Here is a 55,344-nt window from a genome sequence, read left to right as displayed (position 1 = left end):
GGTTCTGGATCACGTCGCGTGCCGCGCCGACACCGTCGTAGTAGCCCGCGCGGCCGCCCACGCCGATGTCTTCCGCCATGGTGATCTGCACGTGGTCGACGTAGTTGCGGTTCCAGATCGGCTCGTACAGCTCATTGGCGAAGCGGAGGGCCAGGATGTTCTGGACCGTCTCCTTGCCGAGGTAGTGGTCGATGCGGAAGATCGAGTCCGTCGGGAACGCCGAGCGCAGCACGTCGTTCAGCGCGCGCGCCGACTCCTGGTCGTGCCCGAACGGCTTCTCGATGACGACACGGCGCCAGCGGTCGGGCTGGTCGGCGGTGTCGTCCACGAGACCCGACGACTTCAGCTGCTCCGCCACCAGCGGGAACGCCTTCGGCGGGATCGACAGGTAGAACGCGTGGTTCCCCATCGTGCCGCGATCGGTGTCCAGCCGGTCGACGGTGTCCTTCAGGCGACGGAACGCGTCCGGGTCGTCGAACTCGCCCGACACGAAGCGGATGCCCTGCAGCAGCTGCTGCCAGGTCTCGTCGCGGAACTCGGTGCGCGCGTACTGGCGCACCGCGTCGTACACGACCTGGGCGAAGTCCTGGTCGGCCCAGTCGCGCCGCGCGAAGCCGACGAGCGCGAAGCCCGGAGGCAGCAGACCGCGGTTGGCGAGGTCGTAGACGGCGGGCATGAGCTTCTTGCGGGAGAGGTCTCCCGTGACGCCGAAGATGACGAGCGCGCTCGGACCGGCGATGCGGTTGAGGCGACGGTCTTCGGGGTCGCGCAACGGGTTGTGCCCGCGCGAGATCTCGACGGTCATGTGGGGCTCGAACTCCTACTGGGCCGCTTCGAAGAGCGAGAGCACTTCGATCTGGGGATCGGTGAGGGTCAGGGTCACGACGGGTCGGCCGTGGCCATCGGCGAGAACGGCCGCGTCTCCCGCGGCCTGCGCCTGGATGAGCTGGCCGAACGTGAACGGCCGGCCTGGGATCTCGAGGTCGACGTCGGTCTGCTCGAGGATCTGGAGGAACACGCCGTTCGCGGGGCCGCCCTTGTGGTACTGCCCGGTCGAATGCAGGAACCGCGGTCCCCAGCCGAACGTGGTGGGACGCCCGGAGTCTGCGGCGACGAGTTCGCGCAGGCCCGCGAGCTGCGACAGCTCGAGCCGGTTGACGTACGCCTGGATCGCGACGTAGCCGTCCTCCGGCAGCCGTGCCCACAGTGCGTCGAGGACCCCGGCGACGGTTCCGGATGCCGCGAGGGCGGGGTCGGAGACCCGCACCTCGACGCCCTCCACGGCGAACGCCGGAGCCGTCGGCTCGGGTCGTGCGTCGAGGAGGCCGCGCGCGGCCACCTTGGCGGACTCGACATCGGGCTGGTCGAAGGGATTGATGCCCAGCATCCGCCCCGCGATCGCCGTCGCGTACTCCCAGACGACGAACTGCGCGCCCAGCGAGCCGCTCACGAGCAGCTCGCCCTCGTGGTGCTCGAAGAGGTGGAACTGCTTGGCCTCGTCGACGAGGCGCACGATCTGCAGGTCGGCCGGCTTCGCGTCGACCTCGGGGGAGACCGGGAGCAGGACGACGGGCAGGATGCCGGTGCCTTCCTTGCCGGTCGACTCGGCGACGAGCTGCTCGATCCAGTCCGGCAGGCCCACGATGTGCGTGCCGTCGGTGACGAGGCCGAGCTTGTCCCTGCGAGACGCTGCGCCGTCGACCTGCTGGCCGCCCGCGATCGCCGCGGCCAGCACGAGCGCCGGATTCTCGGGGCTGTCGATCGACACCTCGAGCAGCGTCGCCTCCGCCTCGTCGAGGAGCTCGGAGATGTCGACGCCGGCGAGACCGGCCGGCACCAGCCCGAACGCGGTGAGGGCCGAGTAGCGGCCGCCGACGGTCGGGTCGGCGTTGAAGACCGTGTACCCGTCCGCGCGCGCCTCCTGGTCCAGCGGCGAGCCGGGGTCGGTCACGACGACGATGCGTTCGGCGGGGTCGATCCCCAGGTCGCGGAATGCCGCCTCGAACGCCCGCTTGGCGGAGTCGGTCTCGACGGTGGACCCGGACTTCGACGACACGACGAGCGCCGTGCGCGTGAGGTCGCCGGCCTGCGCGTCGCCGTCGATCGCCGCGAGCACCTGGCCGGGGGCCGTGGAGTCGAGGATCACGAGGGGAACGCCCGAGGTCTGGGCGATCACCTCGGGGGCGAGCGACGAGCCGCCCATTCCGGCGAGCACGATGCGCGTGATGTTGCGCGAGCGCAGCCGCTCGCGGAGAGCCAGGATCTCGGCGACCAGGGGGCGCGAGACGCTGACGGCCTCGACCCAGCCCAGGCGTCGCGACGCCTCGTCCTCGGCCGCGGGGCCCCACAGGGACTCGTCGCCGCCGGTGATGCCGGATGCCACGAGGCTCGACACGAGCCCGGGCAGTGTGGCCTCGACGACGGACTTGACGTGTCCGCTGAGGTGGATGTCGAAGCTCATCGGGTGGCCTGGAGCGCGTCCTCGAGCGCCGTCTTGACGGTGCCCTGCAGGTCGTGCCAGGAGGCGATGAACTTGTCGACCCCTTCGTCTTCGAGCACCTGGGTGACGTCGGCGAAGTCCACGCCGACGGCGGCGAGACGATCGAAGACCTCGTGCGCAGCGGCGTAGGTGCCCGTGACGGCGTCACCGGCGATCTGGCCGTGGTCGAAGGTCGCCTCGAGCGTCTTCTCGGGCATCGTGTTGACGGTGCCGGGGGCGACGAGCTCGGTGACGTAGAGGGTGTCGGGCAGGGACGGGTCCTTGACGCCGGTCGACGCCCACAGCGGCCGCTGGAGGTGCGCGCCGGCATCCGTCAGCGCCTTCGCGCGGTCGGTGGCGAACGCCTGCTCGAACAGCTCGTACGCGAGCCGGGCGTTCGCGACGCCGGCGAGCGACTTGAGCGCCGTGGCCTCATCGGTGCCGATGGCGACGAGCCGCTTGTCGACCTCGGTGTCCACGCGCGAGACGAAGAACGAGGCGACCGAGTGGATCTTCGAGATGTCGTGGCCGTTCGCCTGCGCCTGCTCGAGCCCCGCCAGGTAGGCGTCGATGACCTCGGAGTAGCGCTCCAGGCTGAAGATCAGCGTGACGTTGACCGAGATGCCTTCGGCCAGCACGGCGGTGATGGCGGGAAGACCGGCCTTCGTCGCAGGGATCTTGATGTGCACGTTGGGGCGGTCGACCGTGGCCCACAGCTCCTTGGCCTGGGCGATCGTCGCCTCGGTGTCGTGGGCGAGGTCGGGGGAGACCTCGATCGACACGCGGCCGTCGACGCCGTCCGTCGAGTCGTAGACCGGGCGGAAGATGTCGGCCGCGTCGCGCACGTCGTCGGTCGTCGCGGCGAAGATCGCGTCGTCGACCGATGCGCCGGCCGCCGCGAGCTCCGAGATCTGCGTGGCGTACGAGTGCCCGCCGCCGCCGATCGCGCCCTGGAAGATCGTCGGGTTCGTCGTGACGCCGCTGACGTTGCGCGTCGAGATGAGCTCGGTCAGATTGCCCGACGTGATGCGCTCGCGCGACAGGTCGTCGAGCCAGATGCTCACGCCCTCGGCGACCAGCTTCTCAGTGGGGGTGCTCATGCTGCCTTCTCCTCGTGCTTAAACGTCGCTCGCGGCCGCGAGAGTCTCGCGGGCGGCCTCGACGACGGCGTCGGCGGTGATGCCGAACTTCTGGAACAGGGTCTTGTAGTCGGCCGACGCACCGAAGTGGTCGATCGCGACGGAACGGCCGGCGTCGCCGACGATGCCGCGCCAGGTGAGCGCCGAGCCGGCCTCGACCGACACCCGCGCCTTCACTGCGGCGGGCAGGACCTTCTCGCGGTAGGAGGCATCCTGCTCGTCGAACCACTCGAGCGACGGCGCCGACACCACGCGGGCGTTCACGCCCTCGGCGGCGAGGGTCTCGCGGGCGGAGACGGCGAGCTGCACCTCGGAGCCGGTCGCGATGAGGATCACGTCGGGCGTGCCGCCCGGCGCTTCGGCGAGGATGTAGGCGCCCTTGGCGACGCCGTCCGTCGACGCGAAGACGTCGCCGTCGGCCTCGCCCTCGCCCCGCTCGAACACCGGGATGTTCTGGCGCGTCAGCGCGATGCCGATGGGGCCGCCCTGGCGACGGACGATCTCGAACCACGCGGCCGAGGTCTCGTTCGCGTCCGCGGGACGCACCACGGTGAAGTTCGGGATGGCGCGCAGTGTCGCGAGCTGCTCGACCGGCTGGTGGGTGGGCCCGTCCTCGCCGAGCGCGACGGAGTCGTGCGTCCAGACGAAGATCGACGGGATGTCCATCAGCGCGGCCAACCGCACCGAGGGGCGCATGTAGTCGCTGAAGATCAGGAACGTGCCGCCGAACGGGCGCGTCGGGCCGTGCAGCTTGATGCCGTTGACGATGGCGCCCATCGCGTGCTCGCGGATGCCGAAGTGCAGCACGCGGCCGTACGGGTCGCCGGACCACTCGTGCGTCGACCACTCGGCCGGGATGAAGGACTTCGCGTCCTTGATCGTCGTGAGGTTCGACTCGGCGAGGTCGGCCGAGCCGCCCCACAGCTCCGGCAGCTCGGCGGCGAGGGCGTTGATCACGATGCCCGACGCGGCGCGCGTGGAGACGTCCTTGCCCGCTTCGAACGAGGGGAGGGCTGCTGCCACGTCTGCGGGCAGCTCTCCGGCCTCGAGGCGGTCGAACAGCGCCTTGCGCTCGGGGTTCGCCGCCGCCCACGCGTCGAACGACTCCTGCCAGGCCGCGCGCTCCTCATGGGCGCGGTCCTTCAGGGAGCGCGTGTGCGCGAGGACGTCCTCGGCGACGACGAAGGACTGCTCGGGGTCGAAGCCGAGCACCTTCTTCGTCGCGGCGAGCTCGTCGCCGCCCAGCGCGGAGCCGTGGATCTTGCCGGTGTTCTGCTTGCCGGGCGATGGCCAGCCGATGATCGTGCGGAGGATGATGAGCGACGGTTTGGCCGTCTCGCCCTGCGCCGCCTCGATCGCGGCGAACAGCTCGGCGACATCCTCGACGTACTCGCCCGACTTCTTCCAGTCCACGACCTGCACCTGCCAGCCGTAGGCCTCGTAGCGCTTCGCGACGTCCTCGGTGAAGGCGACGTTCGTGTCGTCCTCGATCGAGATCTGGTTCGAGTCGTAGATGGCGATGAGGTTGCCGAGGGCCTGGTGGCCGGCGAGCGACGAGGCCTCGGAGGTGATGCCCTCCTGCAGGTCGCCGTCGCCGGCGATCACGTAGATGTGGTGGTCGAAGGGCGACGTGCCGGCGGCGGCGTCCGGATCGAACAGGCCGCGCTCGTAGCGGGCGGCGTACGCGAAGCCGACCGCCGACGCGAGGCCCTGGCCGAGAGGGCCGGTCGTGATCTCGACGCCCTTGGTGTGCCCGTACTCGGGGTGTCCCGGCGTGAGGGAGCCCCACGTGCGCAGCGCCTTCAGGTCGTCGAGCTCCAGCCCGAACCCGCCCAGGTAGAGCTGCACGTACTGCGTGAGCGAGGAGTGCCCGGCCGACAGGATGAACCGGTCGCGGCCGACCCAGTGGGTGTCGGCGGGGTCGTGACGCAGCACGCGCTGGTAGAGCAGGTACGCCGCCGGCGCCAGGCTCATCGCGGTGCCGGGGTGGCCGTTGCCGACCTTCTCCACGGCATCCGCAGCCAGGACGCGAGCAGTGTCCACCGCGCGCCGATCGATCTCATCCCAACGCAGTTCCGACACCGGGCCGCCTTTCTCGAGGAGGTGCGCCCAGAATGTGGCCGGCTCGCGGCCCTTGTCCGGATGGATAAGGGGGAATCGGCGACGGGCGCGCGTGTTTCTCAGCATAGCGAAGGGGTAGACCGCCGAGGCGATGCGAGACGTGTATGTGACGCAGTCTTGCGAAGGCCGGTGCGCCGTCCATGACATCCCGGTGTCGCGGGCGTCACGTTCTGCTCACCTGCGGCCGGGCGGCGTTGTGATCCGCCGGCGCCGGGGGAGGCGGCCGCCCGGGCGCGGGGTGCGACACGCCGATGCCCTAGACTTGGGGCGAATCTGCAGGCGGCGATTGCGGGGGTCATGGACAGCACGAAGACGGCCGGGGCTGCGGCGGAGTCCGCACGCGCGGGCGTGGGGACGATCGACACACCCCGCCGGCCTCGGCAGAGCTTCGGCCGCACCGTCCGCGCCTATGTCGCGCTGATGAAGCCGCGCGTGCTCGAGCTGCTGCTGGTCACGACGGTCCCGGTGATGATCCTCGCGGAGGGCGGCTTCCCGGACGTCTGGCTGGTCGTCGCGACCGTCGTCGGCGGCACGGCGAGTGCCGGCTCGGCGGCGGCATTCAACATGTACCTCGATCGCGACATCGACGCTCACATGCAGCGCACGGTGAACCGGCCGCTGGTCACGGGCGAGGTCTCGCCCCGCGGCGCGCTGATCTTCGCCTGGTCGCTCGCGGTGTTCTCGACGGTGTGGCTGTGGCTCACGACGAACTGGCTGGCGGCGACGCTGTCGGCCGCGGCCATCTTCTTCTACGTCGTGATCTACACGATGATCCTCAAGCGCCGTACGGAGCAGAACATCGTGTGGGGCGGCATCGCCGGCTGCTTCCCGGTGGTCATCGGCTGGACGGCCGTCACCGGCTCGCTGGCGTGGCCGCCGGTGATCCTGTTCGCGCTGGTGTTCCTGTGGACGCCGCCGCACTACTGGCCGCTGTCGATGAAGTACAAGGACCAGTACGAGGGCGTCCAGGTGCCGATGCTCGGCGCCACGCGCGGCGGCTCGCAGGTCGGCCTGCAGGTCATCCTGTACGCGTGGGCCACCGTGGTGTGCTCGCTGCTGCTGATCCCCGTCGCCGGGATGGGCCTGGTCTACACGGTGTCGGCGCTCGTCTTCGGCGGCTGGTTCATCTACGAGTCGCACGTGCTCTACAACCGCGCGGTGCGCGGCACCGAGCCGCGCCCGATGCGCGTGTTCCACGCGTCGATCACGTACCTCACCCTGCTCTTCGTCGCGATCGCCGTCGATCCGCTGCTGCCGTTCTGATTCGCCGGCCCTGTCGATTCCGGCGGGGGCTCGTTCGTCGGATGAATGAGGGGCACAATGCCTCTCGACGACGAAAGAGGACGGCATGGCGCAGTATCTGATCCTGATCTACGGCGACGAGGCGCAGTGGGACGCCCGCAGCGACGACGAGATGCGGGCGGTCGACGCCGGTCACGCCGCGTTCCGCGAACGCGGAGGCTCGGCGATCATCGCGTCGGGTGAGCTTGAGTCAAGCCGTACGGCGACCACTCTGCGCGCCGGTAGGGAGCGGCCGCTCGTGACGGACGGCCCCTTCCTCGAGACAAAGGAGGTCCTCGGCGGGTTCTACCTCGTCGACGTGACCGACCTCGACGCGGCGCTCGGACTGGCCGGGCTGCTGCATGAGGCCTCCGAGGACCACGGCGGCGTGCAGGTCCAGCCGCTGGTCGATCACTCCTGAGCGATGGTCCCCACGTCCCCTCCGCCCGGCGCCGGTGCGCTGAGCGGAGCCTCCGGCAGCGAGGCTCCCGTCGGGTCCTGGACGGTTCCGGACGTCCAGGTCGGCGCCGCCCTCGCCGACGCCCACCGTGCCGAGTGGGCGGCGGTCGTCGCGGCGACCGCGCGGCTTACCGGCGACCTGGACCTCGCCGAGGAGTGCGCCCAGGAGGCGTTCGCGCGGGCGGTCGATCTCTGGCCGACGCGCGGCATCCCGGATCGTCCGGGCGCGTGGCTGACGACGGTCGCCGCCAACCGCGCGAGGGACGTTTTGCGGCGGGAGGCGGCGCTGCGGCGCCGGTTTCCGCTGCTCGTCCGTGAGGAGGTGACGGACGACGGCGGGTCGTGGCACTCGGACGATCGGCTGCGGCTGATCTTCACCTGCTGCCACCCCGCCCTGGCACGCGAGGCGCAGGTGGCCCTCACCCTGCGCCTGGTGTGCGGCGTGTCGACCGCCGACATCGCAGCGGCCTTCCTCGTCGGCGAGTCCGCGATGGCGGCGCGCGTCACGCGCGCGAAGCGCAAGATCGCGACGGCACGAATCCCGTTCCGGGTGCCCGACGCGTGGGAGCTCTCCGAGCGCGTCGGGGTGGTGTGCGATGTGCTCTACCTCGTGTTCACCGTCGGGCACGCGCCGCCCTCGGGCGACGCCGTCGTCCGGACGGACCTGGTGGAGGAGGCCATCGCGCTCACCCGCATGCTGCGCGGACTGCTGCCCGCAGATCGCTCGGTGGCGGGGCTGCTCGCGCTCATGCTGCTCATCGACGCCCGACGCGACACGCGCGACGAGCTGCTCGCCGACCAGGACCGCTCGCGGTGGGACCGGGCGCTCATCGACGAGGGACTCGCCCTGCTCGCGACGGCTTCGGCCGGAGCAGTCGACCGCTATGCGATCTCTGCCGCCATCGCCGCCGTGCACGCGCAGGCGCCGACGTGGGCGGACACCGACTGGACGCGGATCGCCGGCCTCTACCGGCTGCTCGCTCAGGCGTGGCAGAGCCCCGTGGTCGCTCTCAACGGCGCTGTCGCGATCGGCATGCGCGACGGGCCCGCGGCGGGGCTGGCGGCCGTCGACGCCGTCGCCGCCGATCCTCCGCTCGTGCGGTACCCGTACCTCCCGGCGGCGCGAGCCGCGTTCCTCATGGAGCTCGGCCGCTGGGCCGAGGCGGCCGACGCCTATGCCGAAGCCGCGCGGCTCACCGGGAGCGAAGCGGAGCGGCAGCGGCTGCGGGAGCAGACCGCGCGGGCGCGGTCGCGGGCCTGACGGCCGCCGTGCACCCCGATACGACGAAGCCGCAGGAAGTACGAGACTCCCTGCGGCTTTCGGCGTGGTGTCAGCGGGAGGCGACGGGTGCGTCGACCTCGGCGGCGGCGGCCGGCTCAGCGGCCTCGGTGCTCTCGGGGGCGGCGTCGATGCTCTCCGCCTCGGAGTCCCAGTCGATGGGCTCGACGACCTCGACCGGCGCGTGCGGGCGCAGGGTCGAGATGGCGGCGATGCCGAGCGCGAGGAGGATGCCGACGATGCCGGCGCCGATGAGGATCCCGCCGAGCTGGGCGACGGACTGGCCGACATAGACGTCGACACCGGTCGCGGTGCCGTCGGTCAGGGTCGTCGTCATCGAGGCGATCTTGTCGGTGGTGATGAACCAGCCGCCGGCGACGGTCGCCAGCGAGACGACGACGAGGCCCCAGAACGGGATGCTGCGGATGAGACGGGGACGGGTGGACATGTGTCGATCACTCCTCGGGATGCGCGACCCGTGGTGGCCGCGGCATCCCACCCTCGCAAAGGAGTCCGTGCGACGCCAATCGGGTTGCTATGGATCAGCTGTGGACGGCCGCGCGTGCCGGCGCCTTGAGATGCATGACGACGGCCGTCATCGCGGCGACCAGCCCGACTGCGAGCACCATGTGGATGTTGACGAGGACGATCGGCAGCCCGGTGCGCGCCTGCCAGAGTCCGACGACGATCTGCACGAGCTCGATTCCGAGCAGGAGCAGCGTCCACAGGCGCAGGCGCAGCGCCGGGGGAGTGCGCCACGAGCCGGCCACCAGCACGAGGGTGAGCGCGAACGTGATGTAGCCCGGCCACGCGTGGATGTGCTGCATCAGCTCCGGGTTGAGCCCGTTGCGCGCGGCGCCGCCGTCGCCGGCGTGCGGGCCGGAGCCGGTCACGAGGATGCCCACCACGATCGTGAGGAGCACGAACGCCGTCGTGACGTGGGTCACCGCCGCGTACCAGCGGGGGACGGCGAGCACGCGCGGACCCGGCTCGGCGTACACGCGCACCACGAGCACCGCCGACAGCGCCACCAGCAGCACCGAGGCGAAGTAGTGCAGGCCCACGACGTAGGGATTGAGGTTCGTCAGGACCGTGATACCGCCGATGACCGCCTGCACCGGCACATAGAGGCCGATCAGCAGCGAGAGCCAGAACAGGTCACGGCGCTCGCGGCGCATGCGGACGACGAAGAGGAACATGATGATCGCGACGGCGACCAGCACGAAGGTCAGCAGGCGGTTGCCGAACTCGATGAAGCCGTGCACCCCCGAGACCTCGGGGACCGGGACGAATGAGTCCTCGTTGCACCGCGGCCACGTGTCGCAGCCGAGCCCGGAGCCGGTGAGGCGGACGAGGCCCCCGGTGGCGACGATGCCGATCTGCACCGCCAGCGTCGCCCACGCGGCCGCGATCACGCGGCGGTCGACGCGATCCGGGAGCCACAGCCAGAAGCGCTGCCGGATTCCCGGGGCCGTCGTGGTGGACTCTTGCGCGGACATGCTGGTCGTCGCCTCCTGGCAGAGGCTCCTGGAACCGCGCGTGACGTACGGGGCGCGTCCGCGTCGGGGTGGAACCTGTAGAATCAAGGGGTCGGTTGCGGTGCAGTTCCCAGCGCCGCGCACCACTGACAGTCTAGGCGCGAAGATCGGCGCCGCTTGAGAGGGCCCGAGAAGCGGCATCCCCCCTCCGGTATCTCCACCGGAGAACACGGATGCCGGGGCGGATCACACCGCTAGGACCCGGAGGAGAACGTGACGATGTCTGATGTGCTGATCGATCGCCCGGAGCTGGACAGCCTGGGTGTCTACGAGTTCGGGTGGCATGATGCCGACGCCGCGGGAGCCGTGGCGAAACGAGGCATCGACGAGTCCGTGGTGCGTGGCATCTCGGCGCTCAAGAACGAACCCGAATGGATGCTGAAGACCCGGCTGAAGGGCTATCAGCTGTTCGGCCGCAAGCCGATGCCGACCTGGGGCGCCGACCTCAGCGAGATCGACTTCGACAACATCAAGTACTTCGTGCGCTCCACCGAGAAGCAGGCGGGGTCGTGGGAAGAGCTCCCCGAGGACATCCGCAACACGTACGAGAAGCTCGGCATCCCCGAGGCGGAGCGCCAGCGCCTGGTCGCGGGCGTCGCGGCACAGTACGAGTCCGAGGTCGTGTACCACCAGATCCGCGAGGACCTCGAGGCGCAGGGCGTCATCTTCATGGACACCGACACCGCGCTGCGCGAGCACCCCGAGTTCTTCGAGGAGTACTTCGGCACGGTCATCCCGGCCGGCGACAACAAGTTCGCGGCGCTCAACACCGCGGTGTGGTCGGGCGGCTCGTTCGTCTACGTGCCGCCGGGAGTGCACGTCGAGATCCCGCTGCAGGCGTACTTCCGCATCAACACCGAGAACATGGGACAGTTCGAGCGGACGCTCATCATCGCCGACGAGGGCTCGTACGTGCACTACATCGAGGGCTGCACGGCCCCGATCTACAAGAGCGACTCGCTGCACTCGGCCGTCGTCGAGATCATCGTGAAGAAGAACGCCCGTGTGCGCTACACGACGATCCAGAACTGGTCGAACAACGTCTACAACCTCGTCACCAAGCGCGCCGTGGCGCACGAGGGAGCGACGATGGAGTGGATCGACGGCAACATCGGCTCCAAGGTCACGATGAAGTACCCGTCGATCTTCCTGATGGGCGAGCACGCCAAGGGCGAGACGCTGTCGGTCGCGTTCGCCGGTCCGGGTCAGCACCAGGACGCCGGCGCGAAGATGATCCACATGGCGCCGTACACGCAGTCGTCGATCGTGTCCAAGTCGATCGCCCGCGGCGGCGGCCGGGCCGGCTACCGCGGCGAGGTCCGCGTGGACGCGAACGCGCACCACTCGGCCAACACGGTGCGCTGCGACGCGCTGCTGGTCGACACGATCTCGCGCTCCGACACGTACCCGGCCATCGACATCCGCGTCGACGACGTGCAGCTCGGCCACGAGGCGACGGTCTCGAAGGTCAGCGAGGAGCAGCTCTTCTACCTCATGAGCCGCGGGATGCCGGAGGACGAGGCCATGGCGATGATCGTGCGCGGCTTCATCGAGCCGATCGCCCGCGAGCTGCCCATGGAGTACGCGCTCGAACTCAACAAGCTCATCGAGATGGGCATGGAAGGATCCGTCGGCTAGATGAGCCCCACCACTGAGGCCCCCACCATTCCCGGCGCGAAGGGCCACACCGATGGCGCCGGCGCGTTCGTGCCGGTTCAGACTCGCTCCGAGCGTCCCTGGTCCTTCGACCCCGCCGACTTCGAGGTGCCCACCGGCCGCGAGGTCAACTGGAAGCACACGCCGACCGCCAAGGTCCAGCCGCTGTTCGTCGACGAGGCCGGACCCCACGGCGTCATCGAGGTCGACGTCGACGCCCCGGCAGGACTCGTGCAGGAGCGCCTGACCATCGGCACGGCGCCCCGCGGCGAGGTGTTCCGCCCCGAGGATCTGCCGAGCGCGATCGCCTGGAAACAGGAGACCGAGGCGCCGCTGCTGCGCATACCGGCCGGCGCCGAGTACACCGAGCCGATCGTGGTGTCGCTGACCGGCACCGGCGGTCTGGCGCACGCGCACGTCGTCGTCGAGGCTCAGGCGAACTCGCACGCCACCGTCGTGTTCCGCCACACCGGCACCGCCCAGCACGCGCAGAACGTCGAGATCATCGTGCGCGAGGGCGCACACCTGGAGCTCGTGACCGTGCAGCGGTGGGACGACGACGCCGTGCACGTGGCCTCCCACCAGGCGCGCGTCGAGCGCGACGCGACCCTCCGCCACGTCGTCGTCAGCTTCGGCGGCGGCGTCGTGCGCGTCAACCCGACGGTGGAGCTCGCCGGCACCGGCTCGCGCGCCGAGCTGTACGGCCTCAGCTACTCCGACTCGGGGCAGCACCTCGAGAGCCAGGTGTACCTGCACCACAAGGGTGCCGAGACCACCGGCGACGTGCTCTACAAGAGCGCGCTGCAGGGCGCGGCGGCGCGCACGGTGTGGATCGGCGACGTCCTCATCGGGGCGGATGCCGTGGGCACCGACTCGTACGAGGCCAACCGCAACCTCGTCCTGACCGAAGGCGCGCGCGCCGAGTCGATCCCCAACCTGGAGATCGAGACCGGTGACATCCGCGGCGCCGGTCACGCGAGCGCCACCGGGCGATTCGACGACGAGCAGCTGTTCTACCTGCAGGCGCGCGGCATCGCCGAGGAGGAGGCGCGACGGCTCGTCGTGCTCGGCTTCCTCGCCGAGATCGTGCAGAAGATCGGTGTCGCAGACCTCGAGGCGGAGCTGTTCGCCGTGATCGAGGAAGAACTCGCCAAGGAGGCCGGCCGATGACCGCGCAGCGCGTGTGCGCCCTCAGCGACCTCGTCCCGGACGAAGCCCGCCGTGTCGAGGTGGACGGCGTCGCGATCGCCCTCGTGATGGACTCCAGCGGCGAGGTGCACGCCATCGGCGATGTCTGCACCCACGGCGACATCTCGCTGGCCGAGGGCTTCGTCGACGGCGAGTCGCTCGAGTGCTGGGCCCACGGCTCGGCGTTCTCGCTGCGCACCGGCAAGCCCCTCAATCTCCCCGCGTACGAGCCGGTCCCCGTGTTCGCGGTCACCGTCGACGGCGACGACGTGCTCGTCGACGCCACCGTCACGCTCGAAGTGAACTGAAGAAGGTACTGAAGAATGTCTGTTCTCGAGATCCGCGACCTCCATGTGACGGTCGAGACGGATGCCGGCACCACGCCGATCCTCAACGGTCTGTCGCTCACGATCCGCACGGGTGAGACCCACGCGATCATGGGCCCCAACGGCTCGGGCAAGTCGACGCTCGCCTACACGATCGCCGGTCACCCCAAGTACACCGTCACGAGCGGCTCGATCACGCTCGACGGCGAGGACGTCCTCGCGATGTCGGTGGACGAGCGGGCGCGTGCGGGCCTCTTCCTGGCGATGCAGTACCCGGTCGAGATCCCGGGCGTGACCGTCACGAACTTCCTCCGCACCGCGAAGACCGCGATCGACGGCGAGGCGCCCTCGATCCGCACGTGGACGAAGGACGTCAAGGCGTCGATGAAGAACCTGCGCATGGACCCCAAGTTCGCGCAGCGAAACGTCAACGAGGGTTTCTCGGGCGGCGAGAAGAAGCGCCACGAGATCCTCCAGCTCGAGCTCCTGCGTCCGCAGATCGCCGTGCTCGACGAGACCGACTCCGGTCTCGACGTCGACGCGCTGAAGATCGTGTCGGAGGGCGTCAACCGCGCCAAGGCGGACAACGACCTCGGTGTGCTACTCATCACGCACTACACCCGCATCCTGCGCTACATCCACCCCGACTTCGTGCACGTGATGGTGCAGGGGCGCATCGTCGAGGAGGGCGGCCCCGAGCTGGCCGACCGCCTCGAGGACGAGGGCTACGACCGCTACCTGCCCGCGGGCGAAGAGGAGCCCGCCGAGGCTCCCGTCGCCAGCGAAGCGTAGGATCGACGTATGACGGCGACCCTCACCCCCGAGAAGTACGACGAGGTGACCGAGGCTCTCAAGGACGTCATGGACCCGGAGCTCGGGATCAATGTCGTCGACCTCGGCCTCATCTACGACCTCGCGTGGGACGACGAGAACGACGCCCTGGTCATCCACATGACCCTCACGTCGGCCGGCTGTCCGCTCACCGACGTGCTCGAGGAGCAGACCGCACAGGCGCTCGACGAGATCGTCGAGCGGTTCCGCATCAACTGGGTGTGGATGCCGCCGTGGGGTCCGGAGCGCATCACCGACGACGGGCGCGACATGATGCGCGCGCTCGGTTTCGCGATCTGAGGCCCGGCCGTTTCGCACGGTGACACGCGGCGTCGCCATGTCGCCGTCGCTCGATAGGGTCGAATGGTGAGCGTCACCCCCCTGAAAGCACTGCCCCTCGACGAGCTGCGCCAGCGCACGAGCACGAAGTGGCGGAAGTACGGGGAGGACGTGCTGCCGTTCTTCGTGGCCGAGACCGACTACGCGCTGGCACCCGAGATCACGCGGGTCCTGACGCGCGCGGTGCAGCTCGGCGACACCGGATACACCCCTCCCGACCCCGGCGTCCGCGAGGCCTTCGCCGGCTTCGCCGAGCGCCGCTGGGGGTGGAGCGTCGACCCGGCCGACGTGTTCTGGACGGGCGACGTGATGATGGGCGTCGTCGAGATCCTGCGCAAGGTCATCGAACCCGGTGACCGTGTCGTGGTCATGCCTCCCGTGTACCCGCCGTTCTACGACACCGTCGAGGAGGCAGGCGGCGTGGTCGAGCGCGTGCCGCTCGCGGCGAGCGACGCCGGCTGGGAGATCGACCTGCTCGGTGTGGAGGCGGCGCTCGCGGGCGGCGCACGCGCCGTGCTGCTGTGCAACCCGCACAATCCCACGGGGAGCGTGCACACGCCCGAGAGCCTGGCCGCGCTGGCGGATGTCGCCGAAGGATTCGGCGCGACGGTGGTCAGCGACGAGATCCACGGACCGCTGACGTACGAGCCCACGGCGTTCACGCCGTTCCTGGCAGCCTCGGAGTCGGCCCGGCGGGTCGGCTATGCGGTGACCAGCGCGAGCAAGACCTTCAACCTCGCCGGCCTGAAGTGCGCGGTGATGGTCGCGGGCGGCGACGCCCAGCGCGCGGCGCTGCGCTCGCTGCCGTGGGAGGTCGAGTGGCGCACCGGCCTCTTCGGTGCGCTCTCGAACGTCGCGGCGTATTCGCCCGAGAGCGACGAGTGGCTGGAGAGCCTGCTGGCCACGCTCGACGCCAACCGACTGCTCCTGGCGGAGCTCCTCGCCGAGCACCTGCCGCAGGCGCGCTACCTGCCGCCCGACGCCGGCTTCCTGGCGTGGGTCGACCTGTCGGCGTACGGCTGGGGCGACAACCCCGCCGTGAAGGTGCTGCGCGACGCGAAGGTGGCGCTGCACCACGGACCCCTGTTCGGCGTCGAGGGCACGGGGCACGTCCGCATCAACTTCGGCTGCGCGCCCGAGCTGCTCCGCGAGGCGGTGGAGCGCATCGGCGCGCTGGCGCGATCGTGACGACGGCATCCGAGCCCGCGACGAGCATCTGGCGGGGCCGGTTCGTCTGGGTGACGGTCGGTGCCGTCGCCCTGATCTTCCTGGCGGCGATCCAGTCGCTCGCGGTGACCACGGTGATGCCGGTGGTGAGCGCCGACCTCGACGGCGAGCGCCTCTACGCCGTGGCGTTCGCGGGAACGCTCGCCACGAGCGTCATCGGCATGGTCGCCGTCGGCGCGTGGTGCGACCGAGGCGGGGTTCTCGCGCCGCTGAGCACGGCCGTCGGACTGTTCGTCATCGGGCTGCTCATCTCGGGACTCGCCCTCACGATGCCGACCCTCGTCGCCGGGCGCCTGGTGCAGGGCCTCGGCACCGGCGGGCAGACGGTGGCCCTGTACGTGGTGGTCGCCCGCGTCTATCCGGGTGCGATGCACGGCCGCGTCTTCGCCGCGTTCTCCGCGGCGTGGGTCGTGCCGTCGCTGATCGGGCCGTTCCTGGCAGGAGCTGTGACGGAGTTCCTGCACTGGCGGTGGGTCTTCCTCGGCGTGGCCGCGCTCACGGTGGTCGCGTTCGCGCTGGTGGTGGCGCGCCTCCACGGACTCCCGCTCCACACCGATGAGCCGGCGACCTCGCGCATCGCGCCGCGGCTGGCCTGTGCCGTGGCCCTCGCCGTCGGCGCCCTGGGCCTCAGCCTCGCAGGCGAACTCGGAACGTGGGCGTGGGCGGCGGTGGCGGCATCCGTCGTCGTCATCGCGCTGGCATCGCGGCCGCTTCTTCCGCGCGGCACGCTGCTCGCCGCGCGCGGCCTGCCCAGCGTGGTGCTGATGCGCGGACTGATCGCGGGCGCGCTGTTCGGCGCGGAGATCTACGTGCCGTACCTGCTGATCGACGAGTACGGCTTCTCGCCGACCTGGGCGGGGCTCGGCCTCACCGCGGCCGCGGTGGCGTGGGCGACCGCGGCCGACGTGCAGGGCCGCTTCGGCGACCGGATCGGCAACACGCGCATCACGCTGATCGGCACCGCGCTGCTCGTCGGAGCGCTCGTCTTCGCGGGGGCGACGGCTCTGTTCGGACTGCACCCCGCGGTGCTGATCGCGGGGTGGGGGCTCGCGGGCGGCGGAATGGGCCTCATGTACCCGCGTCTGACCGTGCTGACGCTGGCGTACTCGACGGCGCAGAACCAGGGGTTCAACTCATCGGCGCTGTCGATCTCGGACGCCGTCGGCTCGGCGTCGTCGATCGCCGTGATGGGGCTCGTCTTCACCGCGCTGGTGGGGACGGATGCCGGATTCCCGGCCGTGTTCGCCATCGCCGTGGTGCTCGCCCTGAGCGCTCTGGTGCCGGGGCTGCGGCTCGGCCACGCGCACGAAGTCTCACGGCCGCGTTAGCGTATCCCCAGACGCGGAGGGGTTTCGACTCGCTTCGCTCGCTCAACCTTGAGTCGAGCCGCATCAACGCTCGCTGGCGCTCGCATTGATCCGGTGCGGAGAGGTTTCGACTCGCTTCGCTCGCTCAACCTTGAGTCGAGCCGCATCAACGCTCGCTGGCGCTCGCATTGATCCGGCTCGACTCAATTCTCGGCTCTGCCGAGGCGCCAGTAGCCCATGAAGGCGACGGCCCGGCGGTCGACGCCGCGCTCCGAGACGAGGTGCCGGCGCAGCGCCTTGATGGCGCCGGCCTCGCCCGCGAGCCACGCATACAGACGCGCGCTCTTGAGTGCCGCACCGCCCTTCGCGGTGCGCGGCACCTCCCACAGGATGTCGGTGTCGATGTCGATCTCCTCGACATCGGCGCCCCGGCCCTCCGGTGCGAGGACGGCCGCGGCATCCGTCACCGACGACACGAGGTAGCTGTTGCGGGCGGCGGCCGCGTCCCGCGCGCCGACCCGGTACTCGAACCCGGGGTGCTGCGGAAGGTAGGCGATGTCGTCGTCGTGGGGAACCTCGAGCGCGACGACGCCGCGTGCCTCGGGCGGCAGCTGCTCGAGGATCGCCGCGATCGCGGGGGCGGCCGTCTCGTCGCCGGCGAGCAGGATGCTGTCGACCCGCGCCGGCGGCACGAAGTCGATGCCGTAGCTCACGCCCTCGTGGGCCGTGGTGGGGGCGTAGATGAGGACCTCGTCGCCGACCGCGGCGCGCGCGATCCAGTCGGAGGCCGGTCCCAGCACGTCGTGCGAGACCATGTCGATGTCCACCTCGCACTGCTCGTTGCGCACGTAGCGCGTGGTGTAGGTGCGGAACGGCGGGCGGCCCGCCTCCGGCAGCTCACGCCACTGCGTGTACCAGTCCTCGCCCATCGGCATCGCGTCCAGACCGACGGTGTCGGTGGGAAACACGACCTTGATGCGCTGGTCGAGCCCCGGGTCGCCGTAGTGCGCCAGATCGTCGCCGGCGAAGGTGAAGCGTCGGAAGCTCGGGGTCAGGTCGGTGATCGCCGTCACCCGCACGCGGAAGAACTGGTGGGTGTCAACGGTCGTGGCCATCGGAGGCTCCTGTCTGAACGGGTTCTGGCTGAGCGGCGGTGACGTGGTACCGGCCGCGCGGCAGGACGATGGGCGATCCCGACACCGGGTCGGGAACCACCAGTGCGTCGAGGTCGAAGACCTCGCGGATGAGTTCGCTCGTCAGCACGTCGTGCGGGGCGCCGCTCGCGACGACCTGGCCCGCGCGCAGCGCGAAGAGGTGGTCGGCGTAGCGGGCGGCGAGATTCATGTCGTGCAGCACCATCACGATCGTGGTGCCGTGCTCGCGATTGAGGTCGGTGAGCAGGTCGAGCACCTCGACCTGGTGGGCGACATCGAGGAAGGTCGTCGGCTCGTCGAGCAGCAGGATGTCGGTCTCCTGCGCCAGGGCCATCGCGATCCACGCACGCTGACGCTGGCCCCCCGACAGTTCGTCCACCGAACGGTCGGCGAGCTCCTCGATGCCGGTCGAGGCGAGCGCGCGTGCCACCACCTCGTAGTCGTGCGCGCTCCAGCGCGACATGAGCTTCTGGTGGGGGTGGCGTCCGCGGCCGACGAGGTCTGCGACGGCGATGCCCTCGGGCGCGATCGGGCTCTGGGGGAGGAGTCCGAGCGTCCGGGCGATCTCCTTCGTGGGGCGGCCGTGGAGCGCCTTGCCGTCGAGGACCACCTGGCCCTCGCGCGCCGGGATGAGGCGCGCGAGCGCGCGGAGCAGCGTCGACTTGCCGCATCCGTTCGCACCCACGATCGCTGTGATGCGTCCGGGAGGGATGACCAGGTCGAGGCGCTCGACGATCGTCCGATCGCCGTACGACAGCGTCAGGCCCTCCGCCGACAGGCTGTGGGAATCGGTCATAGCGAGCCTCCGGCTCGATTCGTCCTGATGAGGAGGTAGATGAGGAAGGGGGCGCCGAGCACGCCGGTCACGACGCCGACCGGGTAGCGGCTGTCGAACGCGAACTGGCCGAGCAGGTCGCCCAGCTGCACGAGCAGCGCGCCGATGAGCGCCGAGGGCAGCAGCAGCGACCCGCCGGGGCCGACGACGCGGGCCGCGATCGGGCCGGCCATGAAGGCGACGAAGGCGATCGGCCCGGTGGCGGCGGTCGCGAACGCGAGGAGTGCGACGGCCGCGACGATGACCATCACGCGCGTCCCCTGGATCCGCACCCCGAGGCTGGCGGCCGCGTCGTCGCCGAGGCGCATGACGTTCAGGTCGCGACCCCGCGACAGCAAGGCCGGCACCAGTACGAGACTCGCGGCCGCGAGCGGCAGCACGGCCGACCAGGTGGCGCCGTTGAGGCTTCCGGTGAGCCACCTCATGGCGGCCTGCAGGTCGTACGAGGGAGCCTTCGACAGGACGTAGGTGATCGCGGCGTCGAGCATGGCCGCCACGCCGATGCCGATGAGGATCAGCCGCGTGCCCGCGAAGCCGCCCTTGTTCGAGAGCAGGTAGATCGCGAGGGCGGTCAGCAGGCCCCCCGCGACGGCGAGCACCGAGACGGCGGTCTCGCTGAGCGAGAGCACGACGATGCCGAAGACCGCGGCGGCGCTGGCGCCTGCGGTGATGCCGATGATGTCGGGCGACGCGAGCGGGTTGCGCAGCATCGTCTGGAACGTCACGCCGGCGATGCCGAATGCGAATCCGGCGAGGATCGCCAGCACCGCACGGGGAAGGCGCAGCTCGCCGACGGTGAACGAGGCCCCGGGGACGGTCTCGCCGAGGATCACGCGCACGACCTCGTCGAGGCCGTAGAAGGTCTGGCCGATCATGAGCGATGCGGCGAAGACGAGCACCACTCCCACGGCGAGGGTGACCGTCACAATGGTGCGCCGGCGCGCACGTCGCCGGCGGCCGCCGGCGACGGCCTGGGCGGTGATCGGAACGAGGGTGTCGGTGCTCACAGTTCCCGCACCTTCTGCCGGCGGACGATCCAGATGAAGAAAGGGGCGCCGATGAGCGCCGTCAGGATGCCGACCTCGATCTCGTCGGGACGCGCGATGACGCGGCCGAGGACGTCCGCGGCGACGAGCAGGCCGGCCCCCGCGACCGCGGAGAAGGGGAGCAGCCAGCGGTGATCGGTGCCGACCAGAAGCCGGCAGAGGTGCGGGATGATGAGGCCGACGAAGGCGATGGGGCCGGCGATGGCGGTCGCAGCGCCGCACAGGATGACGGCCCCCGCCGACGCGATCAGGCGGGTGCGCATCACGTGCTCGCCGAGTCCGGTGGCGACGTCGTCGCCGAGTGCGAGCGAGTTCATACCGCGTGCACATGCGAGCGTGACGATGGCGCCGACCGCGAGCACGGGCAGGATCGTCGCGATGCGATCCCAGGTCGCGCCGCCGACCCCGCCGATCTGCCAGAACCGGAAGGTCTCGAGCAGATCGACGCGGGGGAGGAGCACCGCGCTCACCAGGGACATGAAGGCGGCGGAGGAAGCGGCCCCCGCGAGCGCGAGCTTGAGGGGTGTGGCGCCGCCGCGCCCGAGCGACCCGACGGTGTAGACGAACACCGCCGCGCCGCCGGCGCCGATGATCGACGCCGCGATGAAGGCGTAGGGGTCGGACATCCCGAAGAACGCGATGCCGATCACCACCGCGAGCGCCGCGCCGCCGGAGATCCCGAGGATGCCGGGGTCGGCGAGGGGATTTCGCGTCACGGCCTGCATCGCGGCGCCGGACAGGGCCAGGGCCGCACCCACGGCGATCGCGAGCACGGTGCGGGGCAGGCGGGCGACGACCGCGGCCTCCGCGACGCTGCTGGTGTCGCCGGCGAGCCCCGCGAGGATGTCGCCCAGGCCGACATCGCGGACGCCGAATGCCACCGACGCGACGCAGAGCATCGCGAGCACCGCGAACGACACCGCGAGCCACCCCACTCGCACCGCTGCCGGACGTCGCAGGGCTGCGGCATCCGGCAACGGCGTGCGGGTCTCGGAGACGGTCACCCGATCAGACTTCCCGGAAGGATCAGCCGAGCGCGCCGGCGAGCAGCGCGAAGTACTCGTCGATGCCCCAGCCGATCGACAGCGGCGACGGGTTGGCCGACGCGGCCAGCGGGGTGGCCTCCTCGAGGATGGCGATGCGCCCCTCGGCGATGGCAGGGATCTGCGACAGCAGCGGGTCTGCCTGCAGCTGCGCGATGATCGATCCGCTCGCGTCGCCGTACGTGACGAAGACGTCGACATCGGCGAAGCGGTCGGCCTGCTCGGCGCTCACCGAGGTGTAGAACTGGACGCCGTCCGACTCCTCGGCCACGACCGTCGGCACCGGGAGGCCGAGGCTCTCGAGGAAGCCGGGGCGCGTGTCGAGGCTCGTGTAGAAGCCGATCTGGCTGAAGTCCGACGGGTCGATGTACGAGAAGAGCACGCTGGCGTCGGCAAGCTCGGGGTGGTTCGCGAGCGCCGCGTCGACCTCGCCCTGCAGCTCCTCGATGAGCGCGTCGCCCTCGTCGGCGAGGCCGATGGCCTTCGAGTTCAGGCGGATCATGTCCTCGTAGGACGTGCCCCACGCGACCTCGGGGTAGGCGACGACGGGCGCGATCTTCGACAGCGTGTCGTACTCCTCCTGGGTGAGCCCGGAGTAGGCGGCGAGGATCACGTCGGGCTGCGTGTCGGCGACGGCCTCGAAGTCGATCCCGTCGGTCTCGTCGAACAGGACCGGCGTCTCCGCGCCGAGCTCCTCGAGCTCGTCCTCGACCCACGGCAGCACGCCGTCTCCGTCGTCGTCGCCCCACGTGACCTCGGCCATGCCCACGGGAACCACGCCGAGGGCGATGGGAACCTCCTGGTTCGACCAGGCGACCGTCGCGACGCGCTCGGGCTTGGACTCGATGACCGTCTCGCCGTACGCGTGCTCGATCGTGACGGGGAAGCCGTCGCCGGACGAGGAGCCGCTCGCGGTGTCGTCGGTGTTGTCGGCTGCCGCGTTCGCGCACCCGACGAGGGCGATCGCGGCGATGGCGAGCATCGCGGTGGCAGCGGCGGTGCGGTTCGGGCGCACGGAATCCTCCGGAAGAATTAGGTAAGGATGCCCTTATTCGGGCGCAGTAAGGCCAACCTTACCCAGCCGGTTTCCAGATTGCCAATCCGTGTCGACACATACCGTGCGCACGCGACAGCCCCGGCCGATCGGCCGGGGCTGTCGATGGCGGATGCCTCGCGAGGAGGCATCCGGTCACTGCTTGGTCTTGTCCGCCGCGCGCACGAGCGCCCATGCCCCGGGGATGATCGCCGCGGCGAGCGCCGCCTTCACCAGGCCGCCGACGATGAAGGGGAGCAGGCCCACCTCGAGGAGGGCCCCGAACGAGTAGTCGAGACCCATGACCGCGTTCAGGATGAACGCCATGTACGGGATGCCGAACAGGAACGGCACGGCGCTCGCTGCCGCGAAGCCGAGGAACGCCAGCGCGGGACGACGATCCCAGGCTCGTTCGGCGAACCATCCGGCGACGAACGCAGAGAAGATGAAGCCGATCACGAACCCGAAGCTCGGCTTGCCGACGGCCGCGAGCGTGCCGGTGAACCCGGCGAAGACCGGGAGCCCGGCGAGCCCCACGAGCATGTAGGTCGTGAGCGCGGCGGCGCCGCGCCACGCGCCGAGGGCGGCGCCCACGACGATCACACCGAGCGTCTGCCCCGTGATGGGGACGGGCCACAGCGGGATCTCCACCTGGGCGAGGAGGGCCACGATGCTTGCACCGGCGATGACGAGACCGGCGTCGAGGGCGAACGCGCGAGCGCGCGAGGACGGGCGGGCGATGACGTCGGCGAGCACGCGACGGGTCCCAGCGGAGGCGGTCGGGGCAGCGGCGATGGATGACATGGCACTCAGCCTAGAGGGACCCGCGCGGGGCTACTTGGACGCCGTCCACCAATGATCCGCCGATCCACTGTCCGCCTTCTACGACATCCGCTGTGCGCCACGCCGCGGGGACGGAACCCTCGCTCACGCGAGTGCCAGGGGTCGCGCGGTCGGCGCCCGTCGGCATGCACCGTGGAGGGCGGCACCGAGGAGCGCGACGGCCACCAGCGCGGTGACGACAGACGTGCCGGCGACCAGCAGCATCGCGACGGCGGCCGTTCCCATGACGGCGGCGCTGCCCACACGCCAGGCGGAGCGCGCCGCCGCGGGCGCGGGCAGGGCCTCGATCGGCGCGAGCCACCGCGCGACGAGCGCCGTCGCGGTGAGCGCCAGGGCGAGCCAGAGCGGACGGGTGAGCCACCACGATGCGCTGTCGACGGCGGGCAGCGGTACCTCGGTGGCCGTCGCGCCCGCTGCGGTCAGCCCCGCGAGGCCCAGGAGGACGGGCATGTGCCACAGGTACACGGTCATCGCGCGCGGCGTCACGAAGTCGGTCAGCGCCGACGGGAGCCGCCGCTCGGCAAGCCGCGCCAGCGGTCCGCGGGCGAGCGAGAACATGGCGGTGTGCGCGATGCCGACCAGCAGCAGCGCGGTGGTCGGAGGGTTGATGTTGGCGACCAGATCGGGGGAGTGGATGCCGCTCGTGAACGAGATCGCGAGCCCCGCGACCGCCCCGACCAGCCAGAATGCCCGCGCCCGTCGCGACAGCGCGTCGATCCGGCCGTCCGCGAGGAAGAAGCCGAGCTGCTGCATCGTCAGCCAGACGAATGCCAGGTTGAGGAAGCCGAGTCCTTCGATTCCCGTCGTGAGGCGCGCGACGTCGACTGCCGCCGCCGCCACGGCGAGCGCGGCGATGCTGCTGAGCGGCGCCCGCTCGTGGAGGCGCAGCAGTGCGGGCAGCAGCGCCTGGCAGACGAGGAAGACGCCGAGGAACCACAGCGGCTGCGCGAACCGGAATCCGGCCAGGGTCACGAGGTCGGCGGGCACCCCGGCCGCCGCGAGGAGCGCCAGCATGACGCCCGCGGCGCCGATCGTGACGAGCGCGGGAAGCAGCAGGCGGTGGATGCGGCCGGCGACGAAGCCGACGCCGTCGACTCCCCGCGCCCGGGCTCTGCGGAACGCGGTCGCCCCGGAGAACCCGCCGATGACGAAGAACAGCGGCATGACCTGAAGAGCCCAGCTGAGCGGCACGATCCACGCGGTGCCGTCGCTCGCGTTGACGAACGACGGGCCGGCATCGGTCACGGTGACGCCGACCATCATCGCGTGCAGGACCACCACCGCGCTGATGCACAGGGCGCGGACCAGATCGATCGCGCGGTCTCTGGCGGCAGGTGCCGTCGGAGCGGCCGCGGCGGCGGTGGGGCGGACGATGGTCATGAGGCCTCCTCGGGGGTACGTCCCGGAAGGCTATGGACGCGGCGACGCCCGGGGCATCGCCCCGTGGTGCCGTTGCCGTCTCACCCCGTGGGGTGATCAGGAAGCGGCCTCGACCAGACCCGCGTCATAGGCGAAGATGACCGCCTGCACGCGGTCGCGCGCGCCCAGCTTGGCGAGCACCTTGCCCACGTGGGTCTTCACGGTCTGCTCCGAGATGAAGAGCTCGGCGGCGATCTCGGCGTTCGAGCGGCCGCGGCCGATGAGGGTGAGCACCTCCCGCTCGCGATCCGTGAGTTCGCGGAGCGTCGCGGTCGCTCGACCGGCCCGCGGCCGACGGGCGGCGAAGTGCTCGATCATGCGCCGGGTGACGCTCGGCGCGAGCAGTGCATCGCCCGCGGCCACGACCCGCACCGCGTGCACGAGGTCCTCCGGAAGGGCGTCCTTGAGGAGGAACCCGCTCGCACCGGCCTCGAGCGCGTCGTAGACGTAGTCGTCGATGTCGAACGTCGTGAGCATGAGGATGCGCGGAACGTGTGCGGCGGGATAGCCGGGGCCGAGGATGCGGCGCGTCGCGGCGATGCCGTCGAGCTCGGGCATCCGCACATCCATCAGCACGACATCGGGGTTCAGCCGGGCGGACAGCGAGGCCGCCTCGGCCCCGTCGGCGGCCTGGCCGACCACGCGGACGTCCTCCTGTGCGTCGAGCAGGGCGGCGAAGCCCGCCCGCACCATGGCCTGGTCGTCGGCGATGAGGACGGAGATCGTCACTGTGGGCCTTCCGTGGTCGGGATGGTGTCCGGTTCGGTCGCGATGCCGGCGAGGGGGAGCACGGCGTGCACCGTCCAGCCGCCGTCGGCGTCGCGTGCGGCACGGAGTTCGCCGCCGACGAGCGCGGCGCGCTCGCGCATGCCCAGCAGCCCGTGCCCGCGCTGCGACGGCAGCGCGGATGGCGGCTGCGCAGGGTCCGGTGGGCCGTTGCGGACGACGACGCGCACGGCCGCGGCATCCGCCTCCACCGACAGCGTGACCGGCGTGTGCGGGGCGTGCCGCACGGCGTTGCTCAGCGCTTCCTGCACGATGCGGAACACCGCGATGTCGACCGCGCTCGGCACGTTCACGGGCGCCGGCGAGACGCTCGCGTCGATCTCGGCGCCTGCGCGGCGGAGCGCCTGCACCAGGTCCGGGACGTCGCGGAGCCCCTGCTGCGGGACCAGATCGGCCTGCTGGTCGTCGGTGCGCAGGACGCCGAGCAGCCGTCGCATCTCTGCCAGGCCCTCGCGGGCGGTCTGTGCGATCTCGTCGAACTCGTGACGCGCCTCGTCGGAGAGCCCGGGCACGCGGTACCGCGCGGTCGACGCCTGCACCTGGATGAGCGACATCCCGTGCGCCACGACGTCGTGCAGCTCGCGCGCGATGCGGGTGCGCTCCTCGACCAGCATGCGCCGGGACTGCTCGCTCGCGGTCAGCTCCCGTTCACGGCTCAGCTCGGCGCCTACGCGCAGGCGGCTGGCGACCAGCACGGCCACGAGCAGTGCAGCCCCCGAGACCGACGTCACGATCACCAGATTCACGATGCCCGCAGCCACGGGGAGGGCACCGGCCAGCCCGATGACCACGGTCAGCGTGCCCACGATGGCGAGCAGCCACGCGACGAGCGCGAGGCGCCAGTCGTGCACGATGGCGAGCACGCCGACGAAGAGGATGAGCACGAGCATCGCCGGAACCGACCATGGCCACGGCCAGGTGGTGGCGACCGCCTCTGCGGCGGGCAGCGGCAGCGCGACCGCCGAGACGACGAACAGCGCGATCGACCACTGCGGGAACCAGACCGCGAGCACAGGCGCCGCGCACAGCATCGCACCGAACAGGAACGCGAGCGGCGCCGGCTGCAGGTACAGCGCGATGTGCACCGGCACGAGCACCGAGAAGAGCGCGACCGACGCCAGCGCCAGCGCGCCGAACGCGAAGGTCCGCGGGCTCAGCCGGCGGCGCTTCGCGGACTCGGCAGGTGCCGGTGAGGGGGTCGCGCGCATTCTGTCATCCTGTCAGCCGACGGCGTTCACACGGGTGCCGCGACACGGCGCGCGCGCAGCGCGATGACGCGATCGACGACGAGTCCGATCGCGAGGGCCAGCACGATGCCCAGCACCGCGCTGAGGAGCGGCTGGTCCTTCAGCCAGGCGCCTGCGAGGAGGCCGATCGCGATGCTGTAAGCGGCCCAGCAGAGTCCTGCCGCCACGCTGAGAAGGGCGAATCGCCGCCAGCTGTACTGCAGCGCGCCCGCGGACAGATTGACGGCCACGCGCCCGACCGGGATGAACCGCGCGCCGAGGATGAGGCCCGCACCGCGACGGTCCAGCGCCGAGCCCGCCCACGCGAAGGCGCCGGCGACCCGCGGCCGCCGCATCCAGGCGAACCGGGTCGTGCCCGTGCGCCTGCCGATGGCGAAGGCGATGTTGTCGCCCACGGCGGCTCCGGCGGCGGCCACGACGCCGAGGAGCACCAGATCCGGTCGGCCGGTGGATGCCGCCACCGCCGCCGCGGCGACCAGCACGGTCTCGCTCGGGACCGGCGGGAAGAAGCCGTCGACGACGGCCACGACGAGCATCACGAGGTACAGCCACGGCGAGGAGACAGCTTGCAGGACGAGGTCGGTGATGAGATCCACCCCGGAAAACTATGCGCGGGGCGTGCGGCACGGCATCCCTCTGCGGTATCGACCGGGTCCCTCTGCGGAGGTATTCCGTCGATCGGGCGGGGACGGCGCCCCGTATACTGGATGGCTGGCCATTCGGTCACCACCCCTCTCCACCGACGGAACGGACATCCGCTGTGCTCGCCGTGCACGACCTCGAGATCCGCGTGGGCGCTCGCGTGCTCATGTCGGACGTCTCCTTCCGCGTGTCGGACGGCGACAAGATCGGACTGGTCGGCCGCAACGGCGCCGGCAAGACGACGCTGACCAAGGTGCTCGCAGGAGACCTCATCCCCGCCGACGGCAGGGTGGAGCGCTCCGGCGAGCTCGGCTACCTGCCACAGGACCCCCGCTCCGGCGACCCCGAGATGCTCGCCCGCACCCGCATCCTCGACGCCCGCGGTCTGGGCACGCTCGCGATCGGCATGCACGACGCCTCGCTCGCCATGGCCAGCGAGGACGAGGCGGTCGCCGCCCGCGCGATGCGCAAGTACGCCAACCTCACCGAGCGCTTCGAAGCGCTCGGCGGCTACGCGGCCGAGGCGGAGGCGGCATCGATCGCGCACAACCTGTCGCTGCCGGACCGCATCCTCGACCAGCCGCTGAAGACCCTGTCGGGCGGTCAGCGCCGTCGCATCGAACTCGCCCGCATCCTGTTCTCGGATGCCCAGACGATGATCCTCGACGAGCCGACCAACCACCTCGACGCCGACAGCGTCGTGTGGCTGCGCGAGTTCCTGAAGGGGTACAAGGGCGGCCTCATCGTCATCAGCCACGACGTGGAGCTCGTCGGCGAGACGGTGAACCGCGTGTTCTACCTCGACGCGAACCGCCAGATCATCGACGTCTACAACATGAACTGGAAGAACTACCTGCGCCAGCGGGTGGCCGACGAGGAGCGCCGCAAGAAGGAGCGCGCCAACGTCGAGAAGAAGGCCACGGTGCTCCAGCAGCAGGCGGCCCGATTCGGTGCCAAGGCGTCGAAGGCGGCAGCCGCTCACCAGATGGTGGCGCGCGCCGAGAAGATGCTCGCCGGGCTCGACGAGGTGCGTCAGGTGGAGCGCGTGGCCAAGCTGCGCTTCCCGAAGCCGGCGCCCTGCGGCAAGACGCCGCTCATGGCCTCGGGACTGTCGAAGTCGTACGGCTCGCTCGAGATCTTCACCGACGTCGACCTCGCGATCGACCGCGGCTCGAAGGTCGTCATCCTCGGGCTCAACGGCGCCGGCAAGACGACGCTGCTGCGCATCCTCGCCGGTGTCGACCAGCCCGACACCGGGCAGCTCGAGCCGGGTCACGGCCTGAAGATCGGCTACTACGCGCAGGAGCACGAGAACCTCGACGTCTCGCGGTCGGTGCTCGAGAACATGATGTCGGCCGCGCCCGACATCACCGCCACCGAGGCGCGCAAGGTGCTCGGCTCGTTCCTGTTCACCGGCGACGACGTGCTCAAGCCCGCCGGCGTGCTGTCCGGCGGCGAGAAGACGCGCCTCTCGCTCGCGACGCTGGTGGTGTCGTCGGCGAACATGCTCCTGCTCGACGAGCCCACGAACAACCTCGACCCGGCGTCACGCGAGGAGATCCTCGGTGCTCTCGCGCACTATGAGGGAGCCGTCGTGCTGGTGTCGCACGACGAGGGGGCCGTCGAGGCGCTCAACCCCGAGCGCGTGCTCATCCTGCCCGACGGTGTCGAAGACATCTGGGGCCGCGATTACGTCGACCTCGTCACCCTCGCCTGACGCCAGCGCGCACAGAAGCGGAGTTGCGGCGCGACGCGACGGAGACGGATGCCGCGACCAGGCGTATCGTCGAGCAGCCCGACTGTCCTCCCCGCCAGCTTGCGCGCGGTCAGCGGCCGGCGGCGTCCAGCAGGGCGTCCTCGTCCTCGGCATCGCGGTCGCGGCGACGGCGGGGGGCCGGCGGAGCCGGGGGAGCGGCATCCGCCGATTCGTCCCGGGCGCTCTCGGCCTCCTCGGCGTCTTCGCGGCGGTGCCGACGCTCGGTGCGAATGACGTAGCCGATGAACACGAAGCCCATCACCGCGAAGAGGATCCACTGGATCGCGTACGACAGGTGCGGGCCCGGGTCGTCCGACGGCGGCTCGAGTGCGCTCGGTGCGGTGGCGGGCGCCGGATCCTCCGAGACCATCACGCCGTACGCGCTCTGCTCCAGGGCGTCGCCCGCGTCGGCGGGGATCGCGTCGGCGATCAGCCCGAGGTTGATGGTCGGGACCTGTCCCTCGGGCGCCGAGCGCCCGGAGGACGGCAGCGCCTCGCCCGGCCGCAGCCGCACGACGACGGTCGCCTCGCCGGACGGCGGGGCGGGCACCGCATCGGGGACGGGCTGGTCCTGCCCGGGCGCCACCCAGCCGCGGTCGACGAGCAGCACCCGGCCGTCGTCCAGGCGGAACGGCACGAGAACCTCGAAGGCCGAGGTGCCGCCGTGCGGCCGGTTGCGGGCGAGGAGCCCGTCATCGGCGAGGTAGGTCCCGGTCAGGACGACCGGACGCCACTCGTCCTGCGGGTCCAGTTCGCCGCCGGCCGGGATGAGGTCGGCGAGCGGCACTGCCGGCGCGTCGTAGTTCTCGGCGACGAGGGCGAGCTGCCCCGAGCGCTCCTGGTTGCGCGTGAACTGCCAGTTCGACAGGAACGCGCACGCGATGGCGAAGACGACGGCAAGTGCGATGTAGATCGCCCAGCGACCGGCGCGGGGCAGGTGCTGCATGCTGACGGAGCGACGGCTCATCGTGCGGTCTCCGTGGGAACGAGCGGCGCCACCCAGACCGGGAAATCGCGGGCGCTGAGGAAGTCGCGCAGGTAGCCGACGTGCTCGTCGCATGCGACCCAGGTCTTGCGGCGGTCTTCGGCGTGGATGCGGGGGTTGCGCCAGTCGATGCGCCAGCCCGCCTGCGCGCGGCATCCCGCCCGCGAGCAGGTCGCGTCGACGGCCGGCTCGGGTTCGACCTCGTTCATTCGGCCTCGTCGGGAGTGTCTCGAGTTCCGGGGTGCGTCTCTTCGATGCGGATCACGCGGGACTCCGGCGTCGGGGGTGCCGAGGGCGCTGCCGGAAGGGCCGCCTCGGGGTCTTCCCGGCGGTTGCGGCGCCCCTCCTGGCCCACATTGGCGGAGACGACGGCGATGTACGGAAGGAAGATCGCGGCGGCGCCGAATACCCACGTGTACCAGCCGTACGGGGTGATGACGACCATGAGGACGAAGCACGCGACGCGGATCCCCATGGTCACGAGATACCGGATCGAGCGCGCGTCGACGTCGTCGCGCGGTGCGCGCGGCAGGGACGTGGCCGACGGGGCGTGGCTCGAACTCTTCACGGTACTTCCAGGGTACGCCGGTTGCACCGCCCAGGAGCCCCGGGGACGATTCCCGGGGCTCCGGGATTCAGTACGTGCCGCCGGTCTGCTGATAGACCGAGACGAAGAACGCGAAGAACGCGATCGCCGCGATGATGCCGAGGATCGCGAGGCCGAGACCCACCCAGCCGACGATGGTGCCGGCGAGGGCCATGCCGCGTCCCTGCTCGCCGCTCGTCTTGAGCTGGCTGAGCGACATGTGGCCGGTGATGACGCCGACGACCGAGCCGATGAACGGCAGGATGACGAAGCCCGAGATGGAGGCGATGAGCGAGACGATCGCGAGCGTGTTCGTCTTGGCCGGTGCGCCGTAGCCGGGCGTGGATCCGTAGGCGGGCCCGGCACCGTATGCGGGCGCGGTCCCGTACGACGGGGCAGCGCCGGGCGCAGGAGCGCCGTACGCCGGGGGATACGCGCCCTGGGCGGGCGGCGGGTACGCGCCGGGGGCGGCCTGGGGTGCCGGCTGCGCGGCTCCCGGGGCGGGCGGAACGGGCGGGTAGGCGCCCGGCTCCGGTGCGGGGTTCTGAGGAGTGGAGTCGCTCACGGCGGGCCTTTCGTCGGTGTCTGGACCCAGCGTCCCAGCGGGCACCGAGGGTGTCAAACGGGCCGGGGGCGCTGCGCCCACGCCGATAGGCTGGTGCGGATCCGCCACAACCCCGGGAGTGCCACCATGTCCACCGATCGCGTCGTCCTCGTCACCGGCGGAAATCGCGGCATCGGCCGCGCCATCGCGGAGCGCTTCGTCGCCGAGGGGTACAGGGTCGCGGTCACCGCACGCTCCGGCGAGGGCCCCGCCGGCACGCTGACCGTACGAGCGGACGTGACGGATGCCGCATCCGTCGACGCCGCGTTCACCGAGGTCGAGAAGGCGCTCGGCCCCGTCGAGATCGTCGTCGCGAACGCCGGCATCACGAAGGACACGCTGCTGCTGCGCATGACCGAGGACGACTTCGACAGCGTCGTCGCCACGAACCTCGGCGGCGCCTTCCGCGTCGTCAAGCGCGCGTCGAAGGGCATGCTGCGCGCGCGATGGGGTCGCGTCGTCCTCATCTCGAGCGTCGTCGGCCTGTACGGCTCCGCCGGCCAGATCAACTACGCCGCGTCCAAGAGCGCCCTCGTGGGCTTCGCCCGTTCGCTCACCCGCGAGCTCGGCGGACGCGGCATCACCGCGAACGTCGTGGCGCCCGGCTTCATCGAGACCGACATGACGGCGGAGCTCCCGGCGGACACCCAGGCGGAGTACAAGAAGAACATCCCGGCAGGGCGCTTCGCATCGGCCGACGAGGTGGCCGGCGTGGTGACGTGGATCTCATCGGACGACGCGGCCTACATCTCCGGCGCCGTCATCCCCGTCGACGGCGGTCTCGGCATGGGGCACTGACCCGCTCCCACACGCGCGCACCCGCGCCGTCCTGCGCTCGGCGGGCGGCCCGACCGGCTCGGCGACCGGCGTCAGCCGATCGCGCGGAGGATCGCCTCGGCGACCGCGCCGGGACGGGAGAACTGCGGCCAGTGGCCGGTGGGGTCGCCCGGTGCCCCGAGCTCGATCACCTCGAGCTTCTCGAGCTCGGCCAGTTCTGCCGCCCACGACGGAGCCTTCTCGACGATCTCCCTGATCTGCGCCTCGGGCACCGTGCCGGTGATGATCGTGGCAGGCACCGCGCGGCGCCGTTCGTCGGAGAGCCGGATGGGATCGGTCGGCACCCGCTCGGGCACCGACTTCGCGCGAGCTGCGACATCGGCTCGTGTCTGCGGATCGAGGTCGGCCACGTCGGAGTCGTCGAAGAAGTCCCAGCCGGGGAACGGGATCACGCCGTCCACCACGGGGAACTCCGAGATGGAGCCGCCTTCGCCCGGAGGGAAGGTGTCGAGGAACACCATGTGGCCGACGCGGTCGGGGCGCGCGTCCACCGCTCCATAGGCGACGTTGCCGCCGCCGGAGTGTCCGACGACGGCCACCGGACCGTCGAGGCGATCGAGTGCGTCGACCGTCGAGGCGATCCAGTCGGCGATGCCGATGCCTGCGGACTCGGCGCCGGACGCGCCGACCCCCGGCATCGTCAGCGCGTGGGTGCGGTGCCCGGCTGATTCGAGTGCAGGGGCGACCTCGCCCCAGGAAGACGCGTCGAGCCACAGCCCGGGAACGAGGATGATGTGCATTCCCCGACCGTAGCGACGGCGACCGACATCCGGACCCCCGCGCGCGAGGAGAGCGGAGCGGTGAGCCGCCGCCTACGGCAGCAGTGCGATGACCTCGGCGAGGTCGACCGGCCCGACGACCACGTCGGCGCGAGCCCGGACCGCGGGCTTGGCGTTGAACGCGACGCCCAGCCCGGCGACCGCCATCATCTCGAGGTCGTTGGCTCCGTCGCCGATGGCGATCGTGCAGGCGATCGGCACGCCGCGCTCGGCGGCCCATTCGCGCAGCGCCGCGGCCTTGCCCGCGGCATCCACGATCCCGCCGTCGACGCGCCCGCTCAGCGCGCCGTCGCGCGTCGCCAGCCGGTTCGCGCGCCAGACGTCCACGCCCAGGTCGGGGGCGACGGTGTCGAGGATCTCGTGGAACCCGCCCGACACGACGCCCACGGCGCCGCCGCGGTCGTGCACGGCGGCGATGAGCTCGCGCACCCCGGGGGTGGGCTCGATGCGCGCCAGCACGCGTGCGAACGCGGCGACCGGCACGCCCTGGAGGGCCTCGACGCGCGAGCGCAGGCTGCTCGCGAAGTCCACCTCGCCGCGCATGGCGGCCTCCGTCGCGGCCGCGACCTCGGCGCCGCGCCCGGCCTCGTCGGCGATCAGCTCGATGACCTCGTTGCGGATGAGGGTCGAGTCGGCGTCGAGCACGACGAGGAAACGGGCGGCAGCGGCAGGCACCCTTCCACGCTAGCGGGACGCGGTCCCCGCGCCCGACCGCGTGTCATCGCTCGACGCGGAACCCCTTGCCGACGACCGTGATGCCGCTGTCGGTGATCGTGAAGCCGCGCGCCAGATCCTTCTCGCGATCGACGCCGACGGTGGCGCCGTCGTCGAGGACCACGTTCTTGTCGAGGATCGCGCGATGCACGCGGGCACCGGCACCCACGTGGACGTGGTCGAAGAGCACCGAGTCGGTGATCGTCGAGCCGCCGCCGGCGAGCGTCCAGGGGCCCACCACGCTGCGCTCCAGGTGGGTGCCCGAAAGCACCGATCCGAGCGAGACGATCGAGTCGATCGCATTGCCGATGCGGCCGACCGAATCGCGCACGAACTTCGCAGGCGGCGAGTTCACGGACTGCGAGTGGATCGGCCAGTCGGTGTTGTACAGGTTGAAGATCGGCAGCGTCGAGATGAGATCGCGGTGCGCGTCGAAGAACGAGTCGATCGTTCCGACATCGCGCCAGTAGTACCGGTCGCGAGGGGTCGATGCGGGCACGTCGTTGCGGTTCATGTCGTAGACGCCGGCCTCGCCGCGATCGACGAAGTAGGGGATGATGTCGCCGCCCATGTCGTGGTTCGACGTCGGCAGCTCGCCGTCGGACTCGACCGCCTCGATCAGCGCGTCGGTGTCGAAGATGTAGTTGCCCATCGAGGCCAGCACCTGGTCGGGGGCGTCGCCGAGCCCGACGGGGTTCTGGGGCTTCTCGAGGAACTCGCGGATGCGCACCGGGTCCTGGGGGTCGACGTCGATGACGCCGAACTGGTTCGCCAGCGAGATCGGCTGACGGATGCCGGCGACCGTGGCCCGCGCGCCCGATTCGATGTGCGCGGCGAGCATCTGCCGGAAGTCCATCCGGTAGACGTGATCGGCGCCGATCACGATGACGATGTCGGGCTGCTCGTCGTTGATGAGGTTGAGGCTCTGCAGGATCGCATCGGCCGAGCCCGAGAACCAGCGCTTGCCGAGGCGCTGCTGGGCGGGCACCGAGGTGACGTAGGAATCCAGCAGCGCCGACATCCGCCAGGTCTGCGAGATGTGACGGTCGAGGCTGTGGGACTTGTACTGCGTGAGCACGACGATCTGCCGCAGGCCCGAGTTGATGAGGTTCGAGATCGCGAAGTCGATGAGCCGGTACTGGCCGCCGAAGGGGACGGCGGGCTTGGCGCGATCCGCGGTCAACGGCATCAGCCGCTTCCCTTCGCCGCCGGCGAGGATGATTCCGAAGACCTTGGGTGCAGCTGGCATGGCCCCCACACTATGACGCGTTCCGGCCCGTGTACTAGCGTTCGACACATGCGAGTCGACATCGTCACCAAGGAGTACCCGCCGGAGATCTACGGCGGCGCCGGCGTGCACGTGACGGAGCTCGTGAAGGCGCTCCGCTCCCGCATGGATGTCCGGGTGCGCGCGTTCGGCGCCGAGCGCGACGAGGAGGGGACGAGGTCGTACGGCGTGCCCGCCGAGCTCCTAGGCGCGAACGCGGCGGTGCAGACGCTCGGCACCGACCTCGAGATCGTCTCGGATGTCGCGGGCGCGGACGTCGTGCACAGTCACACCTGGTACGCGAACCTCGCCGGCCAGCTGGCGTCGCTGCTCCACGGCATCCCGCACATCGTGACGGCCCACAGCCTGGAGCCGCTGCGACCGTGGAAGGCGGAACAGCTCGGCGGCGGCTACGCCGTATCGAGCTGGATCGAGAAGTCGGCCTACGAGGGCGCCGCGGCCATCGTCGCGGTCAGCAACGGCATGCGGGAGGACATCCTCCGCAGCTATCCGGCACTGGACCCCGACCGCGTGCGCGTGATCTACAACGGCATCGACGTGGACGCGTGGCACCCCGTCGAGGACCCGGCGCTGCTGGGGGAGCTGGGCATCGACCCCGCGCGTCCCTCGGTCGTCTTCGTCGGCCGGATCACCAGGCAGAAGGGCCTGCCCTACTTCCTGCGCGCCGCCGAGCGCCTTCCGGCCGACGTGCAGGTGATCCTCGCCGCCGGCGCGCCCGACACGCCCCAGATCATGGCGGAGGTGGAGGACCTCGTGCGCGGCCTGCAGGAGACCCGCGACGGCGTCGTCTGGCTCGACCGGATGCTGTCGCGCCACGAGCTGTGCACCATCCTCAGCGCCGCGACGACATTCGTGTGCCCGTCGGTGTATGAGCCGCTCGGCATCGTGAACCTCGAGGCGATGGCCTGCGGCGCCGCGGTGGTCGGCACGGCGACCGGCGGCATCCCGGAGGTGGTCGTCGACGGCGTCACCGGGCGCCTCGTGCCCATCGAACAGGTGCAGGACGGCACCGGAACGCCGACGGATCCCGAGCGGTACGTCGCGGATCTCGCGCGCGTGCTCACCGAGGTGGTCAGCGATCCGGAGCGCGCCCGGGAGTACGGTGCCGCGGGCCGCCGGCGTGCGACGGAGGACTTCAGCTGGCAGCGCATCGCCGACCAGACGGCCGAGCTCTACGCGGAGGTCGTCGCCGACGGCCGATAGGCTGTGAGCATGCCACAGGTGCTCGAGTTCTCCGACGTCGTCGTCCGCCGAAACGCCCGGAACATCGTCGATCACCTGAACTGGACCATCAACGACGACGAGCGCTGGGTGGTGCTCGGACCGAACGGCGCCGGCAAGACGACCGTGCTCCAGATGGCCGACACGCTCCTTCACCCGACCTCGGGAACCGTGACGATCCTCGGTGAGCGGCTGGGCCGCACCGACGTCTTCGACCTGCGGCCGCGGATCGGATTCGCGTCCTCCGCGATGGCGCGTCGCGTGCCGCCCGAGGAGACGGTCCTGAACGTCGTGCTGACGGCCGCGTACTCGGTGCTGGGCCGCTGGCGCGAGGACTACGAAGACATCGACGAGCGGCGCGCCCTGCGGGTGCTGGCCGAGTGGAAGCTCGACCACCTCGCCGATCGCACGTTCGGCACCCTCAGCGACGGCGAGCAGAAGCGCGTGCAGATCGCCCGCGCCGTCATGACCGACCCCGAGCTGCTTCTCCTCGACGAGCCCACGGCGAGCCTCGACCTCGGCGCGCGCGAAGAGCTGCTGATCCTGCTGAGCGGCTACGCCCAGGCGCCCACGACCCCCGCGATGATCATGGTCACCCATCACGTGGAGGAGATCCCGATCGGCTTCACGCACGTGCTGCTGCTGCGCGACGGCCAGGCGGTGGCGTCCGGCCCGATCCGCGAGACACTCACGGCCGAGGCGCTGACCGACACGTTCGGCGTTCCGATCCGCCTCACCGAGGACAGTGGCCGCTTCGCCGCGCGCGCCGCGCACTGAGGCCCCCGGGGGCCGGTTCGGCAAGCGCGCCCGAGACTGATAGAATCCTTCTTTGGTGCGCTCGCACCCCAGACTTTGACCGCCCTGGCAAAATCCAGGGCACCACCCTCAAAGGACCATCATGAAGACTGACCTCCACCCGGACTACCAGGCCGTCGTGTTCCGTGACCTCGGCTCGGGCGAGACCTTCCTCACCCGCTCGACGGTGACCAGCGACAAGACGATCGAGCTCGACGGTGTCGAGTACCCCGTCATCGACGTCGAGATCTCGTCGGCCTCGCACCCGTTCTACACGGGCAAGCAGCGCATCATGGACTCGGCCGGTCGTGTCGAGAAGTTCAACCAGCGCTTCAAGAACTTCGGCGGCGCTTCCAAGTAAGCCCGCCCGCTCCGGCGCCGATCGATCACCGGCCCGCCCCGGATCAGAAGACCCCGCTTCGGCGGGGTCTTCTGCGTTTCTCGGACCGCCCGGCGATCGCGCGATCCTGCGACGGATCAGCGGATCGGCCAGCGGCCGTCGAGCTGCTCGTCGGGATCCAGCCGGCCGATGCCGATGAAGTACTCGGTGAGGCTCTCGGCCTGCGCCCGCGCCCAGCCGATCTGCCGGGTATGCAGTTCGTGCACGGTGTCGGGAAGCCACGGGGCGAAGCGCTCGGCGAGCGCCTGTGCGACGCGTCCGGCGGCCACGGCATCGGCCGACGCCTCGTGCGCCGCATCCAGTCGCACCGCGTAGTGCGCAGCGACGACCTGGAGAGTGCGCTTGCCCTTGCGCCACCGGTCGTACGCCTTGTCGACCACGAGCGGATCGATGACGGGCGACGGGTTCTCGATCGGCACGACGCCGTGGCGCAGCGACTCGTACTTCAGCAGCGAGAAGTCGAACGGCGCGTTGTAGGCGACGACGGGGATGCCGGCGTCCAGAAGAGCACGGACGGCCTCGACCACTTCGGCCACGACGTCGACCGCCGGGCGCCCCTCGGCACGCGCCTGTGCGGTGGAGATGCCGTGGATCGCGCTCGCGCCCTCGGGGATCTCGACGCCGGGATCGGCGAGCCAGTCGCGCGCGCGGATGACCCGGCCGGCGGCATCCAGCAGCCCGACGTGCGCCGTGACGATGCGATCCGCGGTGACGTCGACGCCGGTCGTCTCGAGATCGAACACCCCGATCATGCGCACCCAGTCCGGCACATCCCACAGCGGCAGCTGTTCGGGATGCGGGCGGCTCATGCCGATCACGGTATGCGTCGCCTCCGACATCGGAGCACAGGCGCACCGCGCACAGGCGAGGCCCGGGTGCGACTCGTAGACTCGATGGGTGACCGCGCCGAACCCGTACGCACCTCTCCTCGACGAGATCCCTGTCGAGCGCCGCGAGGTGGGCGTGCTGGGCGGCGTCACGGCGTACTGGGTCTACGGCCCCGCCGATGCGGCCGTCACGATCGTCGCGGTGCACGGCTTCCGGGGCGAGCATCACGGACTCGAGCCGGTGGTCGCGCACCTTCCGGCGGTGCGCGTGATCTCGCCCGACCTCCCGGGATTCGGCGAGACCGCGCCGGTGCCGGGGCGACGGCACGATCTCGGCCTCTTCGCGGAGTGGCTGCGCGAATTCGCCGGGGCGGTCGCGCCGGGCGCGGTGATCCTGGGCCACTCCTTCGGCTCCATCGTCGTGGCGGCCGCGGTCGCGGGCGGCCTCGAGACGCCGCGGGTCATCCTGGTCAACCCCATCGGAGCGCCTGCGCTCGAGGGTCCTCGGGGGGTGCTCACCCGGCTCGCCGTCTTCTACTACTGGGCCGGGGCGAGGCTTCCGAAGCGGCTCGGCGACGCGCTGCTGCGCAACGGCCTCATCGTGCGCGTGATGAGCGTGTCGATGGCGAAGACCAAGGACCCCGGCATCCGACGATTCGTGCACGACCAGCACGACACCTACTTCTCGCGCTTCGCCGACCGCGACGTGCTGCACGACGCGTTCCTCGCGTCGGTGTCGAACGACGTGCGCGCGTTCGCGCCGCGCATCGCCCAGCCGACCCTGCTGGTGGCCGCGCAGCGCGACGACATCACGCCCATCGAGGCGGAGCGACGCCTGGCGACGATGTTCCCGGACGCGCAGCTCGTGGAGATCCCCGACGTCGGGCACCTGATCCACTACGAGACGCCGGCGGCCGCCGCCGGCGCGATCACGCGGTTCGTCGCGCCTTCCGCTGCCGATACGCGTTGACGTTCATGCGGTTGCCGCAGTTGCCGATGTCGCAGTAGCGCTTCGAGCCGTTCTTCGAGAAGTCGACGTAGACGCCGTCGCAGTCGTCCGCGGCGCAGATCCGCACGCGGTCGTACTCGTCGGCGCGGATGACGTCGACGAACGCCAGCGCCGCCTCGACGAGCACCCGGGTTGCCAGCGGAGCGTCGTCGCTGGTCGCATGGATGTGCCAGTCGAATCCGTCGTGGATGACCAGGCGGGGGAGTGCCCTGCCGTCGCGGAGCATCTCGTTGACCAGCGGCACGGCGCCGTCGCGGTCGACCTCCCACAGCTGCCGAAGGCGCGGCCGGACGTCGCGGAGGGCGGCGAGCTCGGCGGCGTCGCGCCGGATGAGCCCCGTGTACGGGTTGACGCGCAGGTAGTCCTCGAAGTCCTCGAGGGTGGTGAGGGTGTCCTCGTCGTCGTAGCCGGGCAGCGTGTTCACCAGGTACGACGCCGCGCGCAGGTTCTGCTCCGTGTCATGAATGAAAACCACGTTGACTCCTGACAAGCCGGTCCGGTACTGTCACCAGTGTAAACACCTTTCACTCCTGACAGTCGGATGCGCCCATGACCTCGACCGCGTCGCTTCGCGTCGCCCTTCCGAGCTCGGCGCCCGGCTCGAGCGCACGACTGCGAACCACCGGCCTGATCATGGGCGTCGCCTCGGCGCTCGCGTTCTCGTCGAGCGGGCCGTTCATCAAGCCGCTCCTCGAAGCCGGCTGGTCGCTCGGTGCGGCGCTGCTCGTACGCATGGGCGTCGCCGGCCTCGTGCTGTCGCCGGCGCTCTTCCTGGCGATGAAGCGGCAGCGCGGCTTCCTGCGCCGGCACTGGCGGCTCATCGTCGGCTTCGGTCTCATGCCCGTGCTCGGCTGCCAGCTCTTCTTCTTCTCCGCGATGCAGCGGATGCCGGTGGCCGTGGCGCTGCTGATCCAGTACCTCGCGCCGGTCATGCTGGTGGTCGCCGTGTGGGTGCGCACCCGGCGGGCACCGTCCGCGCTCGTGCTGTGGGGATCGCTGGTCGCGATCGTCGGCCTCGTGCTCGTCGTCGACATCTCGGGCGCGTCGTTCGATCTGATCGGCACCCTGCTGGCACTCGCGGCGGCCGTCTGCGTGTGCGCCTATTTCGTGATCTCCGAGCGCGCCGGCGACGACCTGCCACCGCTGGCGCTGGCGGCGAGCGGCCTGCTGACCGGCGCGCTCGTGATGGGGGTGCTCTGCGCCACCGGCATCATGCCGTTCCAGGCCCCCGCCGTCTCGGTCGTGCTGGCCGGCACCGCGGTGCCGTGGTGGATGCCGCTGCTCTGGGTGGCCGCCGTCGCCACGACGCTCGGCTACGCGTTCGGCGTGATGGCGGTTCCGCGCATCGGCTCTCGTGTGGCGTCGTTCGTCGGGCTGTCAGAGGTGCTGTTCGCCCTCATGTTCGCGTGGATCTTCCTCGCCGAGGTGCCCGCACCGATCCAGTTCGCCGGTGGGGCGCTGATCCTCGTGGGCGTCGTGCTCGTGCGTGCCGACGCATCGTCGACCGCGAACCCACGCGGTGAGGCGGCTGTGCTCTCCTGAGAGGGAGCCCTGGGCCTCAACGCTGTCATCGCCCGCGCGCGGCAGTTGTCGAACTGTGCCGGCGAAGAAACTGGACAACAGCGCGCCCGGCTGGTTCAGGCTCTTGTTCAAGTGGGTAGTGACCGGAGTCATCGAGAACGAGACTGGTCACGTCCCTGGCGATGGGACGCACACCGTCGGCGACGGCGGAGCCCAATGCGAAGCGCCCGCCGATCGCGAGCACGGGTGTTGCGACCTGGTTCGTGACGAGGGCCTGGACGTCGCTGAGATCTTCACTGCGGGTGCGATAGTAGCCGAGGCCTGCTTCCAGAACGCCCCGTGCGGAATATGCGTTGACGTACGAACGCATCGTGGCGGGATCGAGTCCCGCCGGGCCTGCGCTCTGCTGGAGGAACACGCCGTAGTAGGCGGCTTCGCGTCCGGGGACGAGGCGTTCTGCGAGACCGGCTGCACGGTTGAAGGGTCCGTGCCATGTCGGGTAATGGTCACGGCCCGGCGCGGGGATGTCGATGTCGATCCCGGGGAGGATCTCTTCCTCGACGACAAGCGCGGTCACTGCGGAAGCCAGCTCGGCGGCGAGGAATACGGCAACCGTGGCGCCCCAGTCATGGCCGATCAACGCGAAACGCGTGATCCCGCGTCGAGCGAGCACATCCCTCAGCCAGTGCGCAAGGTCGGCCTTGCGGAAGCTCGGGCGCTGGTCGGGTTTCGCGCCGAGACCTGGCAGGGTGATCGGAACGGTGGTGAAGCCCGCCTGGTCGAGGAGGGGGAGCAGGTGTCGCCAATGCTCCTCGGTCACCGGCCAGCCATGCAGCAGCACGACCGGCAGACGATCCGATCGGGCGCTCATCGTTCCATGATGCCCGCATCCTCAGACGTTGAGTGATCGAGGTCGCGGTCCTGAACGTCGCCATCGTTTCAGGCGGAGGATTTGTCAGACACGCCCTAATCGCGTCGAGCCAGGTCCATCAGGGGCGTGACGCGGTGGGCGATGACCTCGCCCATCACCAGTGACGTCTCGGTGCGCTCGACGCCCTCGATGGCGAGGATGCGGGCGTCGGTGTCGAACAGGTGCTGCGTGTCACGGCAGGCGACCCGCACCAGCAGGTCCACCTGACCCGACAGGCCGTGCGCCTGCACGACCTCGGGCACCCGGGCGAGTTCGACGGCGATGCGCGGGAGATCCGCCTGGCGCACGATGACGCTGATGAACGCCTCGATCGGAAACCCCAGCGACGCCGAAGAGATCGCCCGCTCATACGACAGGAACACTCCCGCCTTCTCCAGCCGTGACATGCGCGCCTGCACCGTGTTGCGTGAGAGGCCGAGCCGTTCGGCGAGTGCGACGACGGTCGCGCGGGGATCGGCGGAGAGCGCTGCCAGCAGCTCCAGGTCGACGTGATCGAGGGCACTCATAGTGCGAAACGTTAGCACGGTCTGGGTGGTCATGACTTATCAACATGCTCAAGCAGAGCACGGATGCTTGAGCGAGGTGCGATGCAGACGTAGCCTCGAGGTAGCCGGCGACGAAGCCGGCGGACGCGAAGCGGCTCCTCACGAGGGAGCCCGCAACGAGGAGTGATGACGATGACGCACACCCTGACCCCGACAGCGGATCTCGCCACCGACATCGACGATGTCGCGCGACTGCTGACACCCGACGGCGAGCGCATCGCCGACCCCGAGCTCGATCGCTGGGTCGCCGACGTCGACGCCATCACACTGCGCGGTCTGTACCGTGACATGGTACTGCTGCGACGCATCGACACCGAGGGCGTCGCACTCCAGCGGCAGGGCCAGCTCGGCCTCTGGCCGCCCTGCCAGGGGCAGGAGGCGACCCAGATCGGCACCGCGCGGGCGCTGCGCGCCGACGACTTCGCGTTCCCGAGCTACCGCGAGACGGGCGTGGTCTACGCGCGTGGGGGCAAGCCCTCGGACTTCGTGCTCGCCTGGCGGGGCGAGGAGCACTCGACGTACAACCCCTACGACATCAACACAGCCACGCAGCAGATCATCATCGGCGCGCAGGCGCTGCACGCCGTGGGCTACGCCATGGGCGTGCAGCGCGACGGCACCGACCAGGTGTCGGTCGCCTATTTCGGCGACGGTGCCTCCAGCCAGGGCGACGTCAACGAGGCGATGGTCTTCGCCGCCTCCTTCGGGGCGCCCGTCGTCTTCGTGTGCACCAACAACCAGTGGGCGATCTCGGAGCCCGTCTCGGTGCAGGCGAAGTTCCCGATCGCCGGCCGGGCGCCCGGGTTCGGCATCCCCAGCATGCGCGTGGACGGCAATGACGTGCTCGCGTGCTTCGCAGCGATGCGCTGGGCGCTGGACATGGCCCGCCGCGGCGAGGGCCCCGCCTTCATCGAGGCCGTGACGTACCGCATGGGCCCGCACACCACCTCCGACGACCCCACGCGCTATCGCGACAAGGAGGAGGTCGAGAAGTGGCGTCGCCGCGACCCGATCACGCGGCTCGAGGCCCTGCTGCGCGCACGCGGCGAGTTCGACGAGGCGTTCATCGGCACGGTCGAGGCTGATGCCGATGCGCTGGCCGCCGGGGTCCGCGAAGCCGCGATGACCGCCACGACCCGCGCACCGCTGACGGTGCTCGACAACGTCTACGCCGAGCCCCACTCGGGGATCGACGAGCAGCGCGAGTGGTTCGGTGCGTACCTCGACGGGTTCGCCCCCGCCCCCGAGGAGGTGTGACGATGGCGCAGCTCACGATGGCGAAGGCCATCAACGAAGGACTCCGCCGCGCGATGGCCGACGATCCGAAGGTGCTCGTCATGGGCGAGGACATCGGCAAGCTCGGCGGTGTGTTCCGCATCACCGACGGACTGCTCGGCGAGTTCGGCGCGCAGCGGGTGGTCGACACCCCGCTCGCCGAGGCGGGCATCATGGGCACCGCCGTCGGACTCGCCTTCCGCGGCTACCGGCCCGTCGTCGAGATCCAGTTCGACGGATTCGTGTACCCCGCGTTCGACCAGATCGTGTGCCAGGTCGCGAAGCTGCACTACCGCACGCGCGGCAACGTCACGATGCCGATCACGATCCGCATCCCGTGGGCCGGTGGCGTCGGCGCGGCCGAGCATCACTCCGAGTCGCCGGAGGCCTACTTCGTCCACACCTCGGGGCTCCGCGTCGTCGCGGTGTCGAACCCGCAGGACGCGTACGTGATGCTGCGTCAGGCCATCGCGTCGAACGACCCGGTGGTCTTCTTCGAACCCAAGCGGCTCTACCACTCCAAGGGCGAGGTCGATCTCGACGTGCAACTGGCCGACGCGCCGCCGATGGGTCTCGCCCGCGTCGCGCGTGAGGGCAGCGACGTGACGCTCCTGACCTACGGCTCGCAGGTCGGCACTGCTCTGGATGCCGCCACCGCGGCCGAGGACGACGGCGTCTCGATCGAGGTCATCGATCTGCGCTCCATCTCGCCCGTGGACTACCGCACGGTGACGGCATCCGTCCGCAAGACCGGCAGGGTCGTCGTGACGCACGAGGCAGCTCGGGAGGCCGGGGTGGGCGCCGAGCTCATCGCGAGCGTCACCGAGCGGTGCTTCAACTATCTCGAGGCCGCGCCCCAGCGGGTCACCGGCCACGACATCCCGTACCCGCCTGCGAAGCTCGAGAAGCATCATCTGCCCGACCTCGACCGCATCCTCGACGCCGTCGATCGTGTCATGGACCGGCCGAACAGCCTGAGCGGGGTGCGCGACTGATGGCACAGGACTTCCGTCTCCCCGACCTCGGCGAGGGCCTTCCCGAGGCCGAGCTCGTGCAGTGGCTGGTCGCCGTGGGCGACACCGTCGCACTCAACCAGACGATCGCCGAGGTCGAGACCGCCAAGGCCGTCGTCGAGCTGCCGTCGCCGCACGCCGGCACCGTGACCGCCCTGCACGCCGCCCCCGGTGACGTCGTGGCGGTCGGCTCGGTGCTGATCTCGTTCGACACCGCCGCGACCGCCCCCACCCCCACGCCCGCTCCCGCTGCCGCCGCGGTTCCGCCGTCGGCCGAAGCCGCCTCCGCCTCGGTGAGCGCGGCGGCGGCCCCCGCGTCCGAGCCGAACCTCGTCGGCTACGGCGCCGCGCCCCGAAGTGCCGCACGGCCGCAGCGTCGCGCACGCGTCGCGGGAACCGTGGCTGCAGCATCCGACACCGCGGTGCTCGAAGCGGCTCCGCACGACGCGATCCAGTTCGCGGATGTCGTGGAGCGTGCGGTCGAACGTCCCCGTTCGACTCCGCCGGTGCGCAAGCTCGCCAAGCAGCTCGGCGTGGACCTCGCACTCGTCGAGGCCACAGGCGCGTCCGGCGTGATCACACGTGCCGATGTGGAGGCGTACGCGGAGCGCGTCGGAGCGGTCACGGTCGCCCCGGTGGCCGCGGCGTCCGCCGAACCGGTGGAGACGTTCGAGCTGCCGCGATCGGGTGAGGCCGGCGAGCGCACGACGCGCACGCCGATCCGGGGCGTGAGGCGCGTGACCGCGGAGGCCATGGTGCGCAGCGCCTTCACGGCGCCGCACGTGACCACGTTCTTGACGGTCGACGTCACGGCGACCAGCGAGCTGATCGCGTCGCTGCGCGCGGACCGCGCCCTCCAGGAGCACCGGATCGGCATCATGGCGGTGGCCGCCAAAGCCGTATGCCTCGCGCTCGCGCGCCACCCGGGGCTCAACTCGAAGTGGGACGATGCGGCGGGCGAGATCGTCGAGCACCACTACGTCAACCTGGGCATCGCCGCGGCGACCGGGCGGGGCCTCGTCGTGCCCAACATCCGCGACGCGCAGGAGCTCACCCTGGTCGAGCTCGCCGACGCCATCCGCGGCCTCGCCGAGACCGCGCGGTCGGGCAGGACGGCGCCGGCGGACATGATGGGCGGCACGTTCTCGATCACGAACGTCGGCGTGTTCGGCGTCGACGCCGGCACACCGATCATCAACCCGGGGGAGGCAGGCATCCTCGCCCTCGGAGCCGTGCGGCGCCAGCCGTGGGAGCACCGCGGCGAGATCGCGCTGCGCGACGTGATGACGCTCGCTCTCTCGTTCGACCATCGCCTCGTGGACGGCGAGCAGGGGTCACGGTTCCTCGTCGACGTCGCCGACATCCTGCGCGAGCCCGGGCGGGCGATGCTGCTGCGATAGAAGGCCGCTGGCCGGCCGGCACCTTGGGGGTCGGCCGGTCAGCTCTTCTTCGGGTAGAAGAGGCCGAGCCCGTGCTTCTGGAGCACCTCGTACGCCTCGGCGTAGGTCTCGGGCTCGGGTGCACCGGGCGGCGCGTAGCGCGCGAGCAGCAGACCCAGCAGCCCGCGTCCGGGCGGGCTGAGCGGCTTTGTCCTGTGCTTGCCGTCGCGGAGATCGATCCGCTCGTCCTCGTGCGGGTTGGGCGGCACGTACATCGGGTGCACGACGGGCCAGGTCGACGGATCTCTGGGAGCGTCGAGGTTGATCACCGAGAACAGGTCGCGCGCCGTCGCGTCGCGACGGGTGAGCGGACGCAGGCCGTGCAGGCGTGCGAGCGTCGCGATCACGGCGCCATGGTGCAGCTCATCGTGGACGATGGTGCCGCTGCGCGTGTAGGCCGAGACGGCGATCGCGGGCACGCGCAGCCCCAGCCGGTCGAACGTGAAGCCCATCTCGCCGGGTGCGTCGTCGGCGACCGGTGGGACCGCGGCCGGGGGAGGGACGTGGTCGTACGTGCCGCCGTGCTCGTCGAAGGTGATCAGCAGCAGCGTGTTGAGCGCGTTGGAGCCGTCTGGCGTGGCGCTGTCCTTGATGGCGTTGTACACGTCGGCGATGAGCTTCTCGCCGGCACGCACGTCCGAGATGGCGGAATCCAGCACGGGCGTGCCGTCGACGTCGCTCTCGCGGTACACGCCGAAGGGCGGGTGGAAGTCGTTGTGGTTGTAGACCATCCGCGGCTCGATGAACGCGTAGGCCGGCAGACGCCCGGCCGCGGCATCCTCGGCGAACTCCGACATGTGGCCGAAGCGGCCGGTGCGCCAGTACTGCTCCAGCACGGGGGCGTGCATCATGCCCGTGAGAGACACCAGCTGCATCTCGTCGAAGTAGATCTTCCACGAGATGCCGGCCTCCTCGAGCCGGTTGAAGATCGTCGGCGTCGCGGGCGCGTCGAGCCACTTGTCGTAGCCGCCGCCGTGCTTGTTCGTGACGAAGCCGTGCGAGGTCGACGCGTGGAAGAACGACCGGTTGCAGTAGGTCTGCGACGGGACGGCGGCGAACCACGCGTCGAAGACGGCGAAGCCTTTGGCGAGGGTGGAGAGCACCGGCAGCTGCTCGGGGGAGAAGCTGCCCATGATGTGGGTGGCCTCCTCCAGCGTGGGTGCCTGCCCACGGCGCAGCCGCTCGACGTTGTTCCAGTAGTCGCGGACGAATCCGTCCATCGTCGGCACGGTGCCGGAGGGCGGTGCGTTGAAGGGCGCCGTCATGTCGCCGATCTGGCTGGTCGCATTGGCGGCGGGCGACACCGTGCCGAACAGCTGCGTATTGACGTGCGGGAACTCTTCGCCGGGATCGGGGTTCGGCCGGCCCATCACCTCGTCGGTGGGACCGCTGTAGGTGTGCGCCGCGATCCGCTCGCCGCTCGGGGCGGTGTTGGCATAGTCCCCGAAGGCGAGCCCGTCGAACGTCGCGCCGTCGGGGAGCGTGTCGGGCGTGTACAGCCAGCCGAGCAGGTTGTCGAACGAGCGGTTCTCGCCCATGACGACGACCACATGATCGAAGCCGGGCTCCGAGCGCGCGGGCAGAGCGGCCAGATCGAGTGATCCCTCGCGGAAGCCGAGCTCGTGGCCGATGGTGGCGCCCGCCGCAGCGCCGACCGCGCCGCCGACCACGAGCCCCGCGGTCGCGATGCCGCCGAGCTTCAGGAAGTCGCGGCGCGAGCTGTCGGTGCCCTCCGCACGCGGTCGCATGACTCTTTCCGCGTCGCCGTGATCCTCCGGCTGCGCGTCGTCCGTGTGGCCATCCCCCGCCATGGTCCGTCCAGATTAGGCCACCCAGACAGTTCAGGCGGTGAGCGAAGCGCGGGCCATCGCGCGGAGGATGCCGCGCACGTCGCGCTCCCCGGGGCGCGACCGGGAGGCGCGCACGGTGTGGGGCGTCGAGTTGATGAGGCCGAAGCACGCGTGGGCGCGCACGCGCAGGTCGTCCTCGTCCCGCTCGGGATGGATCGTCGAGAGGATGCCGATCCACACCTCGACGTACTCGCGCTGGAGGCGTCGGACGGTGTGGCGGTCGTCGTCGCTGAGGCTGGCGAGATCGCGGTCCTGGACGCGGATGACGTCGGCATCGCGGAGCGCGAACTCGACGTGGAAGGCGATGATCGCGTCGAGCTGGTCGGCGGGGGTTTCATGGGCCGTCAGCACGGTCCGGCCTCCGGCCAGCAGCCGCTCGCTCACCTCGACGAGGATGGCGCCGAGCAGCGCCTGCTTGTTGGCGAAGTGCCGGTAGAGGGCCGGACCGCTCACGCCGACCGCGCCGCCGATGTCTTCGAGACTGACGCCGCTGAAGCCGCGTTCGGCGAACAGGGCGGCCGCCTCGCGGAGGATCGCTGCGTGGCGGTCGGCCTTCGCACGATCGCGGTCGGTGGCGGCGCTTGTCATTCCGGTTCCCCGCTTGTGATTCCAGTTAATGGTCGCTAACCTGAAGCTCAGTTAGTGAACACTAACCAATCCGATCGCGTCAGGACAACGGACGTGATCCGATCGTGACGTCGACGGAGATGACACGGGAGGGCGCAGATGGGCGTGCTGAGCACCGCCGCGGTGCACGACGAGACCTTCGTGCGCATCCACGAGGCGCAGCAGGGGCTGGCTCGAGAGGTGCGCGACCGGCTGGCGGCGGCATCCCTCGGCGGGCCCGCCGCCTCACGGGAGCGCCATGTCGCACGCGGCAAGCTGCTGCCCCGTGACCGCGTCGCGCGGCTGCTCGACGAGGGGAGCCCCTTCCTCGAGATCGCACCGCTCGCCGCCGACGGGCTGTACGGCGGGGATGCCCCGGCCGCCGGTGTCATCGCCGGCATCGGCCTCGTCCACGGCCGTCAGGTGATGGTGGTCTGCAACGACGCGACCGTCAAGGGCGGCACGTACTACCCGCTGACGGTGAAGAAGCACCTCCGTGCCCAGGAGATCGCGTTCGAGAACCGCCTGCCGTGCGTCTATCTCGTCGACTCGGGCGGCGCGTTCCTGCCCATGCAGGACGAGGTGTTCCCCGACCGCGACCACTTCGGGCGCATCTTCTTCAACCAGGCCCGCCTCTCGGCCGCCGGCATCCCGCAGATCGCCGCGGTCCTCGGCTCCTGCACCGCCGGCGGCGCGTACGTGCCTGCCATGAGCGACGAGACCGTCATCGTGCGCAACCAGGGCACGATCTTCCTCGGCGGCCCGCCGCTGGTGAAGGCCGCGATCGGCGAGGTCGTCACGGCCGAGGAGCTCGGCGGGGGAGAGCTGCACGCCCGACGCTCGGGCGTCGTCGATCACCTCGCCGAGGACGACGAGCACGCCCTCGAGATCGTCCGCGACATCGTCGCCACCCTGCCGCTTCCCGCAGCGCCCGCATGGGATGTCGTGCCGAGCGTGCCGCCGGCGGTCGACCCGTCCGACCTGTACGGGGTCGTCCCCGTCGACGTCAACCAGCCGTACGACGTGCGGGAGGTCATCGCCCGCCTCGTCGACGGCAGCGAGTTCCATGAGTTCAAGCGCGAGTACGGCGACACGCTCGTGACCGGTTTCGCCCGCATCCACGGCCACCCCGTCGGCGTCGTCGCGAACAACGGCGTGCTGTTCAGCGATTCCGCGCAGAAGGGCGCGCACTTCATCGAGCTGTGCGACCAGCGCGGCACGCCGCTGCTGTTCCTGCAGAACATCTCCGGCTTCATGGTGGGACGGGATGCCGAGGCAGGCGGCATCGCGAAGGACGGCGCCAAGATGGTCACCGCCGTCGCCACCACGCGCGTCCCCAAGCTCACCGTCGTGATCGGCGGCTCGTTCGGCGCCGGCAACTACTCGATGTGCGGCCGTGCGTACTCGCCGCGGTTCCTGTGGACCTGGCCCGCGAGCCGCATCTCGGTGATGGGCGGGAATCAGGCCGCGTCGGTGCTCTCGACAGTCAAGCGCGACCAGCTGGAGGCACGAGGCCAGGAGTGGTCGCAGACGGACCAGGCGGCGTTCGAGGCGCCGATCCGCGCTCAGTACGAGGAGCAGGGGAGCCCCTACTACGCCACCGCCCGGCTCTGGGACGACGGCGTGGTCGACCCACTCGACACCCGCGACCTGCTCGGACTCGCGCTGGACGTCGTCTCGCGCACGCCCCTGCCCGAACCACGCTTCGGCGTCTTCCGGATGTGATCCCCGTGACCTCTTCTCCCACCTCGGTCCGTGAGGCCCGGCCCGCGATCGTCGATCCCGTCGACGGCCCCCCGTTCGGGACCGTCCTCGTCGCCAACCGCGGCGAGATCGCACGCCGGGTGATCCGCACGCTGCGGCGGCTCGGCATCCGCTCGGTCGCCGTCTACAGCGACGCCGACGCCGACGCGCCGCACGTGCGGGAGGCCGACGTCGCGGTGCGCATCGGACCGGCGGCCGCGTCCGCGTCGTACCTCGACATCCAGGCGGTGATCGGCGCCGCGCGCGAGACCGGCGCCGAGGCCGTCCATCCGGGCTACGGGTTCCTGTCCGAGAACGCCGGCTTCGCGCGCGCGTGCGCCGACGCCGGGATCGTGTTCATCGGCCCGGGGGAGCGTGCCCTCGACGTGATGGGCGACAAGATCCGCGCGAAGGAGCACGTGACGGCGCACGACGTCCCGACCGTCCCCGGCTTCAGCGCCGTCGGGATGACGGACGCCGAGATCGCCGGGACGGCGGCCGAGGCGGGCTATCCGCTGCTGGTCAAGCCCTCGGCCGGTGGGGGCGGCAAGGGCATGCAGGTGGTGCGCGGGGCGTCCGAGCTGCCGCAGGCGCTGGCGACGGCCCGGCGCGTGGCCGCCGCGGCGTTCGGCGACGACACGCTGCTGCTGGAGCGTCTCATCGAGCGCCCGCGTCACATCGAGGTGCAGGTGCTGGCCGACGTGCACGGCAGCGTCATCCATCTCGGCGAGCGTGAGTGCACACTGCAGCGCCGGCACCAGAAGGTCATCGAGGAAGCCCCCTCGCCGGTGGTGGATGCCGCCACCCGCGCGCGCCTCGGAGCCGCGGCGTGCGCGGCCGCCGCGAGCGTGGACTACCGCGGCGCCGGCACCGTCGAGTTCCTCGTTGCCGGCGATCGCCCCGACGAGTTCTTCTTCATCGAGATGAACACGCGACTGCAGGTCGAGCACCCGGTGACCGAGCTCGTGACCGGCGTCGACCTCGTCGAGCAGCAGCTCCTGGTCGCGGCGGGCCGTCCGCTCGCGGTCGCGCAGGACGACATCCGCCTCGACGGCCACGCGATCGAGGCCCGCGTGTACGCCGAGAGCCCCGAGCGCGGCTTCCTGCCGGCGACCGGCGACGTGCTGGTGTGGCGCGAGCCTGCCGGGGTGCGGACGGACGCCGCGGTCGAGTCGGGCAGCGTCGTCTCGTCCGACTACGACCCGATGATCGCGAAGGTGATCGCCCACGCCGGCGATCGCGCCCAGGCGATCGAGCGGCTCGGCGCCGCGCTCGCCGAGACCGTGCTGCTCGGCGTCGACAGCAACCTCGGCTTCCTGCGGGCGCTGCTGGCCGATCCGGGCGTCCGCGCCGGCGATATGGACACCGGACTGATCGACCGGATGCCGCCGTACACCGCCGCGGAGCCGGGGGAGGCGGCGCTCGCCGCCGCAGCCGTGGCCGGAGAGCTCGCGCGCGTGCGCGGCGCCGAGCCGGTCCGAGCGGCGGCGGGCCCGCTGTGGCTCGCCGGCACCGGCTGGCGCGCGGGGAGCGCACCGGTCGGCCGCACGGTCGCGGTCGAGGAGGAGAACGGCGCCATCGTCGTCGTGGCCGCTCCCGACCTCGCGCCGGCCTCGTTCTCCGCCATGGACCCACGACGGGCCCCGGAGCCGTCGGCCTCCGGCCGCGCCGGCTTCGTTCCGCACGGCGGATCGCACGCCACTGCGAAGGCGCCCGCCCCGGGGGTGACAGTGGCCACGGATGCCGCAGGGTGGATCTGGGTCCACGCCGGCGCCGAGACACATCGGCTGCGCGCCCTCACCCGCCGGCAGGCGATGGAGAAGCGCCTCGCCGCCCGCGAGCGCGATGCCGCCGCCACCGATCCGGAACTGCGCTCCCCGATGCCGGGCGCGGTCGTCGCGCTCCACGTGTCCGACGGCGCGGACGTCGCCGCCGGCGACCGGATCGTGACCATCGAGGCCATGAAGATGGAGCACCCCGTCGTCGCGCCCCACGCGGGCGTCGTGCGACTCGACGTCACCACCGGCGACCAGGTGCGCCGCGACCAGGTGCTCGCGCACGTCACCGCCGCAGAACCCGCCCACGAGGCATCCGACACCCCCTCCTGAAACCCGAGGCAGCCATGGACCACTTCAACCTCACCGACGACGAGCGAGAGCTCGCCCGCATGGTGCGCGACTTCGCCGACGAGGTCGTCGCCCCGCAGGCCTACGAGGCCGACCGCACGAAGACCCTGCCGATGGACGTCGTCGCCCAGATGGGCGAGCTGGGCCTGTTCGGGCTGCCGTTCCCCGAGGAGTACGGCGGGCAGGGCGGCGACTACTTCGCGCTCTGCCTCGCGATCGAGGCGCTCGGCCGCGTCGATCAGTCCATCGCCATCACGCTCGAGGCCGGCGTCAGTCTCGGTGCGATGCCGGTGTTCCGCTTCGGCACCGAGGAGCAGAAGCACGCGCTGCTGCCCGATCTGCTCGCGGGCAAGGCGCTCGCCGGTTTCGGGCTCACCGAGCCGGAAGCAGGCTCCGATGCCGGCGCGACGCGTACCACGGCCAGGCTCGAGGGCGGCGAGTGGGTGATCAACGGGTCGAAGCAGTTCATCACCAACTCGGGCACGCCCATCACCCGGTTCGTGACCGTCACGGCGGTGACCGGGGAGCAGGACGGCCGCAAGCAGATCTCGACGATCATCGTGCCGTCCGGCACCCCCGGGTTCACGGTCGAGCCCGGCTACGACAAAGTCGGCTGGCACGCCTCCGACACGCATCCGCTGACGTTCCAGGACGCGCGCGTACCCGAGGCGAACCTGCTCGGCGAGCGCGGTCGCGGGTTCGCCAACTTCCTCCACATCCTCGACGAGGGCCGCATCGCCATCGCGGCGCTGTCGACCGGTGCGGCGGAGGGATGCCTGGAGGCCGCCGTCGACTACGCCAAGAAGCGCACGGTGTTCGGCGATGCGCTCGCGACGAGGCAGGGCATCCAGTTCCTGCTCGCCCGCATGCAGCTTCGCGTGCACAACGCGCGCCTCGCGTGGCACCACGCCGCGCGGCTGCGCGACGCGGGAAAGCCGTTCAAGACCGAGGCGGCGATCGCCAAGCTCACCGCGAGCGATGCGGCGATGGACAACGCGCGCGACGCGACGCAGGTGTTCGGCGGCAACGGGTTCATGAACGAGTACCCGGTCGCACGCCACTACCGCGACTCGAAGATCCTCGAGATCGGCGAGGGCACGAACGAGGTGCAGCTGCTCGTCATCGCCCGGGCACTGGGCGTGGCGTGAGGGTAGCGTGACAGACGTGACGCCCGACGCTGCCGACAACCCCGCCGCCGGCGGCTCCGCCGAGATCGTGCAGCGGGGGCTCTGGTACGACGAGCTCGAGGTGGGTGCGACGTACCTGCATCGCCCCGGTCGCACGGCCACCGAGGCGGACAACGTGCTGTTCTCCTCGCTCACGATGAACACGCAGGCGCTGCACCTGGATGCCGCGTTCTCCGAGTCGCAGCCGTTCGGTCAGCGCCTCATGAACTCGATGTGGACGCTGGCGACGATGGTCGGGGCATCCGTCTCGCAGATCACGCAGGGCACGCTCGTCGCCCAGCTCGGCCTCACCGACATCTCGTTCCCGGCGCCCCTGTTCCACGGCGACACGCTGTACACCGAGACCGAGGTCCTCGACAAGCGGCTCTCAGCCTCGCGGCCCGGGCAGGGCATCGTGACGCTTCGTCACACCGGACGCAACCAGCGCGGCGACGTCGTCGCGGTGGCCACGCGGACCGCCCTGATGTGGTGCGCGCCGCAGACCCCCGAGAGGACCCTATGAGCTTCGACCTCGGCCCCGCGCTGCTGTTCTGCCCCGCAGACCGGCCAGAGCGGTACGCGAAGGCGTTCGACCGTGCGGATGCCGTCATCCTCGACCTGGAGGACGCGGTGGCGCCCGCCGACAAGACGGCGGCCCGGGGCCACCTCATCGAGTCCGAGCTGGACCCGGCCCGCGTCATCGTGCGCGTCAATCCGCCCGAGACCGACGCGTTCGCCGCCGATCTCGCCACCCTCTCGCAGACCGACTACCGGCGCATCATGGTCGCCAAGTCCGAGTCGCCCAAGCGCATCAAGCGCATCGACGCCCGGTTCGAGGTCATCGCGCTGTGCGAGACCGCGAAGGGAGTCGCCCAGGCCGACCGGATCGCGGCGCTCGACAACGTGGTCGCGCTGATGTGGGGCGCCGAGGACCTGGTCGCCAGCCTCGCCGGCACATCCAGCCGCAAGCCGAACGGCCGCTATCGCGACATCGCACGCTACGCCCGCTCGCACGTGCTGCTCGCGGCGGGCGCACGCGGCAAGGCGGCGATCGACGCGGTGCACCTCGACATCGACGACGCGAAGCGCCTGGGCATCGAGGCGGCGGATGCCGCGGCATCCGGATTCCGCGCGACGGCGTGCATCCACCCGAGCCAGGTGGCCCTGATCCGGGCTGCCTATCAGCCGGACGAGAAGACGGTGGCGTGGGCGCGCGCCGTGCTCGCCGCCGCCGAGCACGAGCGCGGGGTGTTCTCGTACCAGGGGCGCATGGTCGACGAGCCGGTGCTGCGGCACGCACGCGGCGTGCTCGCGCGCGCGGACGGATGAGCGCGGAGTCGGAGCTCACCCCGCGGATCGGCACGGTCGCGCGGCGCGAGCTGGCGGTCCACGGTGTCACCCGGTACGACGAGCTCACGATGCGCTCACGGGCGGAGCTGCTCGCGATCCACGGCGTCGGCCCCAAGGCGGTCCGCATCCTCGGCGAGGAACTCGCCGCGCGGGGTCAGTCGTTCGCCGGCTGACGCACGCGCTCGTCGGCGATCGCGCGCGCGACGCGGCCGATGAGCTCGTCGGGCATGGGCTTCGCATGGGGGAAGACCACCGAGTCCTTCTCGGCCCGGTACGGCGCGATCTCGGCCTCGAGCGGCGCGGGCAGCGGGGGCACGGGGTAGAGACCGATGTGCTTCTTCCAGCCGGCGAAGTGCAGCGCGTACCGGCCGCCGAGCATGACGGCGGCGATGCCGTAGCGCATCTTCTCCTCGGGTGCGGTGCCCGACGCCGCCGTGACGGCATCGACGATCTCTGCGCGCACCCTGATCAGGCGGGCGGACACCTCGGGCGGGAAGCCGGCGATGTATTCGTCGACGGTGGCGGCGGCGGCCATGGCGCCGAGCCTAGGCGACGAGTCCCGCGTACGTCACGAGCCGCAGGTGATCGCGCTCGTAGACGAAGTCGTGCGTCGACCCGTTGGCGAGGCGCTCGCCCGCGGGCGGCAGCTCGCCGGCCGTGGCGTGGCGGATCAGCTCCCGGATCAGCGCGCCGTGACTCACGACGATGAGGTTCGCGGCCGCAGGCGCGGTCGCGCGGCGGTGATCGCGGACCACGCGGC

Annotated in this window: 57 protein-coding genes (2 of these 57 cut by a window edge); 26 read left to right on the top strand and 31 right to left on the bottom strand. The window is 70.9% G+C overall.

The annotated features are described in order from the left end of the window. The 4 genes in view from zwf to tkt are tightly spaced (at most 18 nt apart) and all read right to left on the bottom strand, a layout consistent with a single transcriptional unit that may run on beyond the window. Positions 1–805, bottom strand: partial view of a glucose-6-phosphate dehydrogenase gene (zwf, locus tag MRBLMI12_RS17205; RefSeq protein WP_349427678.1) — the 5' portion only. The gene continues 746 nt to the left of window position 1, outside the view; 805 of the gene's 1,551 nt are visible here — the first part of the coding sequence; the start codon lies at positions 803–805; its stop codon lies off the left edge, out of view. 15 nt (positions 806–820) lie between these two features. After that, positions 821–2,461 carry a glucose-6-phosphate isomerase gene (locus MRBLMI12_RS17200; RefSeq protein ID WP_363357498.1) on the bottom strand — a complete coding sequence of 547 codons (1,641 nt, stop codon included), beginning with the start codon at positions 2,459–2,461 and terminating at the stop codon, positions 821–823. Continuing rightward, positions 2,458–3,579, bottom strand: a complete 1,122-nt coding sequence (gene tal, locus MRBLMI12_RS17195) for a transaldolase (protein WP_363357497.1) — start codon at positions 3,577–3,579, stop codon at positions 2,458–2,460. Before tal ends, MRBLMI12_RS17200 begins: the two co-directional genes overlap by 4 nt. Positions 3,580–3,597: 18 nt before the next feature. Then, positions 3,598–5,700, bottom strand: coding sequence for a transketolase (gene tkt / locus MRBLMI12_RS17190; RefSeq protein ID WP_363357496.1), 2,103 nt, complete (start codon positions 5,698–5,700; stop codon positions 3,598–3,600). A 336-nt stretch (positions 5,701–6,036) separates the two neighbouring features. Here tkt and MRBLMI12_RS17185 point away from each other — a divergent pair, with 336 nt between their 5' ends. From MRBLMI12_RS17185 to MRBLMI12_RS17175, 3 genes are all read left to right on the top strand, one after another. Beyond that, positions 6,037–7,002, top strand: coding sequence for a heme o synthase (locus MRBLMI12_RS17185; RefSeq protein WP_363357495.1), 966 nt, complete (start codon positions 6,037–6,039; stop codon positions 7,000–7,002). Positions 7,003–7,087: 85 nt separating this feature from the next. Then, the gene (locus tag MRBLMI12_RS17180; RefSeq protein ID WP_363357494.1) at positions 7,088–7,441 is read left to right on the top strand and encodes a YciI family protein; all 354 of its coding nucleotides are present in this window, start codon (positions 7,088–7,090) and stop codon (positions 7,439–7,441) included. Positions 7,442–7,444: 3 nt separating this feature from the next. Next, the gene (locus MRBLMI12_RS17175; RefSeq protein WP_363357493.1) at positions 7,445–8,740 is read left to right on the top strand and encodes an RNA polymerase sigma factor; all 1,296 of its coding nucleotides are present in this window, start codon (positions 7,445–7,447) and stop codon (positions 8,738–8,740) included. Between the two features lie 70 nt (positions 8,741–8,810). Here the strand turns inward: MRBLMI12_RS17175 and MRBLMI12_RS17170 are convergent, their stop codons facing one another. Beyond that, a complete protein-coding gene (locus tag MRBLMI12_RS17170) occupies positions 8,811–9,206 on the bottom strand; it encodes a dinucleotide-utilizing enzyme (protein ID WP_363357492.1) in 396 nt (131 codons plus the stop codon). A gap of 94 nt (positions 9,207–9,300) precedes the next feature. Continuing rightward, a complete protein-coding gene (locus MRBLMI12_RS17165) occupies positions 9,301–10,257 on the bottom strand; it encodes a COX15/CtaA family protein (RefSeq protein WP_363357491.1) in 957 nt (318 codons plus the stop codon). Between the two features lie 258 nt (positions 10,258–10,515). Here MRBLMI12_RS17165 and sufB point away from each other — a divergent pair, with 258 nt between their 5' ends. The 7 genes from sufB to MRBLMI12_RS17130 all read left to right on the top strand — a co-directional run bounded on the left by sufB (position 10,516) and on the right by MRBLMI12_RS17130 (position 17,191). Beyond that, positions 10,516–11,934, top strand: a complete 1,419-nt coding sequence (sufB, locus tag MRBLMI12_RS17160; RefSeq protein WP_308867416.1) for a Fe-S cluster assembly protein SufB — start codon at positions 10,516–10,518, stop codon at positions 11,932–11,934. Further along, entirely contained in the window at positions 11,935–13,122 is a 1,188-nt protein-coding gene (gene sufD, locus MRBLMI12_RS17155) for a Fe-S cluster assembly protein SufD (RefSeq protein WP_363357490.1), read from the top strand. Continuing rightward, complete coding sequence (locus MRBLMI12_RS17150) at positions 13,119–13,448, top strand: non-heme iron oxygenase ferredoxin subunit (protein ID WP_349427670.1); 330 nt, start codon at positions 13,119–13,121, stop codon at positions 13,446–13,448. Before sufD ends, MRBLMI12_RS17150 begins: the two co-directional genes overlap by 4 nt. A 15-nt stretch (positions 13,449–13,463) precedes the next feature. Next, a complete protein-coding gene (gene sufC / locus MRBLMI12_RS17145; protein WP_308867413.1) occupies positions 13,464–14,258 on the top strand; it encodes a Fe-S cluster assembly ATPase SufC in 795 nt (264 codons plus the stop codon). Positions 14,259–14,267: 9 nt separating this feature from the next. Beyond that, on the top strand, positions 14,268–14,597 hold the full coding sequence (locus MRBLMI12_RS17140) for a metal-sulfur cluster assembly factor (protein ID WP_349427669.1): 330 nt from the start codon (positions 14,268–14,270) through the stop codon (positions 14,595–14,597). 63 nt (positions 14,598–14,660) lie between these two features. Continuing rightward, complete coding sequence (locus MRBLMI12_RS17135; RefSeq protein WP_404910751.1) at positions 14,661–15,824, top strand: MalY/PatB family protein; 1,164 nt, start codon at positions 14,661–14,663, stop codon at positions 15,822–15,824. After that, on the top strand, positions 15,821–17,191 hold the full coding sequence (locus MRBLMI12_RS17130; RefSeq protein ID WP_363357488.1) for an MFS transporter: 1,371 nt from the start codon (positions 15,821–15,823) through the stop codon (positions 17,189–17,191). Before MRBLMI12_RS17135 ends, MRBLMI12_RS17130 begins: the two co-directional genes overlap by 4 nt. Positions 17,192–17,373: 182 nt before the next feature. On the opposite strand, the gene MRBLMI12_RS17125 is transcribed toward MRBLMI12_RS17130, so the two are convergent. The 10 genes from MRBLMI12_RS17125 to MRBLMI12_RS17080 form a co-directional block, all read right to left on the bottom strand. Next, on the bottom strand, positions 17,374–18,285 hold the full coding sequence (locus MRBLMI12_RS17125; RefSeq protein ID WP_349427666.1) for a siderophore-interacting protein: 912 nt from the start codon (positions 18,283–18,285) through the stop codon (positions 17,374–17,376). After that, positions 18,269–19,120 carry an ABC transporter ATP-binding protein gene (locus tag MRBLMI12_RS17120; RefSeq protein WP_363357487.1) on the bottom strand — a complete coding sequence of 284 codons (852 nt, stop codon included), beginning with the start codon at positions 19,118–19,120 and terminating at the stop codon, positions 18,269–18,271. Before MRBLMI12_RS17120 ends, MRBLMI12_RS17125 begins: the two co-directional genes overlap by 17 nt. Next, positions 19,117–20,166 carry a FecCD family ABC transporter permease gene (locus MRBLMI12_RS17115; RefSeq protein WP_363357486.1) on the bottom strand — a complete coding sequence of 350 codons (1,050 nt, stop codon included), beginning with the start codon at positions 20,164–20,166 and terminating at the stop codon, positions 19,117–19,119. Before MRBLMI12_RS17115 ends, MRBLMI12_RS17120 begins: the two co-directional genes overlap by 4 nt. Next, positions 20,163–21,209, bottom strand: coding sequence for a FecCD family ABC transporter permease (locus MRBLMI12_RS17110; protein ID WP_363357485.1), 1,047 nt, complete (start codon positions 21,207–21,209; stop codon positions 20,163–20,165). Before MRBLMI12_RS17110 ends, MRBLMI12_RS17115 begins: the two co-directional genes overlap by 4 nt. A 22-nt stretch (positions 21,210–21,231) precedes the next feature. Next, a complete protein-coding gene (locus MRBLMI12_RS17105; protein ID WP_363357484.1) occupies positions 21,232–22,263 on the bottom strand; it encodes an iron-siderophore ABC transporter substrate-binding protein in 1,032 nt (343 codons plus the stop codon). Between the two features lie 174 nt (positions 22,264–22,437). After that, positions 22,438–23,085 (bottom strand): biotin transporter BioY, encoded by a 648-nt coding sequence (locus tag MRBLMI12_RS17100; protein WP_363357483.1) that lies wholly within the window; start codon positions 23,083–23,085, stop codon positions 22,438–22,440. A gap of 123 nt (positions 23,086–23,208) precedes the next feature. Continuing rightward, on the bottom strand, positions 23,209–24,504 hold the full coding sequence (locus MRBLMI12_RS17095; RefSeq protein WP_363357482.1) for an acyltransferase family protein: 1,296 nt from the start codon (positions 24,502–24,504) through the stop codon (positions 23,209–23,211). 96 nt (positions 24,505–24,600) lie between these two features. Further along, positions 24,601–25,272, bottom strand: a complete 672-nt coding sequence (locus MRBLMI12_RS17090; protein WP_363357481.1) for a response regulator transcription factor — start codon at positions 25,270–25,272, stop codon at positions 24,601–24,603. After that, positions 25,269–26,537, bottom strand: a complete 1,269-nt coding sequence (locus tag MRBLMI12_RS17085; RefSeq protein WP_363357480.1) for a sensor histidine kinase — start codon at positions 26,535–26,537, stop codon at positions 25,269–25,271. The genes MRBLMI12_RS17090 and MRBLMI12_RS17085 overlap by 4 nt, the downstream gene beginning before the upstream one ends. Positions 26,538–26,563: 26 nt before the next feature. Continuing rightward, the gene (locus MRBLMI12_RS17080; protein ID WP_363357479.1) at positions 26,564–27,172 is read right to left on the bottom strand and encodes a DedA family protein; all 609 of its coding nucleotides are present in this window, start codon (positions 27,170–27,172) and stop codon (positions 26,564–26,566) included. Positions 27,173–27,336: 164 nt separating this feature from the next. On the opposite strand from MRBLMI12_RS17080, the gene abc-f reads away from it, so the two are divergent. Beyond that, on the top strand, positions 27,337–28,935 hold the full coding sequence (abc-f, locus tag MRBLMI12_RS17075; protein ID WP_363357478.1) for a ribosomal protection-like ABC-F family protein: 1,599 nt from the start codon (positions 27,337–27,339) through the stop codon (positions 28,933–28,935). A gap of 109 nt (positions 28,936–29,044) precedes the next feature. On the opposite strand, the gene MRBLMI12_RS17070 is transcribed toward abc-f, so the two are convergent. From MRBLMI12_RS17070 to MRBLMI12_RS17055, 4 genes are all read right to left on the bottom strand, one after another. Continuing rightward, entirely contained in the window at positions 29,045–29,941 is an 897-nt protein-coding gene (locus MRBLMI12_RS17070; RefSeq protein ID WP_363357477.1) for an SURF1 family protein, read from the bottom strand. Continuing rightward, the gene (locus MRBLMI12_RS17065) at positions 29,938–30,168 is read right to left on the bottom strand and encodes a hypothetical protein (RefSeq protein WP_363357476.1); all 231 of its coding nucleotides are present in this window, start codon (positions 30,166–30,168) and stop codon (positions 29,938–29,940) included. The genes MRBLMI12_RS17070 and MRBLMI12_RS17065 overlap by 4 nt, the downstream gene beginning before the upstream one ends. Continuing rightward, entirely contained in the window at positions 30,165–30,527 is a 363-nt protein-coding gene (locus tag MRBLMI12_RS17060; protein ID WP_349427653.1) for a DUF3099 domain-containing protein, read from the bottom strand. The genes MRBLMI12_RS17065 and MRBLMI12_RS17060 overlap by 4 nt, the downstream gene beginning before the upstream one ends. 67 nt (positions 30,528–30,594) lie before the next feature. Further along, positions 30,595–31,110, bottom strand: coding sequence for a DUF4190 domain-containing protein (locus tag MRBLMI12_RS17055; RefSeq protein ID WP_363357475.1), 516 nt, complete (start codon positions 31,108–31,110; stop codon positions 30,595–30,597). 126 nt (positions 31,111–31,236) lie between these two features. On the opposite strand from MRBLMI12_RS17055, the gene fabG reads away from it, so the two are divergent. Further along, positions 31,237–31,947: a 3-oxoacyl-ACP reductase FabG gene (gene fabG / locus MRBLMI12_RS17050; RefSeq protein ID WP_363357474.1), complete on the top strand. Its 711-nt coding sequence runs from the start codon at positions 31,237–31,239 to the stop codon at positions 31,945–31,947. Between the two features lie 71 nt (positions 31,948–32,018). On the opposite strand, the gene MRBLMI12_RS17045 is transcribed toward fabG, so the two are convergent. The 3 genes from MRBLMI12_RS17045 to MRBLMI12_RS17035 all read right to left on the bottom strand — a co-directional run bounded on the left by MRBLMI12_RS17045 (position 32,019) and on the right by MRBLMI12_RS17035 (position 34,728). After that, the gene (locus MRBLMI12_RS17045; RefSeq protein WP_363357473.1) at positions 32,019–32,726 is read right to left on the bottom strand and encodes an alpha/beta fold hydrolase; all 708 of its coding nucleotides are present in this window, start codon (positions 32,724–32,726) and stop codon (positions 32,019–32,021) included. Between the two features lie 72 nt (positions 32,727–32,798). Continuing rightward, on the bottom strand, positions 32,799–33,440 hold the full coding sequence (gene serB / locus MRBLMI12_RS17040) for a phosphoserine phosphatase SerB (RefSeq protein WP_363357472.1): 642 nt from the start codon (positions 33,438–33,440) through the stop codon (positions 32,799–32,801). 43 nt (positions 33,441–33,483) lie between these two features. Next, a complete protein-coding gene (locus tag MRBLMI12_RS17035) occupies positions 33,484–34,728 on the bottom strand; it encodes a glucose-1-phosphate adenylyltransferase (protein WP_363357471.1) in 1,245 nt (414 codons plus the stop codon). A gap of 48 nt (positions 34,729–34,776) precedes the next feature. Here MRBLMI12_RS17035 and glgA point away from each other — a divergent pair, with 48 nt between their 5' ends. The 3 genes from glgA (at position 34,777) to MRBLMI12_RS17020 (ending at position 37,144) form a co-directional block, all read left to right on the top strand. Beyond that, entirely contained in the window at positions 34,777–35,970 is a 1,194-nt protein-coding gene (glgA, locus tag MRBLMI12_RS17030; protein WP_363357470.1) for a glycogen synthase, read from the top strand. A 9-nt stretch (positions 35,971–35,979) separates the two neighbouring features. Next, positions 35,980–36,765 (top strand): ABC transporter ATP-binding protein, encoded by a 786-nt coding sequence (locus MRBLMI12_RS17025; protein WP_349427646.1) that lies wholly within the window; start codon positions 35,980–35,982, stop codon positions 36,763–36,765. Between the two features lie 121 nt (positions 36,766–36,886). Further along, positions 36,887–37,144 carry a type B 50S ribosomal protein L31 gene (locus tag MRBLMI12_RS17020; protein WP_194415598.1) on the top strand — a complete coding sequence of 86 codons (258 nt, stop codon included), beginning with the start codon at positions 36,887–36,889 and terminating at the stop codon, positions 37,142–37,144. 116 nt (positions 37,145–37,260) lie between these two features. Here MRBLMI12_RS17020 and MRBLMI12_RS17015 read toward each other — a convergent pair whose 3' ends face one another. Beyond that, positions 37,261–37,992: an exonuclease domain-containing protein gene (locus tag MRBLMI12_RS17015; RefSeq protein ID WP_404908358.1), complete on the bottom strand. Its 732-nt coding sequence runs from the start codon at positions 37,990–37,992 to the stop codon at positions 37,261–37,263. 88 nt (positions 37,993–38,080) lie between these two features. Between MRBLMI12_RS17015 and MRBLMI12_RS17010 the strand changes: the two genes are divergently transcribed. Continuing rightward, positions 38,081–38,980, top strand: coding sequence for an alpha/beta fold hydrolase (locus MRBLMI12_RS17010; protein ID WP_363357468.1), 900 nt, complete (start codon positions 38,081–38,083; stop codon positions 38,978–38,980). Here the strand turns inward: MRBLMI12_RS17010 and MRBLMI12_RS17005 are convergent. Then, positions 38,940–39,494: a CGNR zinc finger domain-containing protein gene (locus MRBLMI12_RS17005; protein WP_349427643.1), complete on the bottom strand. Its 555-nt coding sequence runs from the start codon at positions 39,492–39,494 to the stop codon at positions 38,940–38,942. The genes MRBLMI12_RS17010 and MRBLMI12_RS17005 overlap by 41 nt on opposite strands. A 74-nt stretch (positions 39,495–39,568) precedes the next feature. On the opposite strand from MRBLMI12_RS17005, the gene MRBLMI12_RS17000 reads away from it, so the two are divergent. Continuing rightward, positions 39,569–40,561 carry an EamA family transporter gene (locus MRBLMI12_RS17000; protein ID WP_363357467.1) on the top strand — a complete coding sequence of 331 codons (993 nt, stop codon included), beginning with the start codon at positions 39,569–39,571 and terminating at the stop codon, positions 40,559–40,561. Positions 40,562–40,586: 25 nt separating this feature from the next. Here MRBLMI12_RS17000 and MRBLMI12_RS16995 read toward each other — a convergent pair whose 3' ends face one another. Both MRBLMI12_RS16995 and MRBLMI12_RS16990 read right to left on the bottom strand, forming a co-directional pair. Beyond that, the gene (locus MRBLMI12_RS16995; protein WP_363357466.1) at positions 40,587–41,411 is read right to left on the bottom strand and encodes an alpha/beta fold hydrolase; all 825 of its coding nucleotides are present in this window, start codon (positions 41,409–41,411) and stop codon (positions 40,587–40,589) included. Positions 41,412–41,506: 95 nt separating this feature from the next. Beyond that, positions 41,507–41,977: an Lrp/AsnC family transcriptional regulator gene (locus MRBLMI12_RS16990; RefSeq protein WP_331907206.1), complete on the bottom strand. Its 471-nt coding sequence runs from the start codon at positions 41,975–41,977 to the stop codon at positions 41,507–41,509. A gap of 165 nt (positions 41,978–42,142) precedes the next feature. Between MRBLMI12_RS16990 and pdhA the strand changes: the two genes are divergently transcribed. The 3 genes from pdhA to MRBLMI12_RS16975 are packed head-to-tail and all read left to right on the top strand — an operon-like array spanning position 42,143 to position 45,704. Further along, a complete protein-coding gene (gene pdhA / locus MRBLMI12_RS16985) occupies positions 42,143–43,273 on the top strand; it encodes a pyruvate dehydrogenase (acetyl-transferring) E1 component subunit alpha (protein WP_363357465.1) in 1,131 nt (376 codons plus the stop codon). 2 nt (positions 43,274–43,275) lie between these two features. Continuing rightward, positions 43,276–44,286, top strand: a complete 1,011-nt coding sequence (locus MRBLMI12_RS16980) for an alpha-ketoacid dehydrogenase subunit beta (protein WP_363357464.1) — start codon at positions 43,276–43,278, stop codon at positions 44,284–44,286. Beyond that, positions 44,286–45,704, top strand: a complete 1,419-nt coding sequence (locus MRBLMI12_RS16975; protein ID WP_363357463.1) for a dihydrolipoamide acetyltransferase family protein — start codon at positions 44,286–44,288, stop codon at positions 45,702–45,704. Before MRBLMI12_RS16980 ends, MRBLMI12_RS16975 begins: the two co-directional genes overlap by 1 nt. A 38-nt stretch (positions 45,705–45,742) precedes the next feature. Here the strand turns inward: MRBLMI12_RS16975 and MRBLMI12_RS16970 are convergent, their stop codons facing one another. Both MRBLMI12_RS16970 and MRBLMI12_RS16965 read right to left on the bottom strand, forming a co-directional pair. Next, positions 45,743–47,491, bottom strand: coding sequence for an alkaline phosphatase family protein (locus MRBLMI12_RS16970; protein WP_363357462.1), 1,749 nt, complete (start codon positions 47,489–47,491; stop codon positions 45,743–45,745). A gap of 93 nt (positions 47,492–47,584) precedes the next feature. Then, positions 47,585–48,181 carry a TetR/AcrR family transcriptional regulator gene (locus tag MRBLMI12_RS16965; RefSeq protein WP_349427636.1) on the bottom strand — a complete coding sequence of 199 codons (597 nt, stop codon included), beginning with the start codon at positions 48,179–48,181 and terminating at the stop codon, positions 47,585–47,587. Between the two features lie 138 nt (positions 48,182–48,319). Here MRBLMI12_RS16965 and MRBLMI12_RS16960 point away from each other — a divergent pair, with 138 nt between their 5' ends. Genes MRBLMI12_RS16960 through MRBLMI12_RS16935 form a run of 6 tightly spaced genes read left to right on the top strand, consistent with a single transcriptional unit; the run spans position 48,320 to position 54,757 of the window. After that, positions 48,320–49,924: a carboxyl transferase domain-containing protein gene (locus MRBLMI12_RS16960; protein ID WP_363357461.1), complete on the top strand. Its 1,605-nt coding sequence runs from the start codon at positions 48,320–48,322 to the stop codon at positions 49,922–49,924. A 5-nt stretch (positions 49,925–49,929) separates the two neighbouring features. Further along, entirely contained in the window at positions 49,930–52,050 is a 2,121-nt protein-coding gene (locus MRBLMI12_RS16955) for a biotin carboxylase N-terminal domain-containing protein (protein ID WP_414686225.1), read from the top strand. A 14-nt stretch (positions 52,051–52,064) separates the two neighbouring features. Beyond that, complete coding sequence (locus tag MRBLMI12_RS16950; RefSeq protein ID WP_363357460.1) at positions 52,065–53,216, top strand: acyl-CoA dehydrogenase family protein; 1,152 nt, start codon at positions 52,065–52,067, stop codon at positions 53,214–53,216. 7 nt (positions 53,217–53,223) lie between these two features. Continuing rightward, positions 53,224–53,757: a MaoC family dehydratase gene (locus MRBLMI12_RS16945; protein ID WP_414686224.1), complete on the top strand. Its 534-nt coding sequence runs from the start codon at positions 53,224–53,226 to the stop codon at positions 53,755–53,757. Then, on the top strand, positions 53,754–54,563 hold the full coding sequence (locus MRBLMI12_RS16940) for an HpcH/HpaI aldolase/citrate lyase family protein (RefSeq protein WP_363357458.1): 810 nt from the start codon (positions 53,754–53,756) through the stop codon (positions 54,561–54,563). The genes MRBLMI12_RS16945 and MRBLMI12_RS16940 overlap by 4 nt, the downstream gene beginning before the upstream one ends. After that, positions 54,560–54,757: a hypothetical protein gene (locus tag MRBLMI12_RS16935; protein ID WP_363357457.1), complete on the top strand. Its 198-nt coding sequence runs from the start codon at positions 54,560–54,562 to the stop codon at positions 54,755–54,757. The genes MRBLMI12_RS16940 and MRBLMI12_RS16935 overlap by 4 nt, the downstream gene beginning before the upstream one ends. Here the strand turns inward: MRBLMI12_RS16935 and MRBLMI12_RS16930 are convergent. Then, entirely contained in the window at positions 54,739–55,119 is a 381-nt protein-coding gene (locus MRBLMI12_RS16930) for an iron chaperone (RefSeq protein WP_363357456.1), read from the bottom strand. The two genes, MRBLMI12_RS16935 and MRBLMI12_RS16930, sit on opposite strands and share 19 nt — an antisense overlap. A gap of 10 nt (positions 55,120–55,129) precedes the next feature. After that, positions 55,130–55,344 carry the 3' portion of a histidine phosphatase family protein gene (locus MRBLMI12_RS16925; protein WP_363357455.1) on the bottom strand. Its footprint extends 409 nt past the window's final position, so 215 of the gene's 624 nt are visible here — the last part of the coding sequence; its start codon lies off the right edge, out of view; the stop codon is at positions 55,130–55,132.

It is taken from the genome of Microbacterium sp. LMI12-1-1.1, from assembly GCF_040676455.1.
Classification (GTDB): Bacteria; Actinomycetota; Actinomycetes; order Actinomycetales; family Microbacteriaceae; genus Microbacterium.
This window is presented reverse-complemented; position numbering and strand designations above follow the sequence as displayed.

Excerpts from the sequence above, each read along its gene's own strand:
- MRBLMI12_RS17200 (WP_363357498.1), bottom strand. The coding sequence starts at position 2,461 with ATGAGCTTCGACATCCACCTCAGCGGACACGTCAAGTCCGTCGTCGAG.
- tal (WP_363357497.1), bottom strand. The coding sequence starts at position 3,579 with ATGAGCACCCCCACTGAGAAGCTGGTCGCCGAGGGCGTGAGCATCTGG.
- MRBLMI12_RS17185 (WP_363357495.1), top strand. The coding sequence starts at position 6,037 with ATGGACAGCACGAAGACGGCCGGGGCTGCGGCGGAGTCCGCACGCGCG.
- MRBLMI12_RS17180 (WP_363357494.1), top strand. The coding sequence starts at position 7,088 with ATGGCGCAGTATCTGATCCTGATCTACGGCGACGAGGCGCAGTGGGAC.
- MRBLMI12_RS17175 (WP_363357493.1), top strand. The coding sequence starts at position 7,445 with ATGGTCCCCACGTCCCCTCCGCCCGGCGCCGGTGCGCTGAGCGGAGCC.
- MRBLMI12_RS17170 (WP_363357492.1), bottom strand. The coding sequence starts at position 9,206 with ATGTCCACCCGTCCCCGTCTCATCCGCAGCATCCCGTTCTGGGGCCTC.
- MRBLMI12_RS17165 (WP_363357491.1), bottom strand. The coding sequence starts at position 10,257 with ATGTCCGCGCAAGAGTCCACCACGACGGCCCCGGGAATCCGGCAGCGC.
- sufB (WP_308867416.1), top strand. The coding sequence starts at position 10,516 with ATGTCTGATGTGCTGATCGATCGCCCGGAGCTGGACAGCCTGGGTGTC.
- sufD (WP_363357490.1), top strand. The coding sequence starts at position 11,935 with ATGAGCCCCACCACTGAGGCCCCCACCATTCCCGGCGCGAAGGGCCAC.
- MRBLMI12_RS17150 (WP_349427670.1), top strand. The coding sequence starts at position 13,119 with ATGACCGCGCAGCGCGTGTGCGCCCTCAGCGACCTCGTCCCGGACGAA.
- sufC (WP_308867413.1), top strand. The coding sequence starts at position 13,464 with ATGTCTGTTCTCGAGATCCGCGACCTCCATGTGACGGTCGAGACGGAT.
- MRBLMI12_RS17140 (WP_349427669.1), top strand. The coding sequence starts at position 14,268 with ATGACGGCGACCCTCACCCCCGAGAAGTACGACGAGGTGACCGAGGCT.
- MRBLMI12_RS17135 (WP_404910751.1), top strand. The coding sequence starts at position 14,661 with ATGGTGAGCGTCACCCCCCTGAAAGCACTGCCCCTCGACGAGCTGCGC.
- MRBLMI12_RS17125 (WP_349427666.1), bottom strand. The coding sequence starts at position 18,285 with ATGGCCACGACCGTTGACACCCACCAGTTCTTCCGCGTGCGGGTGACG.
- MRBLMI12_RS17120 (WP_363357487.1), bottom strand. The coding sequence starts at position 19,120 with ATGACCGATTCCCACAGCCTGTCGGCGGAGGGCCTGACGCTGTCGTAC.
- MRBLMI12_RS17100 (WP_363357483.1), bottom strand. The coding sequence starts at position 23,085 with ATGTCATCCATCGCCGCTGCCCCGACCGCCTCCGCTGGGACCCGTCGC.
- MRBLMI12_RS17095 (WP_363357482.1), bottom strand. The coding sequence starts at position 24,504 with ATGACCATCGTCCGCCCCACCGCCGCCGCGGCCGCTCCGACGGCACCT.
- MRBLMI12_RS17085 (WP_363357480.1), bottom strand. The coding sequence starts at position 26,537 with ATGCGCGCGACCCCCTCACCGGCACCTGCCGAGTCCGCGAAGCGCCGC.
- MRBLMI12_RS17070 (WP_363357477.1), bottom strand. The coding sequence starts at position 29,941 with ATGAGCCGTCGCTCCGTCAGCATGCAGCACCTGCCCCGCGCCGGTCGC.
- MRBLMI12_RS17065 (WP_363357476.1), bottom strand. The coding sequence starts at position 30,168 with ATGAACGAGGTCGAACCCGAGCCGGCCGTCGACGCGACCTGCTCGCGG.
- fabG (WP_363357474.1), top strand. The coding sequence starts at position 31,237 with ATGTCCACCGATCGCGTCGTCCTCGTCACCGGCGGAAATCGCGGCATC.
- MRBLMI12_RS17045 (WP_363357473.1), bottom strand. The coding sequence starts at position 32,726 with ATGCACATCATCCTCGTTCCCGGGCTGTGGCTCGACGCGTCTTCCTGG.
- MRBLMI12_RS17035 (WP_363357471.1), bottom strand. The coding sequence starts at position 34,728 with ATGCCAGCTGCACCCAAGGTCTTCGGAATCATCCTCGCCGGCGGCGAA.
- glgA (WP_363357470.1), top strand. The coding sequence starts at position 34,777 with ATGCGAGTCGACATCGTCACCAAGGAGTACCCGCCGGAGATCTACGGC.
- MRBLMI12_RS17025 (WP_349427646.1), top strand. The coding sequence starts at position 35,980 with ATGCCACAGGTGCTCGAGTTCTCCGACGTCGTCGTCCGCCGAAACGCC.
- MRBLMI12_RS17020 (WP_194415598.1), top strand. The coding sequence starts at position 36,887 with ATGAAGACTGACCTCCACCCGGACTACCAGGCCGTCGTGTTCCGTGAC.
- MRBLMI12_RS17015 (WP_404908358.1), bottom strand. The coding sequence starts at position 37,992 with ATGAGCCGCCCGCATCCCGAACAGCTGCCGCTGTGGGATGTGCCGGAC.
- MRBLMI12_RS17000 (WP_363357467.1), top strand. The coding sequence starts at position 39,569 with ATGACCTCGACCGCGTCGCTTCGCGTCGCCCTTCCGAGCTCGGCGCCC.
- MRBLMI12_RS16995 (WP_363357466.1), bottom strand. The coding sequence starts at position 41,411 with ATGAGCGCCCGATCGGATCGTCTGCCGGTCGTGCTGCTGCATGGCTGG.
- MRBLMI12_RS16990 (WP_331907206.1), bottom strand. The coding sequence starts at position 41,977 with ATGAGTGCCCTCGATCACGTCGACCTGGAGCTGCTGGCAGCGCTCTCC.
- pdhA (WP_363357465.1), top strand. The coding sequence starts at position 42,143 with ATGACGATGACGCACACCCTGACCCCGACAGCGGATCTCGCCACCGAC.
- MRBLMI12_RS16980 (WP_363357464.1), top strand. The coding sequence starts at position 43,276 with ATGGCGCAGCTCACGATGGCGAAGGCCATCAACGAAGGACTCCGCCGC.
- MRBLMI12_RS16975 (WP_363357463.1), top strand. The coding sequence starts at position 44,286 with ATGGCACAGGACTTCCGTCTCCCCGACCTCGGCGAGGGCCTTCCCGAG.
- MRBLMI12_RS16970 (WP_363357462.1), bottom strand. The coding sequence starts at position 47,491 with ATGCGACCGCGTGCGGAGGGCACCGACAGCTCGCGCCGCGACTTCCTG.
- MRBLMI12_RS16965 (WP_349427636.1), bottom strand. The coding sequence starts at position 48,181 with ATGACAAGCGCCGCCACCGACCGCGATCGTGCGAAGGCCGACCGCCAC.
- MRBLMI12_RS16960 (WP_363357461.1), top strand. The coding sequence starts at position 48,320 with ATGGGCGTGCTGAGCACCGCCGCGGTGCACGACGAGACCTTCGTGCGC.
- MRBLMI12_RS16950 (WP_363357460.1), top strand. The coding sequence starts at position 52,065 with ATGGACCACTTCAACCTCACCGACGACGAGCGAGAGCTCGCCCGCATG.
- MRBLMI12_RS16940 (WP_363357458.1), top strand. The coding sequence starts at position 53,754 with ATGAGCTTCGACCTCGGCCCCGCGCTGCTGTTCTGCCCCGCAGACCGG.
- MRBLMI12_RS16935 (WP_363357457.1), top strand. The coding sequence starts at position 54,560 with ATGAGCGCGGAGTCGGAGCTCACCCCGCGGATCGGCACGGTCGCGCGG.
- MRBLMI12_RS16930 (WP_363357456.1), bottom strand. The coding sequence starts at position 55,119 with ATGGCCGCCGCCGCCACCGTCGACGAATACATCGCCGGCTTCCCGCCC.